The sequence below is a fragment of the Burkholderia sp. CpTa8-5 genome (assembly GCF_017815045.1).
Lineage (GTDB): Bacteria > Pseudomonadota > Gammaproteobacteria > Burkholderiales > Burkholderiaceae > Burkholderia > Burkholderia sola.
The window spans coordinates 1-57,671 of the sequence record NZ_JAGIQD010000014.1; the positions used below are offsets into that span (position 1 = coordinate 1).

The window sequence follows — 57,671 nt, forward strand, 5'->3', positions numbered from 1 at the left end:
GACGGCTAATCGCATACGAAATCCATTTAATCAGTGCCCCGGCCATCAAAACGGGGCGCTTTTCAACAGCCTGCTAGGGCCTGCGCACGCGGGATGCGGCGTCAGTGCTGAAGTTGCGCGTGCGCGAGATGCATGCCGAGTGTGGCGGGGTCGGTATTCGTGCCCGACAGCAGCACGCCGACGCGCTTGCCCTGCAGCGTTTCGCGCAGCGGGCCGAGCAGCGCGGCGAGCGCGGCCGCGCAGGCCGGCTCGACCGACAGTTTCAGGTGCGAGAACAGGAACAGCATCGCGGCGCGCAGCGCGTCGTCGGAGACGGTGACGATGCGGTCGAGGTGGCGCCGGCACAGCTGGTAGCTGTATTCCTCGGTGTGCGGCGCCATCAGCGAATCGGCGATGGTCTGCATCGCGCTCATCTTGATCGTGTGATTGGCCGCGAAGCTGCGGCTCATCGCGTCGGCGCCTTCCGGCTCGACGCCGTACACGTGCACGCGCGGGTTCGCGAGCCGCAGCGCGGTCGCCATGCCGGCCGCGAGCCCGCCGCCGCCGATCGGCACGATCACCGCGTCGAGGTCCGGCGTCTGCGTCGCCCATTCGTAGCCGAGCGTCGCGGTGCCGAGGATCGTGTGATAGCCGTTGAACGGATGAATGAAGAAGCGGCCTTCCTCGGCCTCGATGCGCCGCACGAGATCGAACGCCTGCGACGCGCTGCCGGCCAGCACGACTTCCGCGCGGTACTGCTTGCACTGCGCGATGCGCGTCGGACTCGCGGTATGGAACATCACGACCTTCGCGCTGCTGCCGAGCCGCATCGCCGCATACGCGACGGCCGCCGCATGATTGCCGGCCGACACGCAGGTGACGCCGGCGTTCTTGCGGGCTTCGTCGAGCGCGAGCAGATGCGTGAACGCGCCGCGCGCCTTGAAGCTGCCGCTTGCCTGCAGCAGCTCGAACTTGAAGTTGACGTGCGTGCCTTCGAGGGAGGGCAGGTCGGCGCGTTCGAACACGGGCGTGCGCGCGACCCACGGCGACAACGCGAAATGCTGTGCGGCGATTTCGTCGAGCGTCGGAATCGGCTCGCCGTCGATCGTCGTATGGGCAGTGCCCTGTTGTTCAGTCGACATGACGTGGCGGGTGGCGGCGTGGCGGGAGGCAGTCAGTGCGCGTCGACCGACATGCTGCGGATGAACTTGCGCAGGAACTGCTCGCAGCCGGCGAGCTGCGCGAGCTCGACATATTCGTTCGGCTTGTGCGCCTGCTCGATGTTGCCGGGCCCGCACACGACGCTCGGGATGCCCGCGCGTTCGAACAGCCCGGCCTCGGTGCCGTATGCGACCTTGCGCTTGTCCTGGTCGGCCGTCAGCGCGCGCACGAGCTGCGTGATCGCAGCCTGTTCGGTTGCGTCGAGGCCGGGCGCCGCGGCGATCTTCGAGAACTCGATCGCGGCGTTCGGATGCTCGCGCCGCATCTGCGGCAGCAGCGTTTGCTGCGCATACGCTTCGATGCGCGTAAAGATCTGCTCGGGATCGAGCGTCGGCAGGTTGCGGAATTCGAAGTCGAAGCGGCACTCGGCCGGCACCGTGTTGATCGCGTTGCCGCCCTGGATCGTACTCGTCTGCGCGGTCGTGAACGGCACGTCGTACAGCTCGTCGAACGGGCCTTCGGCGCGGAAACGGTCGGCGATGTCGCGGATGTGGCAGATGAGGCGCGCCGCATACTCGATCGCGTTGAGCCCCTTCGGGGTCAGCGACGAATGCGCGGCGTGGCCGCGCACGCAGCAGCGGTACGCGTTGATGCCCTTGTGCGCGATGATCGGCCGCATGCTGGTCGGCTCGCCGACGATGCAGCCCGACGGCTGCACGCCGCGCTTCACGAGATCGGCGATCATCAGCGGCGCGCCCGCGCAGCCGATTTCCTCGTCGTAGGACAGCGCGAAATGGATCGGCTTCGCGAGCTTGGTTGCCTGCATCTCGGGCAGCAGCGCGAGCGCCGCGCCGATGAAGCCCTTCATGTCGCAGGTGCCGCGGCCGTACAGGCGGCCGTCGCGGATTTCCGGCGCGAACGGGTTGCTGTCCCATTGCTGGCCGTCGACCGGCACGACGTCGGTGTGGCCCGACAGCACGATGCCGCCGTTCGTCGAACCGTCGTGCGCGGGCACGGTGGCAAACAGGTTCGCCCAGCCCTCGCGCGGATCGTGCGTGATCGTCGACGCGATGCCTTTTGCGGCGAGCGCGTCGCGCACCGTTTCGATCAGGCCGAGGTTCGGCACGCGGCTCGTCGTGTCCATCGACACGAGTTGCTTGACCCAGGGCAGGCTGACGAGCGATGCGTCGCCTTCGGTGGCGGCGGACGGCGCCGTCGCGTCGAGAGTGGACATGGCAAAACTCCGTCTGATGAATGGGAAATCATACTCAAAAACGCGCCGGCCCGCCTTCGTCGGGCGCGATGCGGTGCAGCAACGTCGCGCCCGTCAGGATGGCATCAGCGGGCCGCGACGGCCGCCCCCTGTTTCGGGCCGAGCGCGCGCAGCGTTTCCTTGATCGTCGATACGCGGATCGCGAGATCGGGCGAGCGCGTCTCGATGCGCAGCTTGTCCTGGCCCGCGAGCTTGATGTGGCGATGCTTCTGCACCATCTCGATGATCCGCATCGGGTCGATCGGCGGATTCGGCTCGAACTGCAGGCCGATCGCGACTTCGCTCGCATCGATCTTCACGATGCCGAGCGGCTTCGCGGCGATCCGCAGCCGGTGCGTCTCGACGAGCGCGTGCGCCTGCGGCGGCAGCTTGCCGAAGCGGTCGATCAATTCCTCCTGGATGCCGTCGATCGCGTCGCCGTGCTCGCAGTTCGCGAGCCGCTTGTACAGCGACAGCCGCTCCTGCACGTCCGCGCAGTAGTCGGCCGGCAGGATCGCGGGCGCATGCAGGTTGATTTCGGTCGTCGCGGCGAGCGGGGCGGTGAGGTCGGGCTCCTTGCCGTTCTTCAGCGCCTTCACCGCGTCGTTCAGCATGTCCGTATAGAGCTGGAAGCCGATCTCGTGGATTTCGCCCGACTGCTTGTCGCCGAGCACCTCGCCGGTGCCGCGGATCTCGAGGTCGTGCATCGCGAGATAGAAGCCCGAGCCCAGTTCCTCCATTTGCTGGATCGCTTCCAGCCGGCGCTGCGCCTGCTTGGTCAGCGACTGCGGATCGTGCACCAGCAGGTACGCATACGCCTGGTGGTGCGAGCGGCCAACGCGGCCGCGCAACTGGTGAAGCTGCGCGAGGCCGAACTTGTCCGCGCGGTGCATGATGATCGTGTTCGCGCTCGGCACGTCGATGCCGGTCTCGATGATGGTCGTGCACAGCAGCACGTTCGCGCGCTGCGCGACGAAATCGCGCATCACGCGTTCGAGTTCGCGCTCGTGCATCTGGCCGTGCGCGATCACGATGCGCGCTTCGGGCACGAGCGCCTCGAGCATCGCCTTGCGGTTCTCGATCGTCTCGACCTCGTTGTGCAGGAAGTACACCTGGCCGCCGCGCTTCAGCTCGCGCAGCATCGCCTCGCGGATCACGCTTTCCTCCTCGCGGCGCACGAAGGTCTTGATCGCGAGCCGTTTCTGCGGCGCGGTCGCGATCACCGAGAAATCGCGCAGCCCTTCGAGCGCCATCCCGAGCGTCCGCGGGATCGGCGTCGCGGTGAGCGTCAGCACGTCGACTTCCGCGCGCAGCGCCTTCAGCGCTTCCTTCTGGCGCACGCCGAAGCGGTGTTCCTCGTCGATGATCACGAGGCCGAGGCGCTTGAACTGCACGTCCGACGACAGCAGCTTGTGCGTGCCGATCACGATGTCGACGCTGCCTTCGTTGATCTGCGCGATCGCCGCGTTCACTTCCTTCGCGGTCTTGAAGCGCGACAGCTCGACGATCCGCACCGGCCAGTCCGCGAAGCGGTCGGCGAAGGTCTGCGTGTGCTGCTCGGCGAGCAGCGTGGTCGGCGACAGCAGCGCGACTTGCTTGCCGCCGAGCACCGCGATGAATGCCGCGCGCAGCGCGACCTCGGTCTTGCCGAAGCCGACGTCGCCGCACACGAGGCGGTCCATCGGCTTGCCGCTCGTCATGTCGCCGATCACGGCCGCGATCGCCGCGGCCTGGTCGGGCGTTTCCTCGAAGCCGAAGCTTTCCGCGAATTTCACGTAGTCGCGCGGGTCGAGCGAGAACGCATGGCCTTCGCGGGCCGCGCGGCGTGCGTACAGGTTCAGCAACTCGGCGGCCGTATCGCGGATCTGCTGCGCGGCCTTGCGCTTCGCGCGCTCCCACTGGCCGGAGCCGAGCGCGTGCAGCGGCGCGCTGTCGGGGTCGGCGCCGCTGTAGCGCGAGATCACGTGCAGTTGCGCGACGGGCACGTAGAGCTTGCTGTCGCCCGAGTATTCGAGATGCAGGAATTCGGTTTCGCCCTCGCCGAGATCCATCGACACGAGGCCCATGTAGCGGCCGATGCCGTGCTGCGCGTGGACGACCGGATCGCCGACCTTCAGCTCCGACAGGTCGCGCACCATCGCGTCGACGTTGCTCGCCTGTTCCTGCCGGCGGCGGCCCGCGCGGCGGCCGAGCGCGCCGTACAGCTCGGTTTCGGTGACGATCGCATAGCCTTCGCCCGGCACCGCGAAGCCGTTCGCGAGCGGCGCGACGCCGAGCGCGAAGCGTTCGTCGCTCGCGAGCCAGCCCGCGAAGTCGTCGTTCGACGCGGGGCGCAGGTGGTGTTCGGCCAGCAGTTGCAGGATCGTCTCGCGGCGGCCGGCCGATTCGACCGTCAGCAGCACGCGCTTGCCCGACGATTCGACGAACGTGCGCAGCGACGCGAGCGGATCGTCCGCATGGCGGTCGACGGTCAGTTCGGGCAGCGCGGTCGCCCAGCCGCCGGCCGGCTGCGCGGGCAGCACGACGCGCGCGAACGGCTTCGCGAACGCGAAGAAATCCTCGTCGGACAGGAACAGCCGCTGCGGCTCGAGGATCGGCCGCTCGCGATCGTGTGCGAGGAACGCGTGACGCTGCTTCGTATCGGCCGTGAAGCGGCGGATCGACGCGTCGAGATCGCCGGTGAGCACGAGGTGCGCGTCCTGCGGCAGGTAGTGGAACAGCGTGGCCGTCTCGTCGAAGAACAGCGGCAGGTAGTACTCGATGCCGGCCGACGGCACGCCGTTGCCGATGTCCTTGTAGATCGGCGCGCGGCTCGGATCGCCTTCGAAGGTTTCGCGCCAGCGGCTGCGGAAGGCCGTGCGCGCCGCTTCGTCGAACGGGAACTCGCGGCCGGGCAGCAGGCGCACGTCGCGCACCGGATAGAGGCTGCGCTGCGTGTCGGGATCGAACGCGCGAATCGAATCGACCTGGTCGTCGAACAGGTCGATCCGGTACGGCAGCGGCGAACCCATCGGGTACAGGTCGATCAGCGAGCCGCGCACGCAGTATTCGCCGGGCCGCACGACCTGGCTCACGTGCTCGTAGCCGGCCAGCGTGAGCTGCGCCTTCAGCTTCGCCTCGTCGAGCCGCTCGCCCTGCGCGAACGCGAACGTGTACGCGGCCATGAACGACGCGGGCGGCATCCGGTACAGCGCGGTGGTCGCGGGCACGAGCAGGATGTCGCAGCGGCCCTCGCCGAGGTCGTGCAGCGTGGCGAGGCGCTCGGACACGAGGTCCTGGTGCGGCGAGAAGGTGTCGTACGGCAGCGTTTCCCAGTCGGGCAGCAGGCGCACGCGCGCATCGGGCGAAAAGTAGCGGATTTCCTGCGACAGCCGCTGCGCGTCGACCGCGTTCGCGCAGATCACCGCGAGGAGCGGCACGTCCTGGCGGTTGTCGGCGAGATAACGGGCGATGGCGAGCGCGTCGGCGGAGCCGTGCGCGCCGTCGAAGGCAAAACGCTGGCCGGGCTTGACGCGGGCAACGGGTGAAGCGGACGGGGTGGAAGCGTTATCTGGCATAGGGACGACAGGGGTGGCGTGCACGGGCGCATCGCGTGCGCCGGTCGAGACGAAAGACCTATTATAAAATCCGCTTCTCGATTTCACCTTTCCGGCGTTTCCCTTCGTGACTCCCCGACTTTTCGCCCTGATTCCTTGCGCCGGCACGGGCAGCCGTTCCGGTTCGGCCGTGCCGAAGCAATACCGCACGCTGGCCGGCCGCGCGCTGCTGCACTACACGCTCGCTGCGTTCGACGCATGCAGCGAGTTCGCGCAGACGCTCGTCGTGCTCGCGCCCGACGATTCCCATTTCGACGCGCGCCGCTTCGCGGGCCTGCGCTTCGCGGTGCGCCGCTGCGGCGGCGGCTCGCGGCAGGCGTCGGTGCTGAACGGGCTGCTGGAGCTGGCCGAATTCGGCGCGACCGACCACGACTGGGTGCTCGTGCACGACGCCGCGCGCCCGGGCATCACGCCGGCGCTGATCCGCACGCTGGTCGCGACGCTGAAGGACGACCCGGTCGGCGGGATCGTCGCGCTGCCGGTGGCCGATACGCTCAAGCGCGTGCCGGCCGGCGGCGACGCGATCGCGCGCACCGAGTCGCGCGACGCGCTGTGGCAGGCGCAGACGCCGCAGATGTTCCGCATCGGCATGCTGCGCGACGCGATCCTGCAGGCGCAGCGCGAAGGGCACGACCTGACCGACGAGGCCAGCGCGATCGAATGGGCTGGTCATACGCCGCGCGTCGTGCAGGGCAGCCTGCGCAATTTCAAGGTCACGTATCCGGAAGACTTCGCGCTCGCGGAAGCGATCCTCGCGCGCCCCGCGAACGCTTCCTGACATTCACCCCCTCTCAATCGGAACACGCATGGATTTCAGAATCGGACAAGGCTACGACGTGCACCAGCTCGTCGAGGGGCGCCCCCTCATCATCGGCGGCGTGACGATTCCGTACGAACGCGGCCTGCTCGGCCACTCGGACGCGGACGTGCTGCTGCACGCGATCACCGACGCGCTGTTCGGCGCGGCGGCGCTCGGCGACATCGGCCGCCATTTTTCCGACACGGACGCGGCATTCAAGGGCGCCGACAGCCGCGTGCTGCTGCGCGAGTGCGCCGCACGCATCAAGGCGGCCGGCTTCACGATCCAGAACGTGGACACCACCGTGATCGCCCAGGCGCCGAAGCTGGCACCGCATATCGAAGGGATGCGCGCGAACATCGCGGCCGATCTCGGGCTGCCGCTCGATCGCGTGAACGTGAAGGCGAAGACCAACGAGAAGCTCGGCTATCTCGGCCGCGGCGAGGGGATCGAGGCGCAGGCTGCCGCGTTGCTGGTGAAGCAGGGCGGCTGACGACCTTGACGGCGGCGCGTGCGGTTCGCGCCGCACGCCGCGCCGCCGAAATGAAAAATGCCACGCGAATGCGTGGCATTTTCGTTTGCAGCAGGCGCGGCTCACGGCCGCGCGCCGTGCAACCGCTTATTCGCCTTCGGCGGCGATCACCTGCGCGGCGGCGTTGATCACCGACGCGATGCGGCCGACGTCGCGCAGTTGCGTCGTCGTCATCCCTTGCTCGTTCTTCAGCAGCGCATAGTGCGACTTCACGCAGAAGTGGCACTTGCCGACGATCGACGCGGCGAGCGCGTACATCTCGAATTTGCGCTTGTCGACGCCGCCGTGCGTCGCGTACGCACCCATCCGCAATTCGGCGCGCTGCGTCTTCAGGTCGGCGTCGTCGGCCATCTCGACATACGGATACCAGGTGTTGTTCATCCCCATCAGCGCGGCCGCCGTCAGCACGGCGTTGGTCTCTTCGGGCGACAGCACGCCGGCTTCGCGGATCGTCTTCACGAGCACCGTGCTCTTCGCCGCGATGGCCGCCGCCAGCGCCACGCCGACCGCATCGGTGCCTTCGAGCGACGAGCGCGAGATCGTGCCATCGAGGTTCAGGCGAATGTCCTTCGCGTAGTCGGGGATACGTGCCTTAATCGAGTCGATGAATTCCATTGATATCTCCTATGGGTTGGCCGTTAAAAAAGCCCGCAGGCAGGACGTGCGCCGCGGGCTTCGTGCATTGCTACGCTTACAGCGTTGCGCCGCCGACTGCGCGGTTGCACGGGCACAGTTCGTCCGTTTGCAGGCCGTCCAGAATGCGCAGGACTTCTTCCGGGCTGCGGCCGACGTTCAGGTTGTTCACCGACACGTGCTGGATCGTGTTGTCCGGATCGACGATGAACGTTGCACGCAGGGCCACGCCGGCTTCCTTGTCGCGCACGCCGAGCTGGTCGATCAGTTCGCCCTTGACGTCGCCGAACGAGTAGTGGTTCAGCTTGTCGAGGTCCTTGTGCTCACGACGCCATGCGAGCTTGACGAATTCGTTGTCCGAGCTGCCGCCGAGCAGGACGGCGTCGCGCTCTTCGAACTGCTTCGTGAGCTTCGCGAATTCGACGATTTCCGTCGGGCACACGAACGTGAAATCCTTCGGATAGAAGTAGATGATCTTCCACTTGCCCGGGAACGACGCTTCGGTGACGGTCTCGAACGCCGACTGGCCGTTTTCCTCGTGATTATTGAAGCCCGGCTTCGCGGCTACGACGGTGAAAGCTTCGAGTTTATCGCCCACGGTTTTCATGCGGATACTCCTGTGTGAGTTGGGAAGAAGACTGAGTCAAGCTACCTCGGTGCTGCAACGATGATGTGACAGCATGGGGAAAACTATAACACTATTAGCAATGCGCTTCAATAGATTTTGACTAACGACTCTCATAGCTTTTGTCAACCGGGTCGATAGTGTGACGCGCAAGATGCGTGCGCGAGCGTGTCACGCGGTCGCACGCGCCTTGCCGGCGCCGGGGAATTCCAGCGTGACCTCGAGGCCGGCTTCCGGGTGGCGGTTGCGCAGGCGCAGCGCGCCGCGATAGCGGCCGACGAGCCGCAGCACGATCGCCATCCCGAGGCCCGTGCCGTCCGCCTTGGTGCGTGCGGTGTCGACGCGGTAGAACGGCCGCATCACGAGCGGCAGTTGATCCTCGGGAATGCCGGGGCCTTCGTCGCTCACCGACAGCTCGACGCGCGCATGCGACACGCGCGTCTCGAGCGTGATGCGCGAAATGCCGTCCTGCTTGCTCTGACCGTACTTGCGCGCGTTCTCGACGAGGTTGCCGATCACGCGCCGCATGTCGGTCTCGTCGGCTTCGATGATCGCGCTCGGCGCGAGCCGCGTGCGGATCTCGACGCCGTCCTCGCCCGACACGCGCGCGGCGACTTCGTGCGCGACCGACGACAGGTCGACGGGCTCGGGCTTGCGCTGCGACGGGCGCGCATAGTCGATGAAGGCCGCGATGATGCGGTCCATCTGTTCGATGTCGTCGACCATCGCGTCCTTGGTCGCCTGGTCGGACGGGCTCATCTCGGTTTCGAGCCGCAGCCGCGCGAGCGGCGTGCGCAGGTCGTGCGAGATGCCCGCGAGCATCAGCGCGCGATCGGCCTCGAGCTGTTCGAGGTCGCGCACCATCTGGTTGAAGCTGCGGTTGGTGTCGGCCGCGACGCCCATCCCGCGCTCGGGCAGCGGCTCGGGCGCCTGGCCCGAACCGACCTGGCGCGCGGCGAGCGCGAGCCGCGAGAACGGCCGGTTCACGAGGCTCGTGATGAATGCGGAGCCGAACAGCGACAGCGCGAGCGCGAACAGCCCCCAGCCGGCCCACTGCAGGCCCGTGACGTTGTCGAGCTGGTCGCGGTCGAGCGCGACCCAGTAATCGTCGTCGTCGATCTTGAAGCTGATCCACACGCCGGGAATGTCGTTGACCGACTGCGCGATCACGGTATCGTCGCCGAGGCGGCTGCGGATGTCGTGTTCGATCAGGCGGTTCAGCGATTCGTCGGGCTGCAGCTTGAACTTGTCGGTTTTCTCGCGCGGGTACACGCGCACGCCCTCGTTGCTCTCGAGATCCTGCAGCAGCGCGCGCCGCAAGTCGGGATCGGAATAGAGCAGGGCGGTGCGCGTGAGCTTCACGACCGCGACGAGCTGGAGCGCGACGCGCTGCGCACGCGGCTCCCGCTCGATCACGCGAAAGCTCTGGAACCACGCGGCGAGACTGACCGAGATCAGCAGCGCGATCAGCAGGAAGGTGCGCCAGAACAGCCCGCCGAACGCGAGCTGCAAAAGGCGCCGGTCGATACGCATGGGACGGGCCGTGGGCGGGGCGAAACCGGGAAGGAAGAAGCTCAGGCGGCGCCGTCCGGGATGAACACGTAGCCGAGGCCCCAGACGGTCTGGATGAAGCGCGGGCTGCCCGGATCCGGCTCGATCAGCTTGCGCAGGCGCGAGATCTGCACGTCGAGGCTGCGGTCGAACACTTCGTATTCGCGGCCGCGCGCGAGTTCCATCAGCTTTTCACGCGACAGCGGCTGGCGCGGATGGCGCGCGAACACCTTCAGCACGGAGAATTCGCCGGTGGTCAGCGGAATTTCCTGGCCGGACTTCGTCAGCGTGCGCGTGGCGAGATTCAGCGAGAATTCGCCGAACTCGAACACCTCGGTGGTTTCCGACGGCGCGCCCGGCAGTTCGGCCGGCGCCTGGCGGCGCAGCACCGCGTGAATGCGCGCGACCAGTTCGCGCGGGTTGAACGGCTTCGGCAGGTAATCGTCGGCGCCCATCTCGAGGCCGACGATGCGATCGACGTCTTCGCCCTTCGCGGTGAGCATGATGATCGGCGTGCGGTCGTTGCTGCCGCGCAGCCGGCGGCAGATCGACAGGCCGTCTTCGCCCGGCAGCATCAGGTCGAGCACGAGCAGGTCGAAGCGCTCGCGTACCCAGAGCTTGTTCATCGCGGTCGCGTTTTCCGCGACGTAGACGTTGAAACCCTGTTCGCCGAGGTAGCGGCGCAGCAGATCGCGCAGGCGAGGGTCGTCGTCGACGACGAGAATCTTGGAGGGGTTTTTCGTTTCCATGATCGGCATCTTATCGCGAATGGGAATTGACGCACGGCCGGGGATTTTCGTGCGTTACAGTCGGTTACAAAATTTACCCGTAGTGTCGCGCCGAGTAAAGGCAGGCTATAGAGATTCCTTTACTCGAAGCCGAAATTCGGTAGATACTCCCCTGCACTCCATCTTTCATCTTTGCACACCCGAATTCCGCAGGGTTTTTCAAGTACCAGAGGTAACCGGTTGCCGCGTGACGAAGGGAACAAATCGACCAAAGAAGCGAGGACGGTCATGCGATCTGCCCGGATTGCACTGATGCTGACGATCGCGCTTGCCGGTCCGTATGCGTCGAACTTCGCGTATGCGCAGCGCCCCGAGCAGGGCGCATCGTCGCGCAAGCTGCCGCGCGGCAAAGCGCCGCAACCCGATCGCGCCGCCGATATGACGGTCCGTTCCGCCGTGCCTCCCGACCTCGAACAGCGCCGCCGCGACGGGCACATGACGCCCGAAGAGCGGCACCTGTTGCGCCAGCACATCGAAGACGCCGTTCGCGAGCTGTACAAGCGCTGACGCGTGCCGTCATTCTTCGTGCGCGGAAGTGTCCGCGCGGAAAGAATTCGTAGCACTTTTTCCGTCAACTTTCTGCTGCCGAATGCCGTTGTACGGGCATCCGCACCGCCGGTGCGTTCCCGGAGTCCATGACGATGAAAGCGAACGCTGCCGCACCGGCGCCGTCGCCTGCCATGCAGTCGCCGCTCGATGCCGACGACGCACTGTTTTTCCTCAGCCGCACCGGTTTCTCTCCCGCGCCCGCCGAGGTCGCGCGCATCATCGGCATGACGCGCGCGCAGGTCGTCGCCGACACCCTCGGCAGCGCGCGACGCGAACCCGTCACGACGTGGCCCGACTGGCTCGCCGAGCCGCCGCCGACGCGCGCGCAGCGCCAGGCGCTGACGCCCGACATGCGGCGCGACGAGCAGCGCGAGCGCAATCGCCGCTATGATGCGTTGCGCGCGGCCTGGGTCAACGAGATGGTCGCGACGCCGTCGCCGCTGACCGAGCGCATGACGCTGTTCTGGCATGGGCATTTCACGTCCGGACAGGACAAGGTCCCTTATCCGCAAACGATGGCCGCGCAGAACGCGCTGTTTCGCCGCGAGGCGCTCGGCAACTTCGGCACGCTGCTGCACGCGGTCGCGAAGGACCCGGCGATGCTGCAGTATCTCGACGGCGCGAGCAATCGCAAGGGGCGGCCGAACGAGAATTTCGCGCGCGAGGTGATGGAGCTGTTCACGCTCGGCGAAGGGCACTACACACAATACGACGTGACCGAAGCCGCGCGCGCGATGACGGGCTGGACCGTCGATCCCGATACGCTGCGCTTCGCGGTGCGGCCCGACTGGCACGATGCCGCCGACAAGACGATCCTCGGCGAAACCGGGCCGTTCGACGGCGATGGCTTTCTCGACGTCCTGCTGAAGCGGCCGGGCACCGCGCGTTTCATCGCCGGCAAGCTGTGGCGCGAGTTCGTGTCCGATACGCCGGAGCCAGGCGCACTCGATGCGATCGCCGAACGGTTTCGCGCGAGCGGCTACGACATTCGCGCGGCGCTCGCCGCGCTGTGGTCGACCGACGCGTTCTGGGATCCGCGCAACCGCGGCGTGCTGGTCAAGTCGCCGGCGGAATTCGTGGTCGGGTCGGTGCGGCTGTTCGACGTGGCATACGGCGATCCGCAGATGCTCGCGGACACCGTGCGCACGCTCGGGCAGAACCTGTTCTATCCGCCGAACGTGAAGGGTTGGCCGGGCGGCGCGCTGTGGATCAACAGCACCACGCTGCTGTCGCGCAAGCAGTTCGTCGAGCAGCTGTTCCGCGCGACCGAGACGGCCGGCATGCGGCCGCCGGCCCGTGGCGCGATGACGCCGCCGCCGAACGCGCGTGCGCACGCGATGCCGGTGATCGACACGGCGTCCGCTGTCGGCCTGCGCGGCCTGCCGGCGAAGCCGGCGCGCGGCGGCCTGCGTTTCGACCTCGAACGCTGGCTCGCCCAGTATCGTGCGCGGCCGCAGGCGATCGCGGGATTGTCGACCGAGCTGCAGTTGCAGCACGCGGTGTTGCAGCTTTCGCCGGTCGCGGCGATCGACACGGATTCGACCGGCAGCGCGTATCTCGAGGCGCTGCTGATGGATCCGGCCTATCAACTGAAATGATGCAAACGACGACGAAGCGGGCAGCCGCCGCGGCAAAGATGCGGGGCGGCGAACCAAGGGATGTGCGATGAACCGACGTGATTTTCTGACGCTCACGGGCGCCGCGGCCGCTGCCGGCGTATCGATGTGGCAAGCGCCCGCGATGGCGGCCGCCGCGACGCAGGCGGGGCGCAAGCCCGCGGCCGGGTATGCGAACGTGCTGATCCTCGTCGAGTTGAAGGGCGGCAACGACGGCCTCAACACGGTGGTGCCGTATGCCGATCCGTTGTATTACCCGCTCCGGCGCAGCATCGGCATCAAGCGCGACCAGGTGCTGCAGCTCGACGCGCAGACGGGGCTGCACCCGTCGCTCGCGCCGCTGATGCCGCTGTGGCGCGACGGGCAGGTCGCGGTCGTGCAGGGGGTCGGCTATCCGCAGCCGAACCTGTCGCATTTCCGTTCGATCGAGATCTGGGACACCGCGTCGCGCTCGGATCAGTACCTGCACGAAGGCTGGCTCACGCGCACGTTCGCGCAGGCGCCCGTGCCGCCCGGTTTCGCGGCGGACGGCGTCGTGCTCGGCAGCGCCGAGATGGGGCCGCTGTCGAACGGCGCGCGCGCGATCGCGCTCGTCAATCCCGCGCAGTTCATCCGTGCGGCCCGGCTCGCCGAACCGTCGTCGCTGCGCGAGCAGAACCCGGCGCTCGCGCACATCATCGACGTCGAGAACGACATCGTGAAGGCGGCCGACCGGCTGCGCCCGCGCGGCGGGATGCGCGAATTCAGGACGGCCTTTCCGGCCGGCGCGTTCGGCACGTCGGTCAAGACCGCGATGCAGGTGCTGGCCGCGTGCGAAGCGTCCGGCCCCGGCGCACAGGACGGTGTCGCGGTGCTGCGCCTGACGCTCAACGGCTTCGACACGCACCAGAACCAGCCGGGGCAGCACGCCGCGCTGCTCAAGCAGTTCGCGGACGGGATGAGCGCGATGCGCGCGGCGTTGATCGAACTCGGGCGCTGGAACGAGACGCTCGTGATGACGTATGCGGAATTCGGGCGGCGCGTGCGCGAGAACCAGAGCAACGGCACCGATCACGGCACGGCCGCGCCGCATTTCGTAATGGGCGGCCGCGTGGCGGGCGGGTTGTACGGTGCGCCGCCGGCGCTCGGGCGGCTCGACGGCAACGGCAACCTGCCGGTCGCGGTCGATTTCCGCCAGCTTTACGCGACCGTGCTTGGGCCGTGGTGGGGGCTCGATGCGACGCGCGTGCTGCAGCAGCGTTTCGATACGCTGCCGCTGCTGAAGGTGTGATGCGCGCCGCTCAGCGGCGGCGTGCGGCGCGCCACGCGATCCACAGCTTGCGGATCGGCGTGAGCGCAATGCGCTGGTGCAACACCTGGTAGCCGTCGCGCGCGATTTCGTCGAGCAGTGCGCCGGCCAGCGCGATCTGTGCGCGCAGCGTGCGCTGCGCGCGGCGTTCGGCGGCGGGAATCGCCGCAGCGGCGGCCGCGAGCGCGTCGCGCGCGCGGGTCGTCTGGAATTGCAGCAATTCGGTGAAGGCCGGGCTGTAGCGGCGATTCAGCAGATCGGCCGCGGTCACGTTGTAGCGCTGCAGTTCGTCGATCGGCAAATAAATGCGGCCGTGGCGCGCGTCGTTGCCGAGCTCCTGCACGAATTGCGCGAGCATCAGCGCGCGGCCGACGTCCGCGGCCCACGGCTGCGGATCGGCCGGGTTCGGCGAACTGGCGCGCGCAACCAGCGACGCGAACGTGCCGCCGACCTGTGCGATATAGCGCTGCAGGTTCGCGAAATCGAGGTAGCGCGCCTGTTCGAGGTCCATCCCGTAACCGTTGACGAGCGTGCGCAATGCATCGGCTTCCGCGGCGATTGCCGGGTGATGCTGCGCGAGCGCCTTCGTGACCGGGTGCGACGGCTGCCCGTCGGCGAGTGCTGCGAGTTCCTTGTGCCACCACGCGAGCTTCGTGTGTCCGACGGTCGGATCGCTGGTTTCCTTGACGGTTTCCTCGAGTTCGCGGCGCAGCGCGAACAGCGCGGTCAGGCGCGGCTGCGTGGCGAGCGGCGCCTGGCGCAGCGCGTAGTAGACGCTGGAGCCGGCGGGGGCGGCCTTTTGCTGACAGTAGTCGTCGAAGTTCACGGGCTGGATCGGGTGGGGCGGGTTCGGGGGACGCGCGGCGGCGCGCTGCCGAAACGTCGAGCGCGGCATTCTAGCACCGCGGCACGACGGGCGCCGACGGGGCGAGACAACGCCGAACGGATCGGGTAGAATCTCGCGCTCGCCTGATCGGGCGTGCCGGTTTTCGGGCCGGCGTGAGAAGTCCCGGGCAAGCCCCGGGCGCGTGGAGCACGCATCTTGCGTCCCGCGCGATCAGGCGACGGAAATACGCGTGAGTGGCGAAATTGGTAGACGCACCAGGTTTAGGTCCTGACGCCCGCAAGGGTGTGCCGGTTCGAGTCCGGCCTCACGCACCAGAAGTCGAACGTGCCCCGTCAGGGCACGTTCGCGAAAAAGCGCTGCCGGTCGGCTGACCGCAGCGCTTTTTTGTTGATGGCCGTCAGCCGGGAGGATGCCGTTTGCGCAGGCACGTTAAATCGGCGGCATGTAACATGGCAAAGCCTTTTATACACGCGGGCTGTTCAACCGGGGACCGTCGATGACCCACACCATACGCACGTCGATCGGCGTTCTGGCGCTGATGCTGGCCATGCCGGCTGTCGCGGCCACGCCTGCCGACAACGTGGCGTGGAGCGCCAGACCCGACGCGACCGTCAGGAAGCCGCTGGACTGCTCCGCTTCCACGTCGACTTCCTCGGGGTGGCGGATCGCGGGCGGTGCGCCTCCTTCCGCGGAATCCGTGCTGAAATCGGTTGGTACGGTGCTGGCTGTGTCCGCACTCAGTGTTGTATCGAAGGGCAGCATGCAACAGTCCAGGAACGCATGCCGGCCTGCAAATGGCTCGTAGATGAGCGCTTCGTCGTTTCCGCCGCACTTATTCCCAGAAGCTGCGGATCGCGACGGCCACGATCACCGGCACCGAGAACACCAGCGGAATCGCGAAATACTGCGCTTCGCGATCGACGATCCAGCTATAGATTACCCACGCCGCGCCGATCGCGAACGTGATGAGGCCGACCGTCACGGCGGCGATGTTCAGGGCCAGCTTCGACGGCTGGCGGCGCGTTTTGGCGTTGTCGTTGTTGTCGCGCGGGGACGATTTCATCGGAAGAGTGCGGCCTCGTGCCGGAACAGGGGTAAAGACACAGGAAACCCCATCCGCACCGATCGCGCAAGGGCCGGCACGGGCCGGCCCCGTCACGTCCGTTCCCGCGCGTTACAACCCGAACGACGCGGCCAGTTCGTCGAGCAGTGCGCGCTGGAACGCGACGAACCGCTCGCCCGGCTGCTGCGCGATCGCGAGGTCGAGCATCGGATCGGCGACCTCGGTGCGAATGCCGGCCAGTTCCTCGACGATCGCGAGCCCGCAGAACGGCACGTACGCCTCCGAATAGCCGCCTTCGTGAACGATCACCAGTCGCCCGCCGCAATGGCGCTGCGCGGCTTCCTTCACCGCGAGGGTCATGAACCGGTAGCTGTCGGTATGCAGCTGCATGCGCGCGAGTGGATCGACCGCGCTCGCATCGAGGCCGCTCGCGACGACGATCAGCTCGGGGCGGAAGCGCACGAGCGCCGGCAGCACGATCCGCTCGAACGCATGGCGATACGCATCGTCGCCGCTGCCCGCGAGCAGCGGCACGTTCAGGTTCGCGCCGATGCCCGCGCCTTCGCCGCGATCGTCCGCACCGCTGTAGCCGGGCGGGAAGCAGCGGTCCTGGTGCAGCGAGATCGTCAGCGTATCGGGATCGTCGTAGTAGATCGACTGCGTGCCGTTGCCGTGATGCACGTCCCAGTCGATCACCGCGACGCGCTCGATGCCGTGCTTCGCGCGCGCGGCTTCGATCGCGATCGGGACGTTCGCGAGCAGGCAGAAGCCCATCGGGCGGTCGCGCAGGCAGTGATGGCCGGGCGGCCGCGACAGCGAGAACGCGTTCGCCGCGCGCTTGCCGACGACGGTGTCGACCGCCGCGATCGCGAGGCCGGCCGACAGCGCGGCGATCTCGTAGCTACCCTTGCCGAACGGCGCGAGCTCGCCGAGGTCGCCGCCGTTCGCGTCGCTCAGCGCGCGGAACGCGTCGAGATAGTGCGCGGGATGAATGCGCAGCAGGTCGGCGGCCGTCGCGGGCTCGGCGCCGCGCAGGTCCAACTGCGCGGCGAGGCCCGATGCCTGCACGAGCGACAGGAAGCGGCGCTTCGAATCGGGCGATTCCGCGTAGCCCGCGCTCGATGGCGGCTGGACCCAGCCGCCGACCGGAAAGAACAGCGCGTGCGTGCCGCCGGTATGCCAGAAAGTGCGTTCGTCGGTGAAGAAGGCAGTGCGATTCATGGATGCGTGACCTGTCACGGTTGGGAGGAAACGGAAGAACGGCGATCGACGTGGCGCAGCGCGGCGAACGACACGATCGCGACGGCCGTCGCGGCCGCGAACAGCGCGCGCATCGTGCCGCCGGCGTCGAGCATCAGGCCCGCCAGCAGCGGGCCGGCGGCGAGCCCCGCGCCGATCACGAAATTGAGCGTCGCGACGAGGCGGCCCGACGTGTCGATCTGCGCGACGGTCGCGAGGATGAACGGCAGTACGAAGGTCCACGCGAACTTGAACACGAAGATCGCCGCGCTGTAGCCGCCGGTGTCACGTAGCGCGGCGAGCGCGACGAGCGACGCCGCGAGCAGCCCGTAACCGGCCGCCAGCATTGCGCGCCGCGCGAGCCGGCCGCCCGCGCACGACGCGAGCGCCGCGCCGGCGATCCCCATCACGCTCGCGATCGCGAGCACGTTGCCGGTCGACTGCGGATCGAGCCCGGCCTCGGCCGCCGCGCGGCTCGCGAACGTCCACACGCTGCCGATCGCGAGATAGAACGTCAGCACCGCGGCGATGGCGAGTACGACGAAGCGTCGCGGCGTTCGCGGTGCGTCGCTGCGCGCGGTGTGCGCGGATGCCGTCCGCATGCCGAGCGACGATGGAAAGCCGCGCGACAGCGGCGCCGCGAGCAGCGCGAGCGCGGCGAGCCCGACGTACAGCGCGCGCAGCCCGAATGCGGCGAACACGTGCGGCAGCACGAACAGGCCGATCGCGCCCGCGATCAGTTGGCCGACGACCCACAGGCCGTACACCCGGTCGCTGTTTTTGCTCGTCGCCGCGCTCGTCATGCAGAGCACCATCAGCGAGCCGCCGCCGAGCGCGGTGAAGGCGCGCAGCGCGAGCAGCGCGGCAAAGCCCGGCATCCAGAGCGCGGTCAGTAGGTTGCCCGCGCCGAACACCGCGATGGCGAACGCGGCGACGCGGCGCGCGTCGATGCGACCGAGCCACAGGTACGACGGCACGGTCGCGACGCTGAACGCGCCGAGTTCGACGAAGAAGTAGATGCCGATTTGCGACGCGGACAAACCGAGCTGCGTCGCCAGCCGACCGGCGACGGCGGGCGCCACGAGCAGCAGCAGCGGCGTGATGGCCGCGAACACGACGAGCGCGACGAGGGTCGCACGAGCGAATGTCGATGCGCGGCCGGGCGAGAGGGCGGCATCGGAGGACAAGGTTTTCATGGCGGGATCTCGTTGACGGAATCAGAACAGGTGGTACATGCCGACCATCGCGCCGAACTGCGACGCGCCGGCGAGCGGCGTCGGGTCGTATTCGTAGACGGTCTGCGAACTCTGGCCGCTGTTGCGCGCATAGCCGAGGTTCGCGTACGCGACGGTGCGTTTGGACAGCGCGTACGTGGTGCTCGCGATGAACAGCGTCGGATGGCCGATCGCCGGCGTGCGCGAATCGGTGTGGTAGACGCCCGCGTTCAGGCCGATTCCGTTCGATGTCAGGTAGCGCGCGCCACCCCAGACGATCGTGCGGGCCGCGTCGAGGTCGCCGGTCAGGCGCTCGACGCCCGCATACACGCTGAGCGGCAGCGTCGCGAATGCATAACGCGCGGCGAGCGTGCCGAGTTCGCGACGCCGCGCAGACGCGTCGGCCGCCGCCGATACGTCGCCGTGCGCCTGATGCAGCACCGCGCTGACCGACAGGCCGTTGCTCGTGTACTGGCTGCCGAGCTCGAGCACGCGTCCGGCGCGCGTATTGCCGGCGACGCCCGAGGTCGCGACGAGCGCCTCGACGTCGAAGCCGGCGAACGTCGGCGACTGGTATTTGACCGAGTGGTCGATGAAGTTCGCGCTCATCGGCACGAGCACGCCCTGACCGCTGTACGACGCATACCAGAGCGGGTCGTAGAACAGCGTCTTGTCGAACAGCACGCTGAACTGGCGGCCGAGCGTGACGGTGCCGACCGGCCCGGCGATCCCCACATATGCGCCGCGGAAGAACGCGTAGCCGGGCACGGTCGCGGTGCCGTCATTGAGGTTGAGGCCCTGTTCGAGCTTGAACAGCGCCCGCCACCCGCCGCCGAGATCCTCGTGGCCCTTGATCCCGAACTGCGAAGGCAGGATGCCGTAGTTCTGCAACCGCACGGCCGAACGATGCCCGTCGGCGTGCGTCAGATATTGCACGCCGGCGTCGAGCGCGCCGTACAGCGTGAGGGCGGACTGCGCGTGCGCGGCGGCGCCGCATGCGGCAAGCGCCGCGGCGGCCGCGGCCGTGCGGATGAAGCGGGGTGTCGTCACGTCGGGTTCTCCATACCGTCCTGCATCGGTTTGTCGTTGGTGTTGTCGCGACGCAGTGTCCGCAGCGGGAAAACGGCCGAACAGTCGTCCAGATGAACGGTGCGGAAAACCCGCGACGCACGGCGCAAAGGCCCCGCGATGCCGCCGCGCGCGTTGCTGCGCAGCAGCAACCGGCGGCGCACCGTTCAAATGGATGGGGCTGGCGAGCGTTCCGGCGCCCCGGCCCGCCAAAAAAGCCGCTCGCTATAATCGGCCGGTGTCGTTGCGCACATCAGCAGCCCGACCGGGCAGGGGAGCGGAAGGTGAGGATCACGACGGATATCGGGCAGGATCTCGACGCGCTGCGCGACGTGCCGGCCGCCATCGTGCTCGACGAATTCGCGTGGCCGCCGCGGCCGTCCCGTCGCGCCGATTTCGACGGCGTCACGCGTGGCGACGCAGCGCAGCGCGCACTCGGCCTGATGCTGCTCGACCTGTACGCGGTGGCCGTGCAGTCCGCCATCGGCGAATTCGAGTACCGGTTCTTTTCGCTGCTGCAGGCGCTCATGCCGTTCGATGCCGCGTGGACGGGCGTCGCGACCCATCTGCCGACCGGCCCGGTGATGCACAACAGCTTTTTGTACCGGTTGCCGCACGCGTTCTTCAGCGACTGGAAGCGCGTGCGCGATTGCGATCCGCTCGCGCACCGCACGTTGCACGGCGCACACGGCCGCGCGGTGCGGCTGTCGGTCGTCGAGCCGGGGCTCGATGCGCGGTTTCGCGACTGGTGCGTGAAATACGGGCTTGCGCAATTGATGTTCGTGTGTACGCTCGATCGCCGCTTCGGCCTGACGACGTTCGTGTCGATCTACCGTCAGGGCCTGAACCGGCCGTTCGGCGACGACGACGCGCGTCGTTTCGAGGAGGTCATTCCGCATCTCGCGGCCGCATTGACGATCAATCGCGCCGCGCAGCTCACGCGCGAACGCGAGCGCGCCGACACGGTCGCGCCGGCCGCGCGTGCGCTGTGCGACAACTTCGGGGTGCTGCACCACGCCGATCACGGTTTCGACGACGTGCTGCGCACGGAATGGCCGGACTGGGCCGGCGCGCGCGTGCCGGAGCCGCTCGTCGCGTACCTGCGGCGCCACTCGGGCCGGCCGTTCGTCGGCGACGCGCTGCGCATCCAGTGCGTGCCCGTCGCGGGGCTGTTCCAGATCGACGCGCGGCCGCGCTCGCTGCTCGACCGGCTGAGCCCGCGCGAACTCGCGGCGATCCGCTATTACGGCGCCGGGCGTTCGCACAAGGAAGTCGCGCAGCAGATGGCGATCTCGCCGACCACCGTGCGCCACTACCTGCGCTGCGCGTACCGCAAGCTCGGCATGCACGACAAGAGCCAGATCGCCGGCATGCTCGGCGCGACCGGCGGCGCGACCGACGACGAAGCTGTGGAAGCCGGCGGCGTGCCGCGCTGAAGCGCACGAACGTGTGCCGGGCGGCGCGCACTGCGTTGCCAGAATGGTTGTGCCCGCAACCATTGAGCGTTATGCTCGTCAGCTCCCAGGAGACGGAATGCCATCATGAAGGACACGAATTCGGGGTCGGTGCGCACGGCGGTGGTCGGCGTCGGCGCGATCGGCGGATTGCTCGCGGCCGCGTTGTCGAGAGCCGGCATGACCGTGAGCGCGTACGCACGCGGCGCGACGCTCGATGCACTGAATACGCACGGCGTGCGCGTGATCGACGAGGCGGGCGCAATCTCGTCGGTGCCGGTGCGCGCCAGCGACGATGCGGCCGCGCTCGGCGTGCAGGACTACGTGGTGATCGCGCTGAAGGCACAGGCGCTGCCGGCGCTGGCCGCGCGCATCGCGCCGCTGGTCGGGCCGGACACCGTGATCGTCGCGGCGATGAACGGGCTGCCGTGGTGGTTCACGCACGGGCTCGAAGGGGCAATCGACGGCGTGCCGCTCGATGCGGTCGACCCCGCCGGCGCGGTGTCGGCCGCGTTGCCGCCTGCACAGGCGATCGGCTGCGTCGTGCACCTGTCGTCGAGTACCGATGCGCCGGGTGTCGTGCGTCGCGGGCGCGGCAACCGGCTGATCGTCGGCACGCCCGATCCGCGGCTCGACATGCCCACCGCGCGGTTCGCCGACGCGCTCTCGGCCGGCGGTTTCGACGTCGAATCGACGCGCGCGATCCGGACCGAGATCTGGACGAAGCTGTGGGGCAACATGAACATGAATCCGCTGAGCGCGCTGACCGGGTCGACGGCCGAGCAGTTGCTCGACGATCCGTTCACGCAGGATCTCGCGCTGCGGATGATGGAGGAGGCAGCCGCGATCGGCGCGAGGCTCGGCCTGTCCACCGGGATGAGCGGCCCCGAGCGGATCGCGGTTACGCGCAAGCTCGGCGCATTCAAGACGTCGATGCTGCAGGATTTCGAGGCGGGGCGCTCGCTGGAGATCGGGCCGATCCTCGGCGTGTTTCCGGAGCTCGGCCGCAAGCTTGGCGTGCCGACCCCGTACTGCGACGCGGTGCTCGGGTTGTTGCGCCAGCGCGCGGCGAACAGCGGGTTGTAGTGCGCACGGGGCGGCTGAATTCGCGGCCGCCGGCAACGCCGTCAACGCGACCACGCGCGCTTCGTGCGATGCCGGCCGCATGATGCAAAACGGGCCGCCCGGATCGCACGTGATGCGACCCGGGCGGCCTGTCTGATGCGTCGGATCAAACCTGCCGCCAGCGCTCGCCAATCCGGCGATGGCGGCCCGCCACGCGACTCAGTCGTCGCGTTCGGTCGCGTGCGTGACGACCTTGTCGAGCAGCCGCTCGAACGTCTGACGTTCGCTGTCGGACAGGCATGCGAGCAAGCCGTCGTTCCATTTGCGCACGATCGGCATGATCTTGCGATGCAGCGCGCGACCGTCGGTGGTCAGCGCGATCAGCACGATCCGGCCGTCTTCGTCGCTCGCGCTGCGCTCGAGCAGCCCCTGGCGCAGCAGCGCTTCCGCCGCGCGGCTCGCCTGGCTCTTGTCGAGATTGGTGTGGCGCGCGAGATCCATGATCGAGAACGGGCCGAATGCGCCGACGGCGGCGATCACGCGCGCCTCGGGCAGCGAGATGTCGAGCTTGTGCCGGTACACCTCGCCGATCCCGCGGTCGGAGCGCTTCGTGAGCGCATGGAGGCGATAGGTCAGAAACTGATCGAGCCCGGCTTGACGGCCTTTCATGTCGAATCCTGAAGAAAAAGGGCGGGCCCGATTGTTCCTGTATCGCGCGCTCGGGTCAACGGTCAGTGTGCACCGTACTTCAGGCGTGTCAACTGTTCCGCTTCGTTCGCGAGCAGATTGGCCGCGTCGCGGATCGCGACGTCGAGCGTGATCGGCCCGGGCGCCGGCGAAAAGCAGCCGGAGAAATGCTCGGACAGGCGCGGCAGCGCGGCCGGGTCGACCGCGCCCGACAGCAGCGACGCGCTTACGCCGGCAGCCCGCGCGTGCCGGCAAGCGATGAACGGCGCCTTGCCGTGCAGCGTCTGCACGTCGGAGCGGCCTTCGCCGGTGATCAGCCAGTCGGCGCCGGCCAGTGCGGCGTCGAGCCCGACCTGGCGCGCGACCACTTCGGCGCCGGGCTCGAAGCGTGCGCCGAGCATGTGCAGCGCGAAACCGAGGCCGCCCGCGGCGCCCGCACCCGGCAGGTCGCGGCCGCGGCGGTCGAGCGCGGCTTCGAGCAGGTCGGCGAAGCGGGCGAGGGCCGCATCGAGGATCGCGACCTGGGCGGCCGTCACGCCCTTTTGCGGACCGAATACGGCGGTCGCGCCATGCGCGCCCGTCAGCGGGTTGTCGACGTCGGACATGCCGACGAATTCCGTTTCCTTCAGGCGCGGATCGAGCCCCGACGCGTCGATGTGCGCGATGTCGGCGAGCCGCGACGGCACCGGCTCGACCGACTGGCCGCCGGCGTCGAAGCATTGCAGGCCGAGGCCCGCGAGCAACCCGGCGCCCGCGTCGTTGGTGCTGCTGCCGCCGAGCGCGACGAAGAAGCGGCGCACGCCGTCGTCGAGCAGCGTGCGGATTGCGTCGCCCATCCCGCGCGTGCTGCGCGCGTCGACCGGCACGCTCATGCCGACCGGGTCGGTGATCCCGACGATCTCGGCCGTCTCGACGATCGCGGTGCGCGCATCGATCACGCCGACCGCCGCATCGCGCGCCGCCAGCGACGCACCGGCCACCCGCAGCGTGCGCCGCGTGCCGCCGCCTGCCAGCATCGCGTCGAGCGTGCCTTCGCCGCCATCGGCCATCGGGCAGCAGCGCACGACCGCGTCGGGCCGCGCGCGGCGGATGCCGGTGGCGATCGCGTCCGCGACCTGCTCGGCGGAAAGCGAGCCTTTGAACGAATCGGGCGCGATGACGACGACAGGCGCGGACGGGTGGTGCGGCATGGTGTCTCCGGAAGGCGTTATTGGTGTGAAGAATGAGCGGTCGGGCCACGAGAGTGGCTCACACGCTATCGGAGCTTACAGGATGGCGCGCGCGCGGTGGATACGCCGTTCGGCATAGCCGCGATCCGCGTGCGTGGGCCGTGTAACGGGCCGTCGACGGCGCGGGACGCACGCGTGTCGCACCGATCTGGCCGTATGAGGAAAATTGTTTGCTAGAATACTCGATTCTTCCGGCCAAAGCCGTGCTCCGAGCCGCTTGCGCTAGCCATCCGGCGCGTGCAGGGATGGCGTGGCGCTCCGGCGCGGCGTGCGAGTGCGACGCACCGCATGCTGCAGGCAGGCACGGCAAGGAAAACCCGATTCGCTCGAATAATTTTAGGACGATTGAAGCCATGGCTAACGTTGTTGAGAACCTCGGCAAGCTTGAACGCCGTGTGACGATTTCTTTGCCGAAAGACACCGTGCAGAAGGAAATCGACGCCCGCATCCAGAAACTCGCGAAGACCGTGCGCATGCCGGGTTTCCGCCCGGGCAAGGTGCCGGTGAAGATGGTCGCCCAGCAATACGCGGGTCAGGTCGAAGCCGAAGTGCTGAGCGACAAGATCGGCCAGGAATTCTTCACGATCAGCCGCGCGGAAAACCTGCGCGTCGCCGGCCAGCCGAGCTTCGAGCCGAAGCAGGAGCAGGCTGAGAATGCCTACGCGTTCGACGCGACGTTCGAGGTCTACCCGGAAGTGAAGATCGGCGATCTGGCGACGGCTGAAGTCGAGCGCTCGACCACGTCGATCGGCGACGCCGAAATCGACCGCACGCTGGACATCCTGCGCAAGCAGCGCGTGCACTACCACGCACGCGGCGAAGCCGGCGAGCACGGCGACGGCGGCGACGACACCGCAGCGAAGAACGGCGACCGCGTGACGGTCGACTTCGTCGGCAAGATCGACGACGTCGCGTTCCCGGGCGGCACGGCCGAAGATTTCCCGTTCGTGCTCGGCGAAGGCCGCATGCTGCCGGAATTCGAAACGGCGGCGCTCGGCCTGAAGGTCGGCGAACAGCGTACGTTCGACCTCAAGTTCCCGGACGACTACCACGGCAAGGACGTCGCCGGCAAAACGGCGCAGTTCACGGTCACGATGAAGAAGATCGAATGGCCGCACCTGCCGGAAATCGACGCGGAATTCGCGAAGTCGCTCGGTATCGAAGACGGCGACCTCACGAAGATGCGCGCCGAGATCAAGGAAAACCTCGAGCGCGAAGCGAAGCGTCGCACGCAGTCGATCGTCAAGAACCAGGTGATGGACGCGCTGCTGAAGATTTCCGAACTCGACGTGCCGAAGGCGCTGATCGAGCAGGACCAGCAACGTCTCGTCGAAATGGCTCGCCAGGATCTGGCGCAGCGCGGCGTGCCGAACGCGAAGGACGCGCCGATCCCGGCCGAAATGTTCGTCGAGCAGGCCGAGCGCCGCGTGAAGCTGGGCCTCGTGCTGGCCGAACTGGTGAAGGCGAACGGCCTCGAAGCGAAGCCGGAACAGATCCGCGCGGAAGTCGACGAGTTCGCGAAGAGCTACGAAGACCCGAAGGAAGTGGTCCGCTGGTATTATTCCAACCAGCAGCGCCTCGCCGAGATGGAAGCGTTCGTCGTTGAAAGCAACGTCGTCGATTTCGTGCTGGGCAAGGCAAAGGTGACGGACAAGGAAGTGAGCTTCGAGGCACTCGCGAGCGCATCGGCGCAAGCGTAAGTGTTGCTCTAGCGGCGTGCCGGCTGTCGGAGCGACGGCCCGCACGCCGTTTTTACGTCAAGCGCACGGTTGCCATTAATATGGCGATTGGGCGGGCGGCTTCCTTCCGTTCAATTTTCCATTCGAACAAGGTTCATTGAATGATCACTCGCGCTGAATTGCTGGACATGCTTGCTTCGAACGCGCCGCAGGGTTTCGAGGCGCAAGCGCTGGGGCTGGTGCCGATCGTCGTCGAAACGAGCGGCCGCGGCGAGCGTTCGTACGATATCTATTCGCGTCTCCTGAAGGAGCGCCTGGTGTTCATGGTCGGCGAAGTGAACGACCAGACCGCCAACCTCGTGGTCGCGCAATTGCTGTTCCTCGAGAGCGAGAATCCCGACAAGGACATCAGCCTCTACATCAACAGCCCGGGCGGCTCGGTGTCGGCCGGGATGGCGATCTACGACACGATGCAGTTCATCAAGCCGGACGTGTCGACCCTGTGCATGGGCCTCGCGGCCAGCATGGGTGCGTTCCTGCTCGCGTCGGGCGCGAAGGGCAAGCGTTTTGCTCTGCCGAACTCGCGCGTGATGATTCACCAGCCGCTCGGCGGCGCGCGCGGCCAGGCATCCGACATCGAGATCCAGGCACGCGAGATCCTGTACCTGAAGGAACGGTTGAACAACCTGCTCGCGCAGCACACGGGCCAGGACGTCGAGCGCATCGCGCGCGACACCGACCGTGATAACTTCATGTCGAGCGAGGACGCGAAGGCGTACGGGCTGATCGATCAGGTGCTGCTGAAGCGCCCGTGAGCTTAAACGGGGTGCCGCCCCGATTCGGGCCGGCGCCCTCAAACGTCCCGAGTGCCCTGAGCATCTGCGGCAAGCGCATCCAGCCGGCTCCGGTCGCGCCCTAGGCGCGGCGTCCGGAGCAATCGGCGTATCATGTCATTTACCTGTCCGGAGGCTCTACATTCATGGCGGACAAAAAAGGTTCGAACAGCGAGAAGCTGTTGTATTGCTCGTTTTGCGGGAAAAGCCAGCATGAGGTGAAAAAACTCATCGCGGGCCCGTCGGTGTTCATCTGCGATGAATGTATCGACCTCTGCAACGAAATCATTCGCGACGAGGCGGCTGCCGCCGGCGTCGAGGCCAGCCTGTCCCGGTCGGATCTCCCGAGCCCGCAGGAAATTCGCGACATCCTCGATCAGTACGTGATCGGCCAGGAGCGCGCGAAGAAGATCCTCGCGGTGGCCGTGTACAACCACTACAAGCGCCTGAAGCATCTCGACAAGAAGGACGACGTCGAGTTGTCGAAGAGCAACATCCTGCTGATCGGCCCGACGGGCTCCGGCAAGACGCTGCTCGCGCAGACGCTCGCGCGGTTGCTCAACGTGCCGTTCGTGATCGCCGACGCGACGACGCTGACCGAAGCCGGCTACGTCGGCGAGGACGTCGAGAACATCATCCAGAAGCTGTTGCAGAACTGCAACTACGAGGTCGACAAGGCCCAGCGCGGGATCGTCTACATCGACGAAATCGACAAGATCAGCCGCAAATCGGACAACCCGTCGATCACGCGCGACGTGTCGGGCGAGGGCGTCCAGCAGGCGCTGCTGAAGCTCGTCGAGGGCACGATGGCGTCGGTGCCGCCGCAGGGCGGCCGCAAGCACCCGAACCAGGATTTCATCCAGGTCGACACGACCAACATCCTGTTCATTTGCGGCGGCGCGTTCGACGGTCTCGAAAAGGTGATCACCGATCGTACCGAGAAAACCGGTATCGGCTTCGGCGCGACGGTCAAGAGCAAGCAGGAACGCGACGCGGGCGAGGTGCTGCGCGAAACGGAACCGGAAGACCTGATCAAATTCGGTCTGATCCCCGAATTGATCGGCCGCCTGCCGGTGGTCGCGACGCTCGGCAAGCTCGACGAAGCCGCGCTGATGAAGATCCTGGTCGAGCCGAAGAATGCGCTCGTCAAGCAGTATCACAAGCTGTTCGCAATGGAGCGCGTCGAGCTGGAAATCCGGCCGGGCGCGTTGCAGGCGGTCGCCCGCAAGGCGATCCGCCGCAAGACCGGCGCGCGCGGTTTGCGTTCGATCATCGAACAGGCGTTGCTCGACGTGATGTACGAGCTGCCGACGATGAAAGGGGTCAGCAAGGTCATCATCGACGAGAATGTCATCGATGGGGACGGCAAGCCCTTGCTGATCTACGAGGACACGCCGAAGGTGGCGGGTTCGAACTGACCGGCTTGCCGACGATGTTCAGCGAAAAAGGCCGTTCATGAGTCCGTGGGCGGCTTTTTTTCGTTTATCTTGTGGGTAACTCTGACTCGACACGCGGTGGTTACTTTCTTACCGAATATTTCCCGCACTTGAAGGCTTGCAATTCGTTGTGGCGGCCTCAATTACCGAACAATTGATTCCACTCATGGGGAAATGAAATGTCAGGCACCCAACTTCTCCCGCCGGAACGCATCACGCTCCCGCTGCTGCCGCTGCGGGACGTCGTCGTTTTCCCGCACATGGTCATTCCGCTCTTCGTGGGCCGGCCGAAATCGATCAAGGCCCTCGAAGCAGCGATGGAAGGCGGCAAGCACATCATGCTCGTCGCCCAGAAAACCGCGGCCAAGGACGAACCGACCGAAAAGGACATGTACGAGGTCGGTTGTATCGCCAACATTCTGCAGATGCTGAAGCTGCCGGACGGCACCGTGAAGGTGCTCGTCGAGGGCCTGCAGCGCGCGAAGGCGTTGTCCATCGAAGAACAGGAGACGCAGTTCTCCTGCGAAGTGATGCCGCTCGAGCCGGATCATGCCGACAGCGCCGAGACGGAAGCGCTGCGTCGCGCGATCGTGTCGCAGTTCGACCAGTACGTGAAGCTGAACAAGAAGATCCCACCGGAGATTCTCACGTCGCTGTCGGGCATCGACGAAGCCGGCCGTCTCGCCGACATGATCGCCGAGCGCCTGCCGCTGAAGCTCGACCAGAAGCAGCACATCCTCGAGATGTTCCCGGTCATCGAGCGCCTCGAGCATCTGCTCGCGCAGCTCGAAGCCGAGATCGACATCCTGCAGGTCGAAAAGCGCATCCGCGGGCGCGTGAAGCGCCAGATGGAAAAGAGCCAGCGCGAGTACTACCTGAACGAACAGGTCAAGGCGATCCAGAAGGAACTGGGCGAGGGCGAGGAAGGTGCGGATCTCGAAGAGCTCGAGAAGCGCATCAACGCCGCGCGCATGCCGAAGGAAGCCAAGAAGAAGGCCGACGCCGAGCTGAAGAAGCTGAAGCTGATGTCGCCGATGTCGGCGGAAGCGACCGTCGTGCGCAACTACATCGACACGCTGATCGGCCTGCCGTGGCGCAAGAAGAGCAAGGTCAACAACGACCTGTCGAACGCCGAGCAGGTGCTCGACGAGGATCACTTCGGCCTCGAGAAGGTCAAGGAACGGATCCTCGAGTATCTCGCGGTGCAACAGCGCGTGGACAAGGTCAAGGCGCCGATCCTGTGCCTCGTCGGGCCCCCGGGCGTCGGCAAGACCTCGCTCGGCCAGTCGATCGCTCGCGCGACGAACCGCAAGTTCGTCCGGATGGCGCTCGGCGGCGTGCGTGACGAAGCCGAGATCCGCGGCCACCGCCGCACGTACATCGGTTCGATGCCGGGCAAGATCCTGCAAAGCCTCGCGAAGGTCGGCGTGCGCAATCCGCTCTTCCTGCTCGACGAAGTCGACAAGATGGGCATGGATTTCCGCGGCGATCCGTCGTCGGCGCTGCTCGAAGTGCTCGATCCGGAACAGAACCACACGTTCGCCGACCACTACATCGAAGTCGACTTCGATCTGTCGGACGTGATGTTCGTCGCGACGTCGAACTCGCTGAACATCCCGCCGCCGCTGCTCGACCGGATGGAAGTGATCCGTCTGTCGGGCTACACGGAAGACGAGAAGGTCAGCATCGCGCAGCGTTACCTGCTGCCGAAGCAGAAAAAGAACAACGGGCTGAAGGAAGGCGAGATCGAGGTCACCGAGCAGGCGATTCGCGACATCATCCGCTACTACACGCGCGAAGCCGGTGTGCGTTCGCTCGAGCGGGAAGTGTCGAAGATCTGCCGCAAGGTCGTGAAGATGCTGCTGCTGAAGAAGGCGTCGGGTGCGATCAAGGTCGATGGCGAGAATCTGGATACGTTCCTCGGCGTGCGCAAGTACGACTTCGGCCTCGCGGCGAAGGAAAACCAGGTCGGTCAGGTGACGGGGCTCGCGTGGACGGAAGTCGGCGGCGATCTGCTGACGATCGAAGCCGCGGTGATGCCGGGCAAGGGCAACGTGATTCGTACGGGCTCGCTCGGCGACGTGATGAAGGAGTCGGTCGAGGCTGCGCGTTCGGTCGTGCGCTCGCGTTCGCGTCGTCTCGGTATCAAGGACGAAGCGTTCGAGAAGCAGGACATCCACATCCACGTGCCGGAAGGCGCGACGCCGAAGGACGGTCCGTCCGCCGGCGGTGCGATGACGACCGCGCTGGTGTCGGTGCTGACGGGTATTCCCGTGCGGGCCGACGTCGCGATGACGGGCGAAATCACGTTGCGTGGCGAAGTGCTGCCGATCGGCGGGCTGAAGGAAAAGTTGCTGGCGGCGCATCGCGGCGGCATCAAGCTCGTGCTGATCCCGGAAGAGAACGTGAAGGATCTCGCGGACATTCCGGACAACGTGAAGAACGCGATCGAGATCGTGCCGGTTCGCTGGATCGACAAGGTGCTGGAGCTCGCGCTCGAGCGTTCGCCGACGCCGCTGCCGCCGGAAGAAGAGGCGAAGGCTGCGGCGCCGGTCGGCGAGGCGGCGAAGGATGCCGGCTCGACGGAAGTCGTCAAGCACTGAGGCGCTGAACGCCGTCGTTGCTGACGGTCGTTCCCGAAAACCCGCGGCGGTGTCCGCGGGTTTTTTTACGCGCATCGGAATCATGCGAGCGCGTTCGTAAAAAATTCGCGCGCCAGGCTTGGCAAAATGATCGGGGATGAATTAAACTTGCGGGCTCGCTGATTGTTGATGCGCAAACGCAGATCGCAGTCAGAACGAATCGGAAACGGGTGCTTAGCTCAGCTGGTAGAGCGGCGCCCTTACAAGGCGTAGGTCGGGGGTTCGAACCCCTCAGCACCCACCAGTTTCACGATTCAGCCAGACCAAGGAGCGGTAGTTCAGTCGGTTAGAATACCGGCCTGTCACGCCGGGGGTCGCGGGTTCGAGTCCCGTCCGCTCCGCCAAACAAACAACAATGCCCGCCTTGTGCGGGCATTGTTGTTTGTGCGTTCGGTTTGCGCTCGCTTGCGAGCGCGTGGCTGCGGAGTGGCGAAAAGTCGCCTGCGAGGCTTCCGGATTCCGGTTCCGTTCGCGCACAGCATTTGCCTGCTTTTTTCCCGTCCCACCCCGTATGTTGTAATATCGGTCGTTTTGTCCAATCTTCCCGTCACGCATGCTCGATTTCTTCCGTAATCACCAGCGCCTGATGATGGCGCTCCTGCTCCTGATCGTGTTGCCGGGGCTGGGTTTCGTCGGGATCCAAGGCTTCCGCGGCTTCTTCGATGACAGTGCGAACGTCGCGGCGGTCAACGGGCACAAGATCACGCGGGTCGAATTCGACGGCGCGTTCCGCCAGCAGATCGACCAGGCGCGCCAGGCGCTCGGTGGGCAGTTCGACATCAAGATGTTCGACACGCCCGAGCATCGCAAGCAGGTGCTCGACGGCCTGATCCAGCAACGCGTGCTGGCCGACGAGACGCAGCGTCTGCACCTGACCGCGTCCGACAACGCGGTGCGCGACGCGCTGATGAGCGACCCGATGATCGCGTCGCTGAAGAAGCCCGACGGCACGATCGACGTCGAACGCTATGCGCAACTGCTGTCATTCCAGGGGATGACGCCCGAGCAGTATCAGGAGCGCGTGCGTTACAGCCTGTCGCTGCAGCAGATTCCTGCGAGCATCGTGTCGAGCGCGTTCACGCCGAAGAGCCTCGCGCAACGCCTGTCCGAACTCGCCGCGCAGCAGCGTGAAGTGCAGGCGCTCGTGCTGAAGACGAGCGACTTCGCAGCGAAGGTCCAGCCGACCGACGCGCAGCTCACCGCGTACTACGACGCGCACAAGCAGAGCTTCGCGACGCCGGAAACCGCGACGATCCAGTACCTCGTCTATTCGCCGGCCGCGGCGGCCGCGAGCGCGCAGCCGACCGAAGCGGACATCAAGAAGTTCTACGACGACAACCCGACGCACTTCCGTACCGAAGCGCAGGTGCGCGTGAGCCACATCTTCATCGCCGCGCCGGGCAGCGTCAGCGCGGCCGACAAGGCGGCCGCGAAAGCGAAGGCCGAGCAACTGCTCGCCGACGTGAAAGCGCATCCCGATCAATTTGCGCAGATCGCGCAGAAGAACTCGCAGGACGCGCCGTCGGCGGCGAAGGGCGGCGACCTCGGCTTCATCACGCGCGGTTCGACCGCGGGCGGCAAGGCGTTCGACGATGCCGCGTTCTCGCTCAAGCAGGGCGACGTGAGCGGTCTCGTGCAGTCGGATCTCGGTTTCCACATCCTGAAGGCGACCGAAGTGAAGCCGGCCGTCGTCAAGCCGTTCGCGGAAGTGAAAGACCAGATCGCGATCGACCTGAAGCAGCAGTACGCAGCGAAGGCGTTCTCGGACAATGCGGAAGGTTTCACGTCGACCGTCTACGAAAAGGCGAAGACGCTGCAGCCGGCCGCGGACAAGTACAAGCTGACGATCCAGACGGCCACCGTCACGCCGACGCCGAATCCGCAGTTGCCGCCGACGAGCCCGCTGAACAATCCGAAGTTTCTGGCCGCCGTGTTCGCGAACGACGCGGTGAAGAACCAGAACAACACGCAGGCGATCGACGTCGGCAACAACACGCTGATCTCGGCGCGCGTGACCGAGCACAAGCCGGCTGCGGTGCCCGCGCTCGACGCGATCAAGGACGTCGTGCGCCAGAAGGTCATCGCCGAGCAGGCCGCGGAACTCGCGAAGAAGGACGGTGCGGCGAAGCTGGCCGAATTGCAGAAGTCGAAGTCGGCCGACGGCTTTACGGCCGCGCAGAAGGTGTCGCGCACGCAGTCGCAGGGCCTGACGCCGGCTGCGCTGAGCGCCGTCTACAAGGTCGATGCGAAGACGCTGCCGGCTTACGTCGGTGTCGACCTCGGTGCGGACGGCTATGCGATCTACCGCGTGAACGCGGTGATCCCCGGTTCCGCGGTCGATCCGCAGCAACTGGCCGCCGCGCAGCAGCAGATGGCGCAGGTCGACGCGCAAAGCGAAGGCGAAGCGTACCTCGCCGCGCTGCGCGATCGCTCGAAGGTGAAGCTGTACGGCAGCACGACGGCCAGCCAGCAGCAGGACGGCGACAACTGAGCATCGTTTCGCCCGCAACCATCGAAAAGCCCCGCTCGAAGCGGGGCTTTTTGTTTTCCGGTGCAGCCGCGGTCAGCCGTGCGGCTTGCCGAGCAGCGGCTTCAGCGCCGGCCATACGTTGTCGAGCAGGATGCCCTGGGCCTGCCGTGCCGGGTGCATCTGGTCGGCCTGGAACATCTCGGGCTTGTTCTCGATGCCGGCCAACAGGAACGGCACGAGCGGCACGGCGAGATCCTTCGACAGCCGCGTATAGAGCGCATGGAACTTCTGCGTGTAGTCGGGGCCGTAATTGGGCGGCACGTACATGCCGACCAGCACGACCTTTGCCTGCGCACGTCGCGCGCCGGCGATGATATCGCGCAGGTTCTGTTCGGTCGTCGCGAGCGGCACGCCGCGCAGCGCATCGTTCGAACCGAGTTCGACGACGACGATCGACGGCTTGAGCCGCTGCAGCACCGCGGGCAGCCGCGCACGGCCGCCGCTCGTGGTGTCGCCGCTGACGCTGGCGTTCGCGACGCTATAATCGATTCGCTCGGTCGCGAGCCGTTGCCGCAGCAACGCCACCCAGCCGGTGTCGCGCGGCAATCCGTATTCGGCCGACAGGCTGTCGCCGAGCACGACGATCACGGGCGGGCTCGATGTCGGCGCCGTCGCAGCGCGTACGGGCACGGTGACGGCCAGCAGGGTGCCCAGCAGCGCGGCGGTCGCCGCGCGTCTTTTCCAGTGAAATGTCGTGTCCATGTTCAAGATTACCGATCCGATCATCGAAGTCCATGACGTGTGCAAGCGGGTTGCCGATGCAACGGGCGAGCTGACGATCCTCGACGGCATCACGCTCGCCGTGCAGCCGGGCAGCAGCCTCGCGATCGTCGGCGCGTCGGGGTCGGGCAAATCGACGCTGCTCGGCTTGCTCGCAGGGTTGGACAGCGCGACGAGCGGCACGGTTCGCCTGCTCGGCCGCGTGCTCGACCAGCTCGACGAGGACGAGCGCGCGGCATTGCGCAACGGCGCGGTCGGTTTCGTGTTCCAGTCGTTCCAGCTGATGCCGCACCTGACGGCGCTCGAGAACGTGATGCTGCCGCTCGAACTGCAGGGCGGCATCAGCGCGCGCGATGCGGCCGACCGCGCCCGGGCGCTGCTCGTGCAGGTCGGTCTCGGCGAACGCACCGCGCATTATCCGAAGCTGCTGTCGGGCGGCGAACAGCAGCGCGTCGCGCTCGCACGCGCGTTCGTCACGCGGCCGGCGATCCTGTTCGCCGACGAGCCGACCGGTAGCCTCGACGCGGCCACCGGCCACGCGGTCATCGACCTGATGTTCGAACTGAACCGCATGCACGGCGCGACGCTCGTGCTCGTCACGCACGATGCCGAACTCGCGCGCCGCTGCGCGACGACGGTCACCATCGACGCGGGGCGCATCGTCGCGCCGCACGCGGCATCGCGCAACGCGTGAATGTTCGTGCCGGCCGCGCAGCGTGAAGCGCGCGGCCGGCACGGGCATGACGCCGTCGCGTCAGTGCTTCAACGCTTGAGCGCCGCGCGGGCGCGCTCGATCAGCGCGGTGGTCGACGAGTCGTGCTTCGCCGGATCGACCGAGTCGGCCGACAGATCGGCCTCGACGACCTTGCCCAGAATCTTGCCGAGCTCGACGCCCCACTGGTCGAACGGATTGATGTCCCACACCGTCGCCTGCACGAGCACCTTGTGCTCGTAAAGCGCGATCAGCGCGCCGAGCGTGCGCGGCGTCAGCGCATCGACGAGCAGCGTCGTGGTCGGGCGGTTGCCGGGGAACGTCAGGTGCGGCGCGAGCGCCTCCTTGCCCGGCCCGGCGATCTTGCGCGCTTCTTCCAGCGTGCGGCCGAGCATCAGCGCCTCGCTCTGCGCGAAGCAGTTCGCGAGCAGCTTCGGATGATGGCTCGCGAGCGGATGCTCGGGCGTCAGCACCGCGATGAAGTCGATCGGCACGATCGTTGGCCCCTGGTGCAGCATCTGGAAGAACGCATGCTGGCCGTTGGTGCCCGGCTCGCCCCACGTGACGGCCGACGTCGGGTAGTCGACGAAGGCGCCGTCCAGGCGCGCGGATTTGCCGTTGCTCTCCATTTCGAGCTGCTGCAGGTACGACGGCAGGTAGTGCAGCGCTTCCGAGTACGGTGCGACGAGATAGCTCTGCGAGCCGAAGAAATTCCGGTACCAGATGCCGATCAGGCCGAGCAGCACCGGCAAATTGCGCTCGAGCGGCGCTTCGCGGAAGTGGCGGTCCATGTCGTTCGCGCCGGCCAGCAGTTCGTCGAACTGTTCGGGGCCGACCGCGATCATGATCGACAGGCCGACCGCCGACCACAGCGAATAGCGGCCGCCGACCCAGTCCCACATTTCGAACACGTTGTCCGCCGCGATGCCGAACTTCACGACTTCGGCCGGGTTCGCCGACACGCCGACGAAGTGCTTCGCGAGCGCGTCTTCGGGGCAGCCGCGCGCGACGAACCAGTCGCGCAGCGAGCGTGCGTTCGTCATCGTCTCGAGCGTCGTGAACGTCTTCGACACGATGATCGCGAGCGTTTCCTCGGGATCGACCTGTTCGAGCACGCGCGCGAGATCGGCGCCGTCGACGTTCGACACGAAGTGGGTCGAGATCTCGCGCGTCGCGACGTGGTGCAGCGCATGCACGACCATCTTCGGGCCCAGATCGGAGCCGCCGATGCCGATGTTGATCACGTGGCGGATGCGCTTGCCCGTATAGCCCGTCCACGTACCGCTGCGCACGGCGCGCGCGAACGTCGCCATCTTCGCGCGCTCGGCGCTCACCTGCGCGTGGAACGGCGCCTGCGGATCGGTCGCGCGCAGTGCGGTGTGCAGCGCCGCGCGGCCTTCGGTCGGGTTGACGACCTCGCCCGCGAACATCGCGTCGCGGCGCGCTTCGACGCCGGCGTCGCGCGCGAGCTGCACGAGCAGGCGCAGCGTTTCGTCGTCGATGCGGTTCTTCGAGAAATCGGCCGCGAGACCGCCGCCCGGAATCGTGAAGCGTTCGGCGCGGGTCGGCGCGCGATCGTTTTCCGGCGCGAACCAGTCGCGCAGCCGCGCGTGGCGGATCTGTTCGAAGTGGGATTGAAGGGCAGTCCAGGCGGGGAGCGATTTCAGCGTCATGGCGGTTCGAGTGAAGCGTGAATCGGGAGGAATGCCGCGCCGGCTCATCGTGATCGGAAAGCCGGCGGACGAGAAGGCCCGCCGTGCGGCGGGGCAGTCAGTATAGCGGCGTTACGTGTCGGCGCGCGGCGACGGATAAAAAAGGCGATTGATCAGCGTGCGCACCATCGGCGCGAGCTCGCCGGCGGTGAGCCCGGCCGGGCCGGTGCCGGTCGCGGTCAGCGTGTCGGCCGCGAGGCCGTGCAGGTAGGCGCCGGCCAGCGCGGCTTCGTAAGGTGCGACCCGCTGCGCGAGCAGCGCGCCGATCAGGCCGCCGAGCACGTCGCCGGTGCCGCCGGTGGCGAGCGCCGCGTTGCCGGTCGGGTTGATCGTCACGCGGCCGTCGGGCGCCGCAATCACCGTACCCGAGCCTTTCAGCACGACGATGGCCGCGTAACGCGCGGCGAGCGCCTGCGCGGCCGCGACGCGATCGCGCTGCACGGCGGCCGTGTCGCCGCCGAGCAGGCGCGCGGCTTCGAGCGGATGCGGCGTCAGCACGCACGGATTGCCGTGTGCGCCACGCGCGGCGACGGCGGTCGCGAGGTCCGCGTGCGTCGCGACGAGGTTCAGCGCGTCGGCATCGAGCAGCGTCGCCGTGTCGTGCGCGAGCACGTCGCGCACGAGCGTCGCCGCGGCTTCGCGCGTGCCGAGCCCGCAACCGGCCGCGATCGCGGTCATCGCGCCGGGGTCGAGCGTGTCGGCCGGATGCAGCATCAGTTCGGGGAACGGCGGGTCGTACGGCGGCGCGCCCGCGCCGAGGAAGCCGACGTGCACCTTGCCGGCGCCCGCGAACAGCGCGGCGCGCGCGGCGAGGATCGGCGCGCCGCACATGCCGGTGTCGCCGCCGAGCACCGCGAGGCTGCCGTACGTGCCCTTGTGGGACGCGAACGCGCGCGCGGGCAGCGCCGCGGCGAACCGCGCGGGCGCGTTCAGCACGATGGCCGGCGCGGCGGGCGGCGCGACGTCGAGCGACGCGACGTGGATTTCGCCGGCGAGATCGCGGCCGTCGCCCGTGTAGAGGCCGGGCTTCGCGCCGATGAAGGTGAGCGTCTGCGTGGCCGCCACGGCGACGCCCGCGCCGACGATGCGGCCCGTGTCGCTGTCGAGCCCGCTGGGCACGTCGAGCGCGAGCACGCGGCCGCCGCCGCGCGCATGGGTGGCGATGCGTGCTGCCTGTTCGGCGAACGCGCCATCGAGCGCGCGGCCGAGACCGATGCCGAACAGCCCGTCGACGACCCACGCATAGCCCTCCAGCGACGCGGGCGGGGTGGCCGACAGCGGCACGCCGGCCGAGCGTGCGAGACCGAGCGCCCATTGCGCGTCGTCCGGCTTGACCGGCACCGGCATCCACGCATGCGTCGCGACGCCGAGCTGCTGGAGTTGCGCGGCGGCCACCAGCGCGTCGCCGCCGTTGTTGCCGGGGCCGACCGCGAACCAGACGGGGCGATCGTCGCCGGCGACGCGCTCGGACAGCCAGCGCGCGGCGGCCGCGCCGGCGCGGCCCATCAGCGTGTGCGGCGGCAGCGCGGCGGCGGCGTCGGCTTCGGCCGCGCGCAGGTCGGCGACGCGCAGCAGCGCGATCGGATCGGAATCGGGGAACGGGGGGCGAACGGGGGGGGCGGGGGTAACGGTCATCGCGGGATCGTGGCGGCTGGCAAGGATGCCGCCACGGGCCGGCCCGCGGCGGTCAGGTCGTGAAGCGGCCGGCGTTCAGCGCGGCGAGCGTGTCGGCGGGCCAGTGCTGGACGTTGCCGCCCAGATAGTCGGTCACCACTTTAGCAGACCCGCACGCGAGGCCCCAGCCGGCCGGGCCATGGCCGAAATTGACGAACACGCGCGGATGCGGGGTCGGACCCACGACGGGCAAGCCGTCCGGCGACAGCAGTTGCATGCCTTGCCACGACAGCGCGGCCGAGATCTTCGCGGCGCCGGGCACCCAGTCGTGGACGGCCTGGCCGAGCAGCGCGAGCGCGGCCTCCGACAGCGGCTCGGCGAGCGGCTTCGCGGTATCCGCCAGGCTCTGCAGCACGGCGGCCCCGCCGATGCGCAGCCGCTGGTGGGTGCGCGTGATCGAGATCCGCTTGATCGAATCGACGACGCTCAGGTGCGGCGCATGTTCTTCGTACGCGACCGGCGCGGTGAGCGTATGCACGCGCACCGGGTGCAGCGGCAGGCGCCAGCCGAGCCGTTCGAGCAGCGCAAGGCTGCCGGCGCCGGCGGCGACCACGATCGCGTCGGCCGACATCACGTCGACCTCGCGCGCGCGCGCCGCGCTCCGGTTGCCCGGCGGGGCGAGCTCGACCGCGACGCGGCCGTTGTCGACGCGGATCGCGGCGACGTCCGCACCGAAGCGGAACTGCACGCCATGCTCGTCGAGCGTCTGCTTGACCAGTTTCGCGAACAGCGGGCAGTTGCCGGTGCGCTCGGTTTCGAGCAGCACGCCGCCGGCAAAGCCGGGCTCGGCCGGTACCGACGGTTCGAGCGCCACGCATTCGTCGGCGGTGAGCGTGCGGTAAGGCTGGTCGAGTGTGCGCAGCAGGTCGAGCGCGGGCTGCAGCGCGTCCCAGTCGCGCGGATCGCGCACGATGTGCAGGATGCCGGGCTTCTGCTCGAATTCGAGCTCGAGGCGCGCCTCGATATCGGCGAGCGCGTCGCGCGACACGTCGATCAGCGGGCGCAGCCGTGCGTACTGCGCGGCGAATGCATCGTGCTCGCGCAGCGTGCCGAGCTGCTTGACGAAGCGGCGCACGCCGCCGTTGAAGCCCGGCTTGTAGACGATGCCGCTGTCGCGCGCGTGGCGCTGGTGCATGAAAGTCGGGCCGAACCAGACGTCGAGCGGGCTCGGCAGCAGCGCGCCGCCGTCGCCGTAGGTCGCGCCTTGCGCGACGGTCGCGTGGCGTTCGACCACGCACACGCGATGGCCGGCCGCGCGCAACTGGTAGGCGGTGGCGACGCCGCTGATTCCGCCGCCGATGACGATGACATCCATTGAGATTGCTTCGATGACGGGCGGCGCGCACGCCGCCCGGTGAGAATTCGCTGAGGGCCCGGGCCCGGTGAACCCGGAATGATAGCGCCAAAAGTGCGCGAGCCGGCGGCGGGCGAGCATGGCCGTGCGGCCATGCGGCGGCGGCCGGCGCCCGGGCCGATAGAGGCCGATCCGGCGGACAGCCGCGCGTGCCGCCCGCACCAGCACCGTGGCGGTGCAGCCGGACTACCGATTGGCCGGTCTTGGGCGGCCGACTTCCGGGTATAATTACGGCCTTCCTTTCGCCCCACGTCGCCACCCCGCGCGACTCATCGACGTCAGTCCAGCCCATGGCTCACTTCTCGTGTTTTCCCGGCGCTTCGGCCCTCTCCGATTTCCGTCAAACCCGTCTGCTCGACACGCTCAGGCAAATCGACGCCAACATCGTCGCGGTGCGCGGCCAGTTCCTGCACTTCGTCAATGCGGCCGAGCCGCTGTCGGCCGACGACAGCGCGCGCATCGATGCGCTGATGCACTACGGCGCGCCGTTCCAGCCGGCGGGCGAGAAGGGCGCGACCGAGACCTTCGTCGTGCTGCCGCGCTTCGGCACGGTTTCGCCGTGGGCGAGCAAGGCGACCGACATCGCGCAGCACTGCGGCCTCACGCAGGTGCGCCGCATCGAGCGCGGCGTCGAATTCACGGTCACGCTGAAGTCGGGCCTGCTCGGCGGCAAGAAGGCGCTGTCGGACGACGCGCGCGCGGCCGTCGCGGCCGCGCTGCATGACCGGATGACCGAAAGCGTGGTCGCGGCGCGCGACGATGCGAAACACCTGTTCGACGAACTGCCGGCCAAGCCGCTGTCGACCGTCGACGTATTGGGCGTCGGCCGCGGCGCGCTGGAGCGTGCGAACGTCGAGCTGGGCCTCGCGCTCGCCGACGACGAGATCGACTATCTGGTCGACGCGTTCCGCAAGCTCGAACGCAACCCGACCGACGTCGAACTGATGATGTTCGCGCAGGCCAACAGCGAACACTGCCGCCACAAGATCTTCAACGCGCAGTGGACGATCGACGGCGAAGCGCAGGACATGTCGCTGTTCGCGATGATCCGCAACACCGAGAAGCTGAGCCCGCAGGGCACGATCGTCGCGTATTCGGACAACTCGTCGATCATGGTCGGCGCCGAAGCCGAGCGCTGGTTCCCGCGCAAGGCCGGTGCGGCCGGCGAGCCGGGCGAGCGCTACGGCCGCCACACCGAACTCACGCACACGCTGATGAAGGTCGAGACGCACAACCATCCGACGGCGATCTCGCCGTTCCCGGGGGCGGCGACCGGCGCGGGCGGCGAGATCCGCGACGAAGGCGCGACGGGCCGCGGCGCGCGTCCGAAGGCCGGCCTCACGGGCTTCACCGTGTCGAACCTCGACCTGCCCGATGCGCGCCAGCCGTGGGAAAACGCGCGCGACGCCGCGCAGCCGGTCGCCGAGCGCAATCCGAACGAAGTGCACGGCCCGTACGGTCGTCCGGACCGCATCGCGTCGCCGCTGCAGATCATGATCGATGGCCCGCTGGGCGGCGCCGCGTTCAACAACGAATTCGGCCGCCCGAACCTCGGCGGCTACTTCCGCGTGTACGAGCAGAACGTCGGCGGCACGGTGCACGGCTATCACAAGCCGATCATGATCGCGGGCGGCCTCGGCAACATCGCGGATCAGCACACGCACAAGCACGACGTGCCGGCCGGCTCGCTGCTGATCCAGATCGGCGGCCCCGGCATGCGGATCGGCATGGGCGGCGGCGCCGCGAGCTCGATGGCGACCGGCGCGAACACCGCCGAACTCGACTTCGATTCGGTGCAGCGCGGCAACCCGGAAATCGAGCGTCGCGCGCAGGAAGTGATCAACGGCTGCTGGCAGCTCGGCGCGGAAAACCCGATCCTGAGCATCCACGACGTCGGCGCGGGCGGTCTGTCGAACGCGTTCCCCGAAATCGTCGACGGCGCGGGCAAGGGCGCGCGCTTCGAACTGCGCAAGGTCGCGCTCGAGGAATCGGGCCTGTCGCCGCGCGAAATCTGGTCGAACGAAGCGCAGGAGCGCTACGTGCTGGCGATCGCGCCGGCCGACCTGCCGCGCTTCGAGGCGATCTGCGCGCGCGAGCGCTGCCCGTTCGCGGTAGTCGGTGTCGCGACCGACGAACGCGAGCTGAAGCTCGTCGACGACGAAGCGACGGGCGCGGACGAATACCCGGTCGACATGCCGATGGAAGTGCTGCTCGGCAAGCCGCCGCGCATGCACCGCGACGTCGCGCGTGTGACGACCGAGCGTGCGCCGGTCGACGTGACGGGCATCGCGCTGTCGGCCGTCGCGCTCGACGTGCTGAAGCACCCGACGGTCGGCAGCAAGTCGTTCCTGATCACGATCGGCGACCGTTCGGTCGGCGGTACGTCGGTGCGCGACCAGATGGTCGGCCCGTGGCAGGTGCCGGTGGCCGACTGCGCGATCACCGCGCTCGACTATGCCGGTTTCAAGGGCGAGGCGATGACGATGGCCGAGCGCACGCCGCTCGCGGTGATCGACGCGCCGGCGTCGGGTCGCATGGCCGTCGGCGAAGCGATCACGAACATCGCGAGCGCGCCGATCGCGTCGCTCGACAAGCTGAAGCTGTCGGCGAACTGGATGGCCGCGTGCGGCACGGCCGGCGAGGACGCCGCGCTGTTCGACACGGTCAAGGCGATCGGCATGGAGCTGTGCCCGGCGCTCGGGATCGGCATCCCGGTCGGCAAGGACTCGCTGTCGATGAAGACGAAGTGGGATGAGCAGGGCGTCGCGAAGGAAGTCGTGTCGCCGGTGTCGTTGATCATCTCGGCGTTCGCGCCGGTCGAGGACGTGCGCCGTCATCTCACGCCGCAACTGCGCCGCGTGGCCGACGCGGGCGACACGGTGCTGATCGCGATCGATCTCGGCCGCGGCAAGAACCGCATGGGCGGCAGCATCTTCGCGCAGGTCACGCAGCAGGTCGGCGACACGACGCCGGACGTCGACGACGCGGAAGACCTGAAGCGCTTCTTCAACGCGATCCAGTCGCTCAATGCGCAAGACAAGCTGCTCGCGTACCACGACCGCTCGGACGGCGGCCTGTGGGCGACGGTATGCGAAATGGCGTTCGCGGGCCATGCGGGCGTGTCGCTGAACGTCGACATGCTGACGCTCGACCCGAACCACGAATCCGACTACGGCGACGCGAAGGACTGGGCGAAGCAGACGAGCGGCCTGCGCGACGACCGCACGCTGCGCGCGCTGTTCTCCGAAGAGCTCGGCGCCGTCGTGCAGGTGCGCGCGTCCGACCGCGACGCGGTGCTCGGCGCGCTGCGCGAGTTCGGCTTGTCGACGTGCTCGCACGTGATCGGCTCGGTCAACGATCGCGACGTGATCGAGGTGTACCGCGACGCGAAGAAGATCTTCGACGCGCCGCGTACCGAACTGCATCGCGCATGGAGCGAAGTGAGCTGGCGCATCGCGCGCCTGCGCGACAACCCGGCGTGCGCGGATGCCGAATACGACGCGCTGCTCGACGCGGCCGACCCGGGCATCTCGCCGGTGCTGACGTTCGACCCGGCCGACGACATCGCCGCGCCGTTCATCGCGACGGGCGCACGGCCGCGCGTCGCGATTCTGCGCGAGCAGGGCGTGAACTCGCATCTGGAAACGGCTTACGCATTCGACCGCGCCGGCTTCGATGCGCACGACGTGCACATGAGCGACCTGCTCGCGGGCCGCGCGTCGCTGGCCGATTTCGCGGGTGCGGTCGCATGCGGCGGTTTCTCGTACGGCGACGTGCTGGGCGCGGGAGAGGGCTGGGCGAAGACGATCCGCTTCAACGCGAATCTCGCCGACATGTTCTCGGCGTTCTTCGCGCGTCCCGATACGTTCGCACTCGGTATCTGCAACGGCTGCCAGATGCTGTCGAGCATCGCGTCGATGATCCCCGGGGCGGAAGCGTGGCCGAAGTTCACGCGCAACAAGTCCGAGCAGTTCGAGGCGCGCTTCTCGTTCGTCGAAGTGGAGAAGTCGCCGTCGATCTTCTTCGCGGGGATGGAAGGCTCGCGGATTCCGGTCGCGGTCGCGCACGGCGAAGGCTATGCGGACTTTTCGCAGCAGGGCGACATCGATCGCGTCGCGGTCGCGATGCGTTACGTCGACCACCGCGGCGAAGCGACCGAGCGCTATCCGTTCAACCCGAACGGGTCGCCGGCCGGCATCACGTCGGTGACGACGGCCGACGGCCGCTTCTCGGTGCTGATGCCGCACATGGAGCGCGTGCATCGCACGGTCACGATGAGCTGGCACCCGGAAGGCTGGGGTGAAGCGAGCCCGTGGCTGCGCGTATTCCGCAACGCGCGCCGCTGGATCGGCTGATCGGGATGATGTTCGACCCGAACGCATCGGTCGAGGTCGTCACGCTGCGTGACGCGCGGGCGAGCGAGGCCGACGCGATTGGCCGCGTGATCCGCGCGGCGTTCGCGGGCGAGCCGCAAGGCGGCGCGTTCGAGCAGCGCATCGTCGACACGCTGCGTGCGGACGGTGCGCTGAGCGTATCGCTCGTCGCGGAGCGCGACGGACGTATCGTCGGGCACGTCGCGTTCTCGCCGGTCGCGATCGGCGGCGAGCCGGCCGGCAGCCAGCAGTGGTACGGGCTCGCGCCGCTCGCGGTGCGGCCCGATTGCCAGCGGCAGAGCATCGGCGCCGGGCTCGTGCGCACGGGGCTCGACGCGTTGCGTCGGCTCGGCGCGCGCGGCTGCGTGGTGCTCGGCGAGCCCGCGTATTACACGCGTTTCGGGTTCGAACCGCACGGCGACATCGTGTTTCCGGGCGTGCCGGCCGAGTATTTTCTCGCGCTGTCGTTCGACGAATCGGCTTCGCTGCCGGCGGGCGACGTGCGTTATCACGACGTGTTCCATCCCGCCGCGTAGCGCATGCCGCGGGCGGGCGACACCTGGCGTGGAAAAGCCGCTCTCCGGAGCGGTTTTTTATTGCACGGCGCGCCGCGCACCATCGCGTCGCGGTATATCTGTTTCGTGCGCGCCAAAAGAAAAAGCCGCTCCGAAGAGCGGCTTGTCGATGCGCGTACGACGCGCGCCGGCGTTACTGGATCTTCGCCTGCTGGCGCAGACCTTCCTCGAACGCCTGCAGCTTCTGCTGCACGAGCTGCTGCGCGATCTGCGCCTTCACCTGGTCGAACGGCGGCGGCGCGATGTCGCGGATGTCGTCGACGCGGATGATGTGCCAGCCGAACTGCGTCTTCACCGGCGCGTCGGTCATCTGGCCTTTCTGCAGCTTCTGCGCGGCCGCCGCGAATTCCGGCACGTACGCCTTCGGGTCGGACCAGTCGAGATCGCCGCCGTTCTTGCCCGAACCCGGATCCTTCGAGTATTGCTTCGCGAGATCCTCGAACTTCGCGCCGCCCTTGATCTTCGCGATCAGGTCCTTCGCCTGCTGCTCGCTCTCGACGAGGATGTGGTGCAGGTGGTACTCGCGGTTGCCGCCCACGCCCTTGACGAGTTCGTCGTAGCGCGCCTTCACTTCGGCGTCGGTCGGCTGGTTCTTCTTCAGGAAGCTCTCGATCATCGAGCGCAGCACGACGGTCTGCTGCGCGACGGCGACTTGCGCCTTCACGTCCGGACGGTTCGGGATGCCTTCGCGAATCGCTTCCTGCATCAGGATTTCGCGGTTCACGAGTTCCTGGCGCACGGCCTGCTGCAGTTGCGGACCGTCGGTCTGGCCTTGCTGGACGAGCTGCGCGACCATCGCGTCGGCGCGCGATTTCGGAATCGGCGTGCCGTTGACGACGGCGATGTTCTGGGCAAATGCCGGTGCCGCTGCAAAAGCAGCCGCCGCGACCCACAGGCGGGGGGATTTCAGGATCATCGGGAATTCCTAATGAGACTAGATTGAAGATTCGTTGAATTCTTCGGGCGTGTAAGCCACGATCGCGAGCGCGTGAATGCCGCGCTGCATCGCATCAGCGAGCGCATCATACACCAGCCGGTGCCGCGCGACGCGCGGCTTGCCCGCGAACGCGGACGAGACGATCGTGACCGTGAAATGGCCGCCGGCGGCCGCGCCCGCATGGCCCGCGTGCTGCGCGCTGTCGTCGCGCACGGTGAGCGACAGCGGCGCGAGCGACGCGGTGAGGCGCGCTTCGATCAGCGCGATGCGTTCGTCGGCGGAGGCGTGGAGAAAGGCGTCGCCCATGTCACTCGTCCTTCAGGTATTTCGTGAGCCACAGGCTCTGCAGGATGATGAACACGACCATCGCGCCCGTCGTACCGAACAGCTTGAAGTTCACCCATTGCGATTCGGTGAAGTTGTGCACCACGTACAGGTTCGCGACGCCGAGCACCGCGAAGAACAGCGCCCAGGCGGCGTTCAGCTTGTCCCACACGGGGTGCGGCAGCGTGAGCTGCTTGCCCATCATCTTCTCGATCAGGTTCTTGCTGAACGCATAACGCGCGGCGAGCAACCCGATCGCAAACAGCCAGTACAGCACAGTCGGTTTCCATTGAATGAATTTCTCGTCATGCAGGACGAGGGTGGCGCCGCCGAACACGACGATCACGCCGAGGCTGACCCACAGCATCGTGTCGACCTTCCGGTGCCGGAAGGCGACCCAGGCGACCTGGGCCAGCGTCGCGACGATCGCGACGGCGGTGGCGGTAAAGATGCCCCAGACCTTGAAGGCGACAAAAAACAGGATGATCGGAAACAGATCGAACAGGAATTTCATGGCGCTCGCAGCTGCGTGACAGGCCGCATGTGCGGCCTGTCACCGTTGTAGGGACCCGCCAGGCATCGCCGTCGCGGAGCCGGGCGGCCGGCCCGCGGCTGGCCGCCCGGCAGATCCGCCCGGCGCCGCTCATTCGTTTTCGGGTCGGGACTCGAAGTTTAACGCAGCCGAATTGATGCAGTACCGCAAACCGGTCTGGTCGCGCGGGCCGTCCTCGAACACGTGGCCCAGATGCGCGCCGCAGTGGTTGCAGCGCACCTCGACGCGCACCATTCCGTGCGAGTAGTCGACCTTCTCGTCGATCACCTCGCCGTTGAGCGGCTTGAAGTAGCTGGGCCAGCCGCAGCCCGAATGGAACTTGGCGCCGGATTCGAACAGCGGCGTGCTGCAGACGACGCACTTGTAGATGCCGGCATCCTCGGTGTCGGTGTATTCGCCGGTGAACGCGCGCTCGGTCGCCGCGTGCTGCGTGACCTCGTACTGCATCGGCGTGAGCCGGCGGCGCAGCTCGGCGTCGTCCTTCTGGTACGGGAAGGTCTTGTCGTCGGAATCGTGGGACATGGGGGTTCTCCTGATCGGTCGGTCGAGATGCGCGGGTTGCGGGCTCAGGACGAGCAGCTCACTTCGAGCGTGCCGGCCCAGTCGGGCGGCAACGCCGCGTACGCTTCATGCTCCGGTTGTTCGTCGAACGGGCGACGCAGGATCCGCGCGAGCCGCTCGACTTCCGAAAAATCCTTTTCCTTCGCGCGCCGGATTGCAACTTCGGCCAGATGGTTGCGAAGCACGTATTTGGGGTTCGCGCGGTTCATTGCAACCGCGCGAGCCGCGTCGTCGCGCGTTTCCTCGGACAGCCGCGCGCGGTAGAGGTTCGCCCATGCGTCGAATGCTTCACGGTCGATGAAGAGGTCGCGCACGGGCGCGTCGCGGCTCGCGTCGTGCTTCGAGATCTGCGCGAGCCGGCGGAACGTCAGCGTGAAATCCGCGTGGCTCGCATGCATCGTCTCGAGCAGCTTGTTCGCGAGCTCGGCGTCGCCGTCGCGTTCGAGTTCGAGGCCGAGCTTCGCGCGCATCGCGCGTTCGAGCGCGGGGCCGAAGCGCTCCGGAAACTTCGCGAGCACGGCCTGGGCGTCGTCCACCGCGCGCTCGGCGCGCGCGTCGTCGTCGGCGATGCCGTGCTGCAGCCCGATCAGCGGCAGCAGCGCCTGCGCGAGGCAATAGCAGTTCCAGTGCGCGATGCGCGGCTGCATCCGGTACGCATAGCGGCCGTTGGTGTCCGAGTGGTTGCAGATGTAGTTCGCGTCGAATGCATCGACGAAGCCGAACGGACCGTAGTCGATCGTCACGCCGAGGATCGACATGTTGTCGGTGTTCATCACGCCGTGGCAGAAGCCGACCGCCTGCCATTGCGCGACGAGGTCGGCCGTGCGCAGCGTCGCGGCCTCGAGCAGCGCGAGGTACGGATCGTCCGCGTCGCGGCAGGCCGGATAGAAGCGGTCGATCACGTGATCGGCCAGCTGGCGCAGCAGGTCGGGGCGATCGTTCGAGAAGAAGTGCTCGAAGTGGCCGAAGCGCACGAAGCTTTCCGACACGCGCGTGACGACGGCCGCCGTCTCGATCTCCTCGCGCACCACCGGCTGGTCGGAGCCGATCACCGTCAGCGCGCGCGTGGTCGGGATGCCGAGGTGATGCATCGCTTCCGAGCACAGGAATTCGCGGATCGACGAGCGCAGCACCGCGCGGCCGTCGCCCATCCGCGAATACGGCGTGCGGCCGCCGCCCTTGAGCTGCAGTTCGTAGCGCCGGCCGTCAGCGCCGGGCAACTCGCCGATCGTCAGCGCGCGGCCGTCGCCGAGCTGGCCGGCCCACACGCCGAACTGATGGCCGGAATAGACCGACGCGTACGGCATCGCGTGCGCAGGCCAGTCGCGCGTCGGGTTGCCGGCGAACAGCTCGGCGAAGCCGGGCTGCGCGGCGATCGCGGGCGGCAGGTCGAGCAGCTGCGCGACTTCGTCGGAAAAGCCGACGACGTACGGCGCGGCCAGCGGCGCGGCCGGCAGCCGCGTATGAAACGCGTCGCCGAGCGTGACGAACGCGCGTTCGGCGGGCGCGCCGAGCGTCGCGGCGAGGTCGGGGAGAGTGTCAGCCGCATCGGCTGCGCTTCGGGAAAACGACATGTTGAGCGCCTCTGGGTAAGCCGATATTGTAAGGCGGCGTCGCGCCGCCCGCATGGCGGCCCGCGCATCGTGCGCCACGCCCGTCCGGGCCGCTGACGGGCGCGCATGCGGGCTGCTTCCGGATGGAAACGGCCGCGAGGCGGGTCACCGATTCGCATCCTCACGGAGAACAAGACGATGGGTAAGCCGTTGCTGGGCCAGATGATGGATGTGCCGCTGCTGGTGTCGTCGCTGATCGCGCATGCCGCGCGGCATGCGGGCGACACGGAAATCGTGTCGAAGCGCGTCGAAGGCGACCTGCATCGCTACACGTATCGCGATTGCGAACGCCGCGCGAAGCAACTGGCGCAGGCGCTCGCGCGGCTCGGCGTCGCAACCGGCGACCGCGTGGGCACGCTGGCGTGGAACGGCTACCGGCATCTGGAAGCGTATTACGGGATCGGCGGGATGGGCGCCGTGTGCCATACGATCAACCCGCGCCTGTTTCCCGAACAGATCGCGTACATCGTCAATCACGCGGAAGACCGCTACGTCTTCTTCGACATCAATTTCGCGCCGCTCGTCGATGCGATCGCGCCGCAATGCCCGCACGTGAAGGGCTGGATCGCGATGACGGACGCCGCGCACCTGCCGTCCGGCGCGACGCCGTTCCTCTGCTACGAAACGCTCGTCGAAGTCGAGGACGGCCGCTACGACTGGCCGCGCCTCGACGAGCAGCAGGCATCGGGGCTCTGCTACACGTCGGGCACGACCGGCAACCCGAAGGGCGTGCTGTATTCGCATCGCTCGACCGTGCTGCATGCATACGGCGCCGCGCTGCCCGACGCGATGAACCTGTCCGCGATGGACGCCGTGCTGCCCGTCGTGCCGATGTTCCACGTCAACGCATGGGGGCTGCCGTACGCGGTGCCGCTCACCGGCGGCAAGCTGGTGCTGCCCGGCAAGGACCTCGACGGGAAATCGCTGTACGAGCTGATGGAGGCCGAGCGCGTGACGTTCTCTGCGGGCGTGCCGACCGTATGGCTCGGCCTGCTGAACTACATGCGCGAGGCCGGCGTGCGTTTCTCGACGCTGAACCGCACGGTGATCGGTGGCTCCGCGTGCCCGCCCGCGATGCTGCGCACGTTCGAGGACGAATACGGCGTGCGCGTGATCCATGCATGGGGAATGACCGAACTGTCGCCGCTCGGCACGCTCGCGAAGCTCAACTGGGCGCAGTCGCAGCGGCCGCTCGACGCGCAGCGCCGGCTGCTCGAGAAGCAGGGGCGCGTGATCTGCGGCGTCGACATGCGGATCGTCGGCGACGACGGCCGCGAGCTGCCGTGGGACGGCGTCGCGTTCGGCGAACTGCAGGTGCGCGGGCCGTGGGTGATCGACCACTACTTTCGCGGCGATGCGTCGCCGCTGGCGGACGGCTGGTTCCCGACCGGCGACGTCGCGACGATCGACCCCGACGGCTTCCTGCAGATTACCGACCGCAGCAAGGACGTGATCAAGTCGGGCGGCGAGTGGATCAGCTCGATCGACATCGAGAACGTCGCGATCGCGCATCCCGGGGTGGCCGAAGCCGCGTGCATCGCGTGCGCGCACCCGAAATGGACCGAGCGGCCGCTGCTCGTCGTGGTGCCGCGCGAAGGCGCGAACCTGAGCCGCGACGCGCTGCTCGCGTTCTACGAGGGCAAGGTCGCGAAATGGTGGATTCCCGACGACGTCGTGTTCGTCGAATCGCTGCCGCACACCGCGACCGGCAAGCTGCAGAAGCTGAAGCTGCGCGAGACGTTCCGCGATTACGTGTTGCCGACGGCGGTGTGCGCGCCGTAAGCCTTCGCGTCCGGGCCGCCGCCGGCCCGCGATTCGGTCCCGATGCGATCCCCCGATCCGTCCCCGGATCGGGAACGAAATTCAAATTGAACGACCGTGCTTTTTCGTTGTATGCTGCCTGCGTTCATTCGGACATGCGGCCGTTCGACCGCGCACAATGAAGCGCAGCCAATCCGGCGCGCGATGCATGGAGGCAGGCAGATGGCAGTGGATTACTCGACTCGCGACGGCGTGGCCGTCATCACGCTCAACAATCCGCCCGTCAACGGGCTCGGCCTGTCGACCCGCCAGGGCGTCATGGACGCGCTCGATCGCGCCGCGCAGGATCCGTCGATCACGGCCATCGTGCTGACCGGCGCGGGCCGCGCGTTCTCGGGCGGGGCCGACATCACCGAATTCAATACGCCGAAGGCGCTGCAGGAGCCGACGCTGCACACCGTGATCCGCGCGGTGGAGGCAAGCGCGAAGCCGGTCGTCGCGGCGCTGCACAGCGTCGTGATGGGCGGCGGGCTGGAGCTTGCGCTCGGCGCGCATTACCGGGTCGCCGCGCCGGGCGCGCAGGTCGCGCTGCCCGAAGTGAAGCTCGGGCTGTTGCCGGGCGCGGGCGGCACGCAACGCCTGCCGCGCGCGGTCGGCCTCGAAACCGCGCTGAACATGATCGTGTCGGGCGCGCCGGTGCCGTCGGAGCAACTCGCGAAGAGCGGGCTGTTCGACGAAATGGCCGACGGCGACCTGCTCGACGCGGCCGTCGCGTTCGCGCGCAAGGTCGGCGCGCAGAACGGCCCGCATCCGCGCGTGCGCGATCGCAAGATCGTCCACGAGAACGCGGCGGGCTTCATCCAGTTCGCGCGCAATTCCGCGCGGGCCGCCGCGCCGAATTTCCCCGCGCCGCACAAGTGCATCGACGCGATCGAGGCCGGCGTGCTGAACGGCTTCGACAAAGGCAGCATCGCCGAGCGCGAGGGTTTCGTCGCGCTGATGATGACGCCGGAAAGCCGCGCGCTGCGCCATGCGTTCTTCGGCGAACGGGCGGCGAGCAAGATTCCCGACGTGCCGGCCGATACGCCGCTGCGCGAGATCCGCCGGGTCGGCGTGATCGGCGCGGGCACGATGGGCGGCGGGATCGCGATGAACTTCATCAACGCGGGGCTGCCGGTCACGCTGCTCGAGACGAAGCAGGATGCGCTCGAGCGCGGCCTCGCGACGATCCGCAAGAACTACGACGCGCAGGTGAAGAAGGGCAAGCTCACGCAGGAGAAGCTCGACGCACGCATCGCGCTGATCACGCCGACGCTGTCCTACGACGACCTGAAGGACGCCGACCTGATCGTCGAAGCGGTGTTCGAGGAACTCGGCGTGAAGGAGCAGGTGTTCAAGAAGCTCGACGAAGTCGCGAAGCCGGGCGCGATCCTCGCGTCGAACACGTCGACGCTCGACGTCGACAAGATCGCGGCGTTCACGAAGCGTCCGCAGGACGTCGTCGGCATGCACTTCTTCAGCCCGGCGAACGTGATGAAGCTGCTCGAGGTCGTGCGCGGCGCGCAGACCGCGAAGGATGTGCTCGCGACCGTGATGGCGGTGGCGAAGAAGATCCGCAAGACGGCGGTCGTGTCGGGCGTGTGCGACGGCTTCATCGGCAACCGGATGATCGAGCAGTACATCCGCCAGGCGCTGTTCATGCTCGCGGAAGGCGCGCTGCCCGCGCAGGTCGATCGCGCGATCGAGAAGTTCGGCTTCGCGATGGGGCCGTTCCGGATGAGCGACCTCGCCGGCAACGACATCGGCTGGGCGATCCGCAAGCGCCGTTACGTCGAGCAGCCCGATCTGCACTATTCGAAGATCGCCGACCGCCTGTGCGAACAGGGCCGCTTCGGCCAGAAGACGGGCGCCGGCTGGTACGACTACGTGCCGGGCGACCGCAAGGCGAAGCCGTCGTCGCTCGTCGACGAGATGGTCGTCGCGTACTCGAAGGAGCGCGGCGTCGAGCGGCGCAAGATCGGCGACGACGAGATCGTCGAGCGGCTGGTGTTCGCGCTCGTCAACGAAGGCGCGAAGATCCTCGAAGAGAAGATCGCGTCGAAGGCGTCCGATATCGACATGGTCTACCTGACCGGGTATGGCTTCCCGCTGTGGCGCGGCGGCCCGATGCTGTACGCGGACATGGTCGGCCTCTACAACGTCGAGCGCGCGATTCGCCGCTATGCGGCCGCGCCGAACGGTGACGCATGGCAGCTCGCGCCGTCGATCGCGGAACGGGCGAAGGCCGGCCGCGGGTTCAACGGCTGACGCCGCCGCATCGCGGCGCGACCGATCCTGTCTGGAGACACGCAATGAAACGCACCGACGACGTCCTGCTCGTGATCGACGTGCAATACGACTTCATGCCGGGCGGCGCGCTCGCGGTGCCCGACGGCGATGCGGTCGTGCCCGTGATCAACGCGCTCGCGCAACGCTTCGACCAGGTCGTGCTCACGCAGGACTGGCACCCGCGCGAGCACGTGTCGTTCGCGGCGAACCATCCGGGCCGCGAGCCGTTCTCGACGCTCGCGCTGCCGTACGGCGAGCAGGTGCTGTGGCCCGTGCACTGCGTGCAGGACACCGACGGCGCTGCGCTGCATCGCGACCTCGACATCCCGCATGCGCGGCTCGTGATCCGCAAGGGGGGCGACGCGCAGGTCGACAGCTATTCCGCGTTCGTCGAAGCCGACCGCACGACGCGCACGGGGCTCGCGGGCTATCTGCGCGAACTCGGCGCGAAGCGCGTGTGGTGCTGCGGGCTCGCGACCGACTATTGCGTCGCGTGGTCGGCGCTCGACGCGCGCGCGGCCGGTTTCGAAGCCGCGGTGATCAACGATGCGTGCCGCGCGATCGACCTGAACGGGTCGCTCGCGCACGCATGGCAGCAGATGCAGGCAGCGGGCGTCGTGCATGCGACGTCCGCCAGCGCGCGCCCGGCGGCGTAGCGCAGACCCCAACATGAAGCAGGACCGAAGGAGACTCGCATGACCGAAGCCGTAATCGTATCGACCGCCCGCACGCCGCTCGCGAAATCCTGGCGCGGCGCCTTCAACATGACGCATGGCGCGACGCTCGGCGGCCACGTGGTCGCGGCCGCGCTCGAGCGCGCGAAGCTCGATCCGGCGCGCGTCGAGGACGTGATCATGGGCTGCGCGAACCCCGAAGGCGCGACCGGCGCGAACATCGCGAGGCAGATCGCGCTGCGCGCCGGGTTGCCGGTGAGCGTGCCGGGGATGACGGTGAACCGTTTCTGTTCGTCCGGGCTGCAGACCATCGCGCTGGCCGCGCAGCGGATCATCGCGGGCGAAGGCGAGATCTACGTGGCCGGCGGCGTCGAGTCGATCTCGTGCGTGCAAAACGAGATGAACCGGCACATGGTCCAGGAAGGCTGGCTCGTCCAGCACAAGCCCGAGATCTACTGGAACATGCTGCAGACCGCCGAGAATGTCGCGAAGCGCTACGGGATCTCGAAGGAGCGCCAGGACGCATACGGCGTGCAGTCGCAACTGCGGGCCGCGGCCGCGCAGGAAGCCGGGCGTTTTCGCGACGAGATCGTGCCGATCCCCGTGCTCGCGGGCATCGCCGACAAGGCGACGGGCCGCCTGTTCACGCAGGAAGTGACGGTCTCGGCCGACGAGGGCATTCGCCCCGACACGACGCTCGAAGGCGTGTCGAAGATCCGTTCGGCCGTGCCGGGCGGCGTGATCACCGCGGGCAATGCGAGCCAGTTCTCGGATGGCGCGTCGGCATGCGTCGTGATGAGCGCCAAGGCCGCGCAGCGCGAAGGGCTGCAGCCGCTGGGCGCGTTCCGCGGCTTCGCGGTGGCCGGCTGCGAGCCGGACGAAATGGGCATCGGCCCGGTGTTCGCTGTGCCCAAGCTGCTGAAGCAGGCCGGGCTGACAGTCGACGACATCGGCCTGTGGGAACTGAACGAGGCGTTCGCGGTGCAGGTGCTGTACTGCCGCGACACGCTCGGGATTCCTGAGGACCGCCTGAACGTGAACGGCGGCGCGATCGCGGTCGGCCATCCGTACGGCGTGTCGGGCGCGCGCCTGACCGGCCATGCGCTGATCGAGGGCAAGCGGCGCGGCGTGAAGTACGTGGTCGTCACGATGTGCATCGGCGGCGGGCAGGGCGCGGCCGGCCTGTTCGAAATCCTCTGATCTTTGACCGGCGGCGGCCGCGGTCGCGCTTCGGCGCCACCGCACCCCGCCGCAGCGAATCGGCGCGACCGATGCGCCATTCGCAATGATGGGGAAACAAAAGGCATGCACCCGGCAATGCCGTTTCCCCTGACTTGTCAAACGAATTACCCCTCCTATACTAGCTCTGACATTTGCCTTTCGGCATGATGGGCCAGATCGCGCGTGGGGGCGCGATCCGTTCCGGGAAGATTCCAGCCAACGCAGCAGACCGACCGGGGACCGAATGAGTACGACCTATGCAGCCGGGGAACCGCCGCGCGTCGTCAGCGCGGCCGCCAGGCTCTACGCGAAATGCCTGCTGGTCGGATTCGCGTTGTTGCCGGCCTATCTGATTGCCTATCTGTGGTTCTTCAGCGACCGGAGCGTCGTGTTCGAGAACCACGCCTTCCATGAAATCGCGATCGCGGCGGCGACGATCGAAGGCGCGTTCGTCACCTACGTGACGTGGGTGTGTTACCGGTCGTCCGGCGAGCCGCTGCTGCGCTGGCTGACGCTCGGCTTTCTCGGCTTCGCGATGATCTACGCGCTGCACGGCGCGTTCACCGGGATGGCGCACCACAATATCTGGCTGTTCCTGCTGTACGGGCCCGCGTCGCGGTTCGTGATGTCGGCGCTGCTGCTCACGGGGCTGCTGTCGTATTCGCGTCCGCCCGACCGGCTCGACAAGCGCACGAGCGTGCGCACGTGGCTGCCGTGGATCGTGTTCTTCCTGCTCGTCAACGTGGCGGTCGCGTACATCGCGTATTCGCCGGTCGCGGGTGCGCTCGGCACGCGGCTGTCGATGGAAGGCGGCGCGCTGGTGTTCTCGCTGCTGAACGTGTGCCTGCTGCTCGCACGACGGATCCGCTCGCCGCTGATGGTGATCTACGGCGTGTCGATCATGGCGTTCGCGCTGTCGTCGCTCGCGTTCATCCTCGGCAAGCCGTGGAATCACATGTGGTGGCTCGCGCACGCGATCTTCGCGGGCGGGTTCTTCCTGCTGAGCTACGGTGTCGTGCAGGCGCTGCAGACGACGCGCTCGTTCTCGGCGATCTACAGCCAGGAAGACCTGATGAGCCGGCTGTCGGAATCGATGGCGCGCACCGAAAGCGCGCTGCAGGAGCTGCGGCGTACGAACCAGAAGCTCGAGTACATGGCCGCGACCGACCCGATGACGGGCGCGTCGAACCGCCGGCAGTTCATCGCGCAGGTCGAGCGCGAAATCGTGCGGGCCGAGCGCGACGGCACGCCGTTCTGCCTGCTCGCGCTCGATCTCGACAATTTCAAGAACATCAACGATGCCTACGGGCACCAGATCGGCGACGAGGTGCTGCGCGGCGTCGTGCGCCAGTGCCTCGAGGCGATCCGGCCGGCGGGCGCGCTCGCGCGGGTCGGCGGCGAGGAATTCATGGCGCTCTTGCCCGAGATGCCGCTCGAAGGCGCGCGGATGACGGCCGAGCGCGTGCGTTCGTCGATCGCGAGTGCGCCGTTCGGGCTGGACTTCAAGCGCGTGCAGGTGACGGTCAGCGTCGGCGTCGCGCAATACGGCGTCGACGGCGGCACGGTCGATGCGCTGCTGCGGGCGGTCGACGAGCGGCTTTATCAGGCGAAGCGGGAAGGGCGCAACCGCGTGGTGTCGCGATGATCCGCATGGCACCGACACCCCGGCGGCGGGCGCGCCGCCGGGGCTTTTGCAGGCCGGTGCCGGCCGCGCGCTAGCGCGACGCCACCGCCGTCGCCTGCTTCGCCTGCCCGTCCTGCATCGGCTGCGACGCTTGCCACCAGTACTTGCCCGCGCGCTGCTGCGGATCGCGGATCGCGAGATACGTCGTACTCCAGAGCTGCGCCGCGTTGGCTTCGGTCGCATCGGCGCTGCGCGTGCCGAATGCGTCGGTCTGGTACTTGCCGTTCACGTAGGACCACGTCCACATTTCCGACGTGCGCATGTCGCGTCCGTTCGAGATCACCTGCCAGATCGTCTGCCGCGCCTGCGTGAGCAGCGTGCGGGTCGCGGCCGACAGGTCCTGGCGCGCCAGCTGGCGATCGAGCCCGGCCACCCACATCGCCTGCTGCCACGACCAGATCACCGTGCCGTGATACGCGGAACTCGTGAACTTCGGCCACAGCGACGGGTTCGCATACGCGGGGTTCGCGATCAGCATCCCGGCATCGGTCACGAGGCCGGTCGGGAACGGCCGCGTGACGTCGGTCACGATCCGCTGGAGCTGATCGTCCGGCGGCGTGCCGAACAGCAGTGCGAAGCCGCCGTCCGAATTCATCACCGGGATCGGGTTGCCCTGCTGGTCGAGCGATAGCGCGTAGAAGGCCAGCGGCGCATTGGGCGCGGCGCCGGCCGGCACCCCGGCGGACGGCGCATAGGCCGACACGTCGGTGGCCGCCTGCGCGGCCGGCACGCTGACCTGGAACAGCGGCGGCGCCTGCGTTTCCCACGTGGCCGCTTCGTTCGCCGTGTTGGCGAGCGTCGCGCGTTGCCCGGCGTCGAGGTACGGATCGAGCAGGCCGCGGGCGAGGAACGCGTTCGCCGCGCGCAGCGCGGCCGGTACGAGCACTGCGTTCACGTCGTACGGGTACACGCCGCCGCCGAGGCCGTCGGTACTGTCGCGCCAGTTGCCGACGATTTCGCCGGGCCGCAGGTGAATCAGGTTCGCGACCGACGGCTGCTGCGCGAACGGCTGCGCGGTCGTCGCGACGTGCAGCAGATTGACGACGAGGCGGCTGCCGTTGGTTTGCCCGTCGCTGCCGCGCTGCGCCAGATACGCGGCCGCACGCGCCTGGCCGCGCGTATCGTCGATCAGCCACGCGGCCGCGATCGGCGCGAGCAGGTAGTCGCTGTCGATCATCTTGTAGTCGTAGGTCGGTGTCGCGTCGTTCGGCCGCCCGTTCTTCTGGTTGTCGATCAGCGCGAATTCGCCGATGCCTTCCTCGTGCGCGACCTTGCCGTCCGCCGACAGGCGGCTCAGCACCGACGACAGGCCGGCCTCGATCGCCGCGGGTTCGAGCACGGGCATCAGCATGCGGACCGAAATCAGCGTGTCGCGGCCGAAGTACGTGTCGTACTGCCACGAACCGGCCAGCAGCTTGTCGTTGAAGCTCAGGAATTCGAGCACGTTCTGGCTGACCGGGTCGGGATTCACGGACGGAGCGAACAGGTCCGCGTGCGTGATCGGCGACAGCGGCGTCTCGCCCGACAGCGCATCGATGTG

46 protein-coding genes and 3 tRNA genes (1 of these 49 running past the window's edge) are annotated in these 57,671 nt (G+C 67.7%); 23 read left to right on the forward strand and 26 right to left on the reverse strand.

Features of this window, described 5'->3' with window-relative positions:
* Positions 1–101 precede the first annotated feature (101 nt).
* The 3 genes from J8I35_RS21150 to mfd form a co-directional block, all read right to left on the reverse strand.
* Positions 102–1,121, reverse strand: a complete 1,020-nt coding sequence (locus J8I35_RS21150; RefSeq protein ID WP_089435179.1) for a threonine/serine dehydratase — start codon at positions 1,119–1,121, stop codon at positions 102–104.
* Positions 1,122–1,153: 32 nt separating this feature from the next.
* A complete protein-coding gene (gene argE / locus J8I35_RS21155; RefSeq protein ID WP_089488555.1) occupies positions 1,154–2,374 on the reverse strand; it encodes an acetylornithine deacetylase in 1,221 nt (406 codons plus the stop codon).
* Positions 2,375–2,478: 104 nt separating this feature from the next.
* On the reverse strand, positions 2,479–6,036 hold the full coding sequence (mfd, locus tag J8I35_RS21160) for a transcription-repair coupling factor (RefSeq protein WP_209926813.1): 3,558 nt from the start codon (positions 6,034–6,036) through the stop codon (positions 2,479–2,481).
* Positions 6,037–6,055: 19 nt separating this feature from the next.
* Between mfd and ispD the strand changes: the two genes are divergently transcribed.
* Positions 6,056–6,766: a 2-C-methyl-D-erythritol 4-phosphate cytidylyltransferase gene (ispD, locus tag J8I35_RS21165; RefSeq protein WP_050013299.1), complete on the forward strand. Its 711-nt coding sequence runs from the start codon at positions 6,056–6,058 to the stop codon at positions 6,764–6,766.
* 28 nt (positions 6,767–6,794) lie between these two features.
* The gene (gene ispF / locus J8I35_RS21170; protein WP_050013298.1) at positions 6,795–7,280 is read left to right on the forward strand and encodes a 2-C-methyl-D-erythritol 2,4-cyclodiphosphate synthase; all 486 of its coding nucleotides are present in this window, start codon (positions 6,795–6,797) and stop codon (positions 7,278–7,280) included.
* 126 nt (positions 7,281–7,406) lie between these two features.
* On the opposite strand, the gene J8I35_RS21175 is transcribed toward ispF, so the two are convergent.
* From J8I35_RS21175 to ompR, 4 genes are all read right to left on the reverse strand, one after another.
* Complete coding sequence (locus tag J8I35_RS21175; RefSeq protein ID WP_050013297.1) at positions 7,407–7,934, reverse strand: carboxymuconolactone decarboxylase family protein; 528 nt, start codon at positions 7,932–7,934, stop codon at positions 7,407–7,409.
* Between the two features lie 76 nt (positions 7,935–8,010).
* Positions 8,011–8,559, reverse strand: coding sequence for a peroxiredoxin (locus J8I35_RS21180; protein WP_006478563.1), 549 nt, complete (start codon positions 8,557–8,559; stop codon positions 8,011–8,013).
* Between the two features lie 189 nt (positions 8,560–8,748).
* Positions 8,749–10,110, reverse strand: coding sequence for an ATP-binding protein (locus J8I35_RS21185; RefSeq protein ID WP_050013296.1), 1,362 nt, complete (start codon positions 10,108–10,110; stop codon positions 8,749–8,751).
* Positions 10,111–10,151: 41 nt separating this feature from the next.
* Positions 10,152–10,877 (reverse strand): two-component system response regulator OmpR, encoded by a 726-nt coding sequence (gene ompR / locus J8I35_RS21190; RefSeq protein WP_004199523.1) that lies wholly within the window; start codon positions 10,875–10,877, stop codon positions 10,152–10,154.
* A 267-nt stretch (positions 10,878–11,144) separates the two neighbouring features.
* Here ompR and J8I35_RS21195 point away from each other — a divergent pair, with 267 nt between their 5' ends.
* The 3 genes from J8I35_RS21195 (at position 11,145) to J8I35_RS21205 (ending at position 14,351) form a co-directional block, all read left to right on the forward strand.
* Positions 11,145–11,423 (forward strand): hypothetical protein, encoded by a 279-nt coding sequence (locus J8I35_RS21195; protein ID WP_006478566.1) that lies wholly within the window; start codon positions 11,145–11,147, stop codon positions 11,421–11,423.
* A 134-nt stretch (positions 11,424–11,557) separates the two neighbouring features.
* Positions 11,558–13,063 carry a DUF1800 domain-containing protein gene (locus J8I35_RS21200; RefSeq protein ID WP_209926815.1) on the forward strand — a complete coding sequence of 502 codons (1,506 nt, stop codon included), beginning with the start codon at positions 11,558–11,560 and terminating at the stop codon, positions 13,061–13,063.
* A gap of 67 nt (positions 13,064–13,130) precedes the next feature.
* Positions 13,131–14,351 carry a DUF1501 domain-containing protein gene (locus J8I35_RS21205; RefSeq protein ID WP_209926817.1) on the forward strand — a complete coding sequence of 407 codons (1,221 nt, stop codon included), beginning with the start codon at positions 13,131–13,133 and terminating at the stop codon, positions 14,349–14,351.
* 10 nt (positions 14,352–14,361) lie between these two features.
* On the opposite strand, the gene hpnD is transcribed toward J8I35_RS21205, so the two are convergent.
* Positions 14,362–15,195 carry a presqualene diphosphate synthase HpnD gene (gene hpnD, locus J8I35_RS21210; protein ID WP_209926819.1) on the reverse strand — a complete coding sequence of 278 codons (834 nt, stop codon included), beginning with the start codon at positions 15,193–15,195 and terminating at the stop codon, positions 14,362–14,364.
* Positions 15,196–15,443: 248 nt separating this feature from the next.
* Between hpnD and J8I35_RS21215 the strand changes: the two genes are divergently transcribed.
* Positions 15,444–15,530 (forward strand) — tRNA-Leu (locus tag J8I35_RS21215).
* 148 nt (positions 15,531–15,678) lie between these two features.
* Here the strand turns inward: J8I35_RS21215 and J8I35_RS21220 are convergent.
* From J8I35_RS21220 to J8I35_RS34980, 6 genes are all read right to left on the reverse strand, one after another.
* Positions 15,679–15,978, reverse strand: a complete 300-nt coding sequence (locus tag J8I35_RS21220; RefSeq protein ID WP_050013293.1) for a hypothetical protein — start codon at positions 15,976–15,978, stop codon at positions 15,679–15,681.
* A gap of 70 nt (positions 15,979–16,048) precedes the next feature.
* On the reverse strand, positions 16,049–16,279 hold the full coding sequence (locus J8I35_RS21225) for a hypothetical protein (protein WP_050013292.1): 231 nt from the start codon (positions 16,277–16,279) through the stop codon (positions 16,049–16,051).
* Between the two features lie 111 nt (positions 16,280–16,390).
* A complete protein-coding gene (locus J8I35_RS21230) occupies positions 16,391–17,500 on the reverse strand; it encodes a class II histone deacetylase (RefSeq protein ID WP_209926821.1) in 1,110 nt (369 codons plus the stop codon).
* 14 nt (positions 17,501–17,514) lie between these two features.
* Positions 17,515–18,714 carry an MFS transporter gene (locus tag J8I35_RS21235; protein ID WP_209926822.1) on the reverse strand — a complete coding sequence of 400 codons (1,200 nt, stop codon included), beginning with the start codon at positions 18,712–18,714 and terminating at the stop codon, positions 17,515–17,517.
* A gap of 21 nt (positions 18,715–18,735) precedes the next feature.
* Entirely contained in the window at positions 18,736–19,782 is a 1,047-nt protein-coding gene (locus J8I35_RS21240; protein ID WP_209926824.1) for a porin, read from the reverse strand.
* Positions 19,779–19,952: a hypothetical protein gene (locus tag J8I35_RS34980; RefSeq protein WP_235356189.1), complete on the reverse strand. Its 174-nt coding sequence runs from the start codon at positions 19,950–19,952 to the stop codon at positions 19,779–19,781. Before J8I35_RS34980 ends, J8I35_RS21240 begins: the two co-directional genes overlap by 4 nt.
* A gap of 132 nt (positions 19,953–20,084) precedes the next feature.
* Between J8I35_RS34980 and J8I35_RS21250 the strand changes: the two genes are divergently transcribed.
* The gene (locus J8I35_RS21250) at positions 20,085–21,236 is read left to right on the forward strand and encodes a helix-turn-helix transcriptional regulator (protein WP_209926825.1); all 1,152 of its coding nucleotides are present in this window, start codon (positions 20,085–20,087) and stop codon (positions 21,234–21,236) included.
* Positions 21,237–21,341: 105 nt separating this feature from the next.
* Entirely contained in the window at positions 21,342–22,340 is a 999-nt protein-coding gene (locus J8I35_RS21255) for a 2-dehydropantoate 2-reductase (protein WP_124630787.1), read from the forward strand.
* Positions 22,341–22,538: 198 nt separating this feature from the next.
* Here the strand turns inward: J8I35_RS21255 and J8I35_RS21260 are convergent, their stop codons facing one another.
* Both J8I35_RS21260 and J8I35_RS21265 read right to left on the reverse strand, forming a co-directional pair.
* Positions 22,539–22,988 (reverse strand): MarR family transcriptional regulator, encoded by a 450-nt coding sequence (locus J8I35_RS21260; protein WP_124554605.1) that lies wholly within the window; start codon positions 22,986–22,988, stop codon positions 22,539–22,541.
* Positions 22,989–23,050: 62 nt separating this feature from the next.
* Positions 23,051–24,196 (reverse strand): glycerate kinase, encoded by a 1,146-nt coding sequence (locus tag J8I35_RS21265; RefSeq protein WP_124630786.1) that lies wholly within the window; start codon positions 24,194–24,196, stop codon positions 23,051–23,053.
* A 392-nt stretch (positions 24,197–24,588) separates the two neighbouring features.
* Here J8I35_RS21265 and tig point away from each other — a divergent pair, with 392 nt between their 5' ends.
* The 7 genes from tig (at position 24,589) to J8I35_RS21300 (ending at position 33,316) form a co-directional block, all read left to right on the forward strand.
* Entirely contained in the window at positions 24,589–25,935 is a 1,347-nt protein-coding gene (gene tig / locus J8I35_RS21270; RefSeq protein WP_050013283.1) for a trigger factor, read from the forward strand.
* A gap of 140 nt (positions 25,936–26,075) precedes the next feature.
* Positions 26,076–26,729, forward strand: coding sequence for an ATP-dependent Clp endopeptidase proteolytic subunit ClpP (gene clpP / locus J8I35_RS21275; protein WP_006496351.1), 654 nt, complete (start codon positions 26,076–26,078; stop codon positions 26,727–26,729).
* 164 nt (positions 26,730–26,893) lie between these two features.
* Positions 26,894–28,165 carry an ATP-dependent Clp protease ATP-binding subunit ClpX gene (clpX, locus tag J8I35_RS21280; protein WP_006489345.1) on the forward strand — a complete coding sequence of 424 codons (1,272 nt, stop codon included), beginning with the start codon at positions 26,894–26,896 and terminating at the stop codon, positions 28,163–28,165.
* A 197-nt stretch (positions 28,166–28,362) separates the two neighbouring features.
* Positions 28,363–30,786 (forward strand): endopeptidase La, encoded by a 2,424-nt coding sequence (gene lon, locus J8I35_RS21285; RefSeq protein WP_050013282.1) that lies wholly within the window; start codon positions 28,363–28,365, stop codon positions 30,784–30,786.
* Positions 30,787–30,993: 207 nt separating this feature from the next.
* A tRNA-Val gene (locus tag J8I35_RS21290) sits at positions 30,994–31,069 on the forward strand.
* A 23-nt stretch (positions 31,070–31,092) separates the two neighbouring features.
* A tRNA-Asp gene (locus tag J8I35_RS21295) sits at positions 31,093–31,169 on the forward strand.
* A 209-nt stretch (positions 31,170–31,378) separates the two neighbouring features.
* A complete protein-coding gene (locus J8I35_RS21300; RefSeq protein ID WP_209926826.1) occupies positions 31,379–33,316 on the forward strand; it encodes a SurA N-terminal domain-containing protein in 1,938 nt (645 codons plus the stop codon).
* Between the two features lie 72 nt (positions 33,317–33,388).
* On the opposite strand, the gene J8I35_RS21305 is transcribed toward J8I35_RS21300, so the two are convergent.
* The gene (locus tag J8I35_RS21305) at positions 33,389–34,057 is read right to left on the reverse strand and encodes an arylesterase (protein WP_209926827.1); all 669 of its coding nucleotides are present in this window, start codon (positions 34,055–34,057) and stop codon (positions 33,389–33,391) included.
* Between J8I35_RS21305 and J8I35_RS21310 the strand changes: the two genes are divergently transcribed.
* Positions 34,056–34,769, forward strand: coding sequence for an ABC transporter ATP-binding protein (locus J8I35_RS21310; RefSeq protein WP_050013279.1), 714 nt, complete (start codon positions 34,056–34,058; stop codon positions 34,767–34,769). The genes J8I35_RS21305 and J8I35_RS21310 overlap by 2 nt on opposite strands.
* 68 nt (positions 34,770–34,837) lie before the next feature.
* Here the strand turns inward: J8I35_RS21310 and pgi are convergent, their stop codons facing one another.
* The 3 genes from pgi to J8I35_RS21325 form a co-directional block, all read right to left on the reverse strand.
* The gene (gene pgi, locus J8I35_RS21315) at positions 34,838–36,460 is read right to left on the reverse strand and encodes a glucose-6-phosphate isomerase (RefSeq protein ID WP_050013278.1); all 1,623 of its coding nucleotides are present in this window, start codon (positions 36,458–36,460) and stop codon (positions 34,838–34,840) included.
* Between the two features lie 111 nt (positions 36,461–36,571).
* On the reverse strand, positions 36,572–38,134 hold the full coding sequence (locus J8I35_RS21320) for an NAD(P)H-hydrate dehydratase (protein ID WP_209926829.1): 1,563 nt from the start codon (positions 38,132–38,134) through the stop codon (positions 36,572–36,574).
* Between the two features lie 52 nt (positions 38,135–38,186).
* A complete protein-coding gene (locus J8I35_RS21325) occupies positions 38,187–39,488 on the reverse strand; it encodes an FAD-dependent oxidoreductase (protein WP_209926831.1) in 1,302 nt (433 codons plus the stop codon).
* Positions 39,489–39,817: 329 nt separating this feature from the next.
* Between J8I35_RS21325 and purL the strand changes: the two genes are divergently transcribed.
* Positions 39,818–43,882: a phosphoribosylformylglycinamidine synthase gene (gene purL, locus J8I35_RS21330; RefSeq protein ID WP_124554598.1), complete on the forward strand. Its 4,065-nt coding sequence runs from the start codon at positions 39,818–39,820 to the stop codon at positions 43,880–43,882.
* 5 nt (positions 43,883–43,887) lie between these two features.
* Positions 43,888–44,436 carry an N-acetyltransferase gene (locus J8I35_RS21335; protein WP_209926887.1) on the forward strand — a complete coding sequence of 183 codons (549 nt, stop codon included), beginning with the start codon at positions 43,888–43,890 and terminating at the stop codon, positions 44,434–44,436.
* A gap of 172 nt (positions 44,437–44,608) precedes the next feature.
* On the opposite strand, the gene J8I35_RS21340 is transcribed toward J8I35_RS21335, so the two are convergent.
* The 5 genes from J8I35_RS21340 to J8I35_RS21360 form a co-directional block, all read right to left on the reverse strand.
* Entirely contained in the window at positions 44,609–45,391 is a 783-nt protein-coding gene (locus J8I35_RS21340; RefSeq protein WP_050013274.1) for a peptidylprolyl isomerase, read from the reverse strand.
* Between the two features lie 18 nt (positions 45,392–45,409).
* Entirely contained in the window at positions 45,410–45,718 is a 309-nt protein-coding gene (locus J8I35_RS21345) for a BolA family protein (RefSeq protein WP_209926833.1), read from the reverse strand.
* Position 45,719: 1 nt separating this feature from the next.
* Positions 45,720–46,250 (reverse strand): septation protein A, encoded by a 531-nt coding sequence (locus tag J8I35_RS21350; RefSeq protein ID WP_050013272.1) that lies wholly within the window; start codon positions 46,248–46,250, stop codon positions 45,720–45,722.
* Between the two features lie 129 nt (positions 46,251–46,379).
* Entirely contained in the window at positions 46,380–46,811 is a 432-nt protein-coding gene (gene msrB, locus J8I35_RS21355) for a peptide-methionine (R)-S-oxide reductase MsrB (RefSeq protein ID WP_050013271.1), read from the reverse strand.
* Between the two features lie 44 nt (positions 46,812–46,855).
* Positions 46,856–48,424, reverse strand: coding sequence for a protein adenylyltransferase SelO (locus tag J8I35_RS21360; protein ID WP_204383286.1), 1,569 nt, complete (start codon positions 48,422–48,424; stop codon positions 46,856–46,858).
* A gap of 177 nt (positions 48,425–48,601) precedes the next feature.
* On the opposite strand from J8I35_RS21360, the gene J8I35_RS21365 reads away from it, so the two are divergent.
* From J8I35_RS21365 to J8I35_RS21385, 5 genes are all read left to right on the forward strand, one after another.
* Positions 48,602–50,245 carry a 3-(methylthio)propionyl-CoA ligase gene (locus J8I35_RS21365; RefSeq protein WP_209926834.1) on the forward strand — a complete coding sequence of 548 codons (1,644 nt, stop codon included), beginning with the start codon at positions 48,602–48,604 and terminating at the stop codon, positions 50,243–50,245.
* A gap of 201 nt (positions 50,246–50,446) precedes the next feature.
* A complete protein-coding gene (locus tag J8I35_RS21370; protein ID WP_209926836.1) occupies positions 50,447–52,531 on the forward strand; it encodes a 3-hydroxyacyl-CoA dehydrogenase NAD-binding domain-containing protein in 2,085 nt (694 codons plus the stop codon).
* Between the two features lie 44 nt (positions 52,532–52,575).
* Complete coding sequence (gene pncA, locus J8I35_RS21375) at positions 52,576–53,208, forward strand: bifunctional nicotinamidase/pyrazinamidase (protein ID WP_050013267.1); 633 nt, start codon at positions 52,576–52,578, stop codon at positions 53,206–53,208.
* 39 nt (positions 53,209–53,247) lie between these two features.
* Positions 53,248–54,426 carry an acetyl-CoA C-acyltransferase gene (locus J8I35_RS21380; protein ID WP_209926838.1) on the forward strand — a complete coding sequence of 393 codons (1,179 nt, stop codon included), beginning with the start codon at positions 53,248–53,250 and terminating at the stop codon, positions 54,424–54,426.
* A gap of 265 nt (positions 54,427–54,691) precedes the next feature.
* Complete coding sequence (locus tag J8I35_RS21385) at positions 54,692–56,092, forward strand: sensor domain-containing diguanylate cyclase (protein WP_050013265.1); 1,401 nt, start codon at positions 54,692–54,694, stop codon at positions 56,090–56,092.
* A 70-nt stretch (positions 56,093–56,162) separates the two neighbouring features.
* Here J8I35_RS21385 and J8I35_RS21390 read toward each other — a convergent pair whose 3' ends face one another.
* Positions 56,163–57,671, reverse strand: the 3' portion of a protein-coding gene (locus J8I35_RS21390) for a hypothetical protein (protein WP_209926840.1). It continues 633 nt past the right edge of the window; 1,509 of the gene's 2,142 nt are visible here — the last part of the coding sequence; the start codon falls outside the window, past its right edge; it ends in the stop codon at positions 56,163–56,165.

Coding starts and splice junctions, on each gene's coding strand:
- J8I35_RS21150 (WP_089435179.1), bottom strand. CDS start 1,121: ATGTCGACTGAACAACAGGGCACTGCCCATACGACGATCGACGGCGAG.
- argE (WP_089488555.1), bottom strand. CDS start 2,374: ATGTCCACTCTCGACGCGACGGCGCCGTCCGCCGCCACCGAAGGCGAC.
- ispF (WP_050013298.1), top strand. CDS start 6,795: ATGGATTTCAGAATCGGACAAGGCTACGACGTGCACCAGCTCGTCGAG.
- J8I35_RS21175 (WP_050013297.1), bottom strand. CDS start 7,934: ATGGAATTCATCGACTCGATTAAGGCACGTATCCCCGACTACGCGAAG.
- J8I35_RS21180 (WP_006478563.1), bottom strand. CDS start 8,559: ATGAAAACCGTGGGCGATAAACTCGAAGCTTTCACCGTCGTAGCCGCG.
- J8I35_RS21185 (WP_050013296.1), bottom strand. CDS start 10,110: ATGCGTATCGACCGGCGCCTTTTGCAGCTCGCGTTCGGCGGGCTGTTC.
- ompR (WP_004199523.1), bottom strand. CDS start 10,877: ATGGAAACGAAAAACCCCTCCAAGATTCTCGTCGTCGACGACGACCCT.
- J8I35_RS21195 (WP_006478566.1), top strand. CDS start 11,145: ATGCGATCTGCCCGGATTGCACTGATGCTGACGATCGCGCTTGCCGGT.
- J8I35_RS21200 (WP_209926815.1), top strand. CDS start 11,558: ATGAAAGCGAACGCTGCCGCACCGGCGCCGTCGCCTGCCATGCAGTCG.
- J8I35_RS21205 (WP_209926817.1), top strand. CDS start 13,131: ATGAACCGACGTGATTTTCTGACGCTCACGGGCGCCGCGGCCGCTGCC.
- J8I35_RS21220 (WP_050013293.1), bottom strand. CDS start 15,978: ATGCTGCCCTTCGATACAACACTGAGTGCGGACACAGCCAGCACCGTA.
- J8I35_RS21225 (WP_050013292.1), bottom strand. CDS start 16,279: ATGAAATCGTCCCCGCGCGACAACAACGACAACGCCAAAACGCGCCGC.
- J8I35_RS21230 (WP_209926821.1), bottom strand. CDS start 17,500: ATGAATCGCACTGCCTTCTTCACCGACGAACGCACTTTCTGGCATACC.
- J8I35_RS21235 (WP_209926822.1), bottom strand. CDS start 18,714: ATGAAAACCTTGTCCTCCGATGCCGCCCTCTCGCCCGGCCGCGCATCG.
- J8I35_RS21255 (WP_124630787.1), top strand. CDS start 21,342: ATGAAGGACACGAATTCGGGGTCGGTGCGCACGGCGGTGGTCGGCGTC.
- J8I35_RS21260 (WP_124554605.1), bottom strand. CDS start 22,988: ATGAAAGGCCGTCAAGCCGGGCTCGATCAGTTTCTGACCTATCGCCTC.
- J8I35_RS21265 (WP_124630786.1), bottom strand. CDS start 24,196: ATGCCGCACCACCCGTCCGCGCCTGTCGTCGTCATCGCGCCCGATTCG.
- tig (WP_050013283.1), top strand. CDS start 24,589: ATGGCTAACGTTGTTGAGAACCTCGGCAAGCTTGAACGCCGTGTGACG.
- clpP (WP_006496351.1), top strand. CDS start 26,076: ATGATCACTCGCGCTGAATTGCTGGACATGCTTGCTTCGAACGCGCCG.
- clpX (WP_006489345.1), top strand. CDS start 26,894: ATGGCGGACAAAAAAGGTTCGAACAGCGAGAAGCTGTTGTATTGCTCG.
- lon (WP_050013282.1), top strand. CDS start 28,363: ATGTCAGGCACCCAACTTCTCCCGCCGGAACGCATCACGCTCCCGCTG.
- J8I35_RS21300 (WP_209926826.1), top strand. CDS start 31,379: ATGCTCGATTTCTTCCGTAATCACCAGCGCCTGATGATGGCGCTCCTG.
- J8I35_RS21310 (WP_050013279.1), top strand. CDS start 34,056: ATGTTCAAGATTACCGATCCGATCATCGAAGTCCATGACGTGTGCAAG.
- J8I35_RS21305 (WP_209926827.1), bottom strand. CDS start 34,057: ATGGACACGACATTTCACTGGAAAAGACGCGCGGCGACCGCCGCGCTG.
- pgi (WP_050013278.1), bottom strand. CDS start 36,460: ATGACGCTGAAATCGCTCCCCGCCTGGACTGCCCTTCAATCCCACTTC.
- J8I35_RS21320 (WP_209926829.1), bottom strand. CDS start 38,134: ATGACCGTTACCCCCGCCCCCCCCGTTCGCCCCCCGTTCCCCGATTCC.
- J8I35_RS21325 (WP_209926831.1), bottom strand. CDS start 39,488: ATGGATGTCATCGTCATCGGCGGCGGAATCAGCGGCGTCGCCACCGCC.
- purL (WP_124554598.1), top strand. CDS start 39,818: ATGGCTCACTTCTCGTGTTTTCCCGGCGCTTCGGCCCTCTCCGATTTC.
- J8I35_RS21335 (WP_209926887.1), top strand. CDS start 43,888: ATGATGTTCGACCCGAACGCATCGGTCGAGGTCGTCACGCTGCGTGAC.
- J8I35_RS21340 (WP_050013274.1), bottom strand. CDS start 45,391: ATGATCCTGAAATCCCCCCGCCTGTGGGTCGCGGCGGCTGCTTTTGCA.
- J8I35_RS21345 (WP_209926833.1), bottom strand. CDS start 45,718: ATGGGCGACGCCTTTCTCCACGCCTCCGCCGACGAACGCATCGCGCTG.
- J8I35_RS21350 (WP_050013272.1), bottom strand. CDS start 46,250: ATGAAATTCCTGTTCGATCTGTTTCCGATCATCCTGTTTTTTGTCGCC.
- msrB (WP_050013271.1), bottom strand. CDS start 46,811: ATGTCCCACGATTCCGACGACAAGACCTTCCCGTACCAGAAGGACGAC.
- J8I35_RS21360 (WP_204383286.1), bottom strand. CDS start 48,424: ATGTCGTTTTCCCGAAGCGCAGCCGATGCGGCTGACACTCTCCCCGAC.
- J8I35_RS21365 (WP_209926834.1), top strand. CDS start 48,602: ATGGGTAAGCCGTTGCTGGGCCAGATGATGGATGTGCCGCTGCTGGTG.
- J8I35_RS21370 (WP_209926836.1), top strand. CDS start 50,447: ATGGCAGTGGATTACTCGACTCGCGACGGCGTGGCCGTCATCACGCTC.
- pncA (WP_050013267.1), top strand. CDS start 52,576: ATGAAACGCACCGACGACGTCCTGCTCGTGATCGACGTGCAATACGAC.
- J8I35_RS21380 (WP_209926838.1), top strand. CDS start 53,248: ATGACCGAAGCCGTAATCGTATCGACCGCCCGCACGCCGCTCGCGAAA.
- J8I35_RS21385 (WP_050013265.1), top strand. CDS start 54,692: ATGAGTACGACCTATGCAGCCGGGGAACCGCCGCGCGTCGTCAGCGCG.